The organism is Pectobacterium sp. F1-1, assembly GCF_025643735.1.
Classification (GTDB): Bacteria; Pseudomonadota; Gammaproteobacteria; order Enterobacterales; family Enterobacteriaceae; genus Pectobacterium; species Pectobacterium colocasium.
Window position 1 is genome coordinate 57,672 of the sequence record NZ_CP104733.1, and the last position, 57,671, is coordinate 115,342.

The following is a 57,671-nucleotide window of genomic DNA, read 5'->3' on the forward strand; positions in this document are numbered from 1 at the left end:
CAGATCATGGAAGCCATCAAGGTGCATCAGGGCGGTAACCGCAAAACCCGTCGTCAGCGGGCGATTGACCTGCTGACGCTGGTTGGGATTCCCGATCCGGCTTCGCGTCTCGATGTGTATCCGCACCAGCTTTCCGGCGGGATGAGCCAGCGCGTGATGATTGCGATGGCGATTGCCTGTCGGCCGAAGCTGCTGATTGCCGATGAGCCAACCACGGCGCTGGACGTGACCATTCAGGCACAGATCATTGAACTGCTGCTCGAACTGCAACAGCGCGAGAATATGGCACTGATCCTGATCACGCACGATTTGGCGCTAGTGGCCGAAGCGGCACACCACATCATCGTGATGTATGCCGGTCAGGTGGTGGAATCAGGCAAAGCGGCGGACATTTTCAGTGCGCCCCGCCATCCGTATACCCAGGCATTACTGCGTGCGCTGCCGGAGTTTGCGGCGGACAAATCTCGGCTGGCATCGCTGCCGGGCGTGGTGCCGGGCAAGTACGATCGCCCTAACGGCTGTCTGTTAAACCCACGCTGCCCCTATGCGCAGGACCGTTGCCGTCAGGAAGAACCTGCACTGCGCGATATTCCTTGGTCGTCAGGTGAAATGTCATACACCGCTGGATGATGCGGGGAGACCGACCCTATGAGTGAACTGAACGCCACATCGCAGCCGTATTTACTGCATGCGATTGATTTGAAAAAACACTACCCGGTGAAGAAAGGCTTTTTTGCGCCGGAGCGGATGGTGAAAGCGCTGGACGGCGTTTCCTTTACGCTGGAGCGCGGTAAAACGCTGGCGGTGGTGGGAGAGTCTGGCTGTGGAAAATCCACGCTTGGCCGTCTGCTGACGATGATCGAAACCCCGTCTGACGGCGAGCTGTACTATCAGGGGCAGGATCTACTGAAGCCCGATCCTGAAGCGCAGAAGCTGCGTCGGCAGAAGATCCAGATCGTGTTCCAGAATCCTTATGGATCGCTGAACCCGCGTAAGAAAGTCGGACAGATCCTCGAAGAACCGCTGCTGATCAACACGGAACTGTCAAAAGCCGAACGCCGTGAAAAAGCACTGGCGATGATGGCGAAAGTCGGGCTGAAAACGGAACATTATGACCGCTATCCGCATATGTTCTCCGGCGGCCAGCGTCAGCGTATCGCTATTGCCCGTGGGTTGATGCTGGACCCGGACGTGGTGATTGCCGATGAACCGGTGTCGGCGCTGGACGTGTCGGTGCGTGCACAGGTGCTGAACCTGATGATGGATTTGCAGCAGGACTTGGGGCTGTCTTACGTCTTCATCTCGCACGACCTGTCCGTCGTCGAACATATCGCTGATGAAGTGATGGTGATGTATCTGGGTCGCTGTGTCGAGAAGGGCAGTAAAGATGCCATTTTCAACAACCCGCGTCACCCGTATACACAGGCGTTACTGTCCGCGACGCCGCGCCTGAACCCGGATTTACGCCGCGAACGCATCAAGCTGACGGGCGAGCTGCCCAGCCCGCTGAATCCACCGCCGGGCTGTGCGTTCAACGCCCGCTGCCAGCGCTGCTTCAGCACCTGCACGCAGTTCCAGCCGCAGTTGAAAACCTACGGCGAACAGCAGGTTGCCTGCTTCGCTGTTGATCAGGACGAACAGGGTAGCGCCGTCGCCTAGTTTGCCTTCACCTCACCTACGCTGTGCTGGCGTAGGTGAGTGGAAACGTGACTGTCGCGCCGCGAGTTAGCCGCTACTATTGCGACAATCGTGGTGAATTAGGCTTCCTGCATCGCCTTTTCCACTTCTTCCGCCAGAATCGCAATACCCTGTTCGATTTTCTCCGGCTCCGGCACATAGTTCATGCGCATGCACTGGTTGGCGTGCGGCCAGTCCTGATCCAGACCGGGGAAGAAATAGTGGCCCGGCACCACGAGAACACCGCGTTTTTTCAGGCGCTGGTACAGGATTTCCGTCGTGATAGGCAGATCCTTAAACCACAGCCAGAGGAAGATCGCCCCTTCCGGTTTATGAATCAGGCACTGCTCGGGCGACAGGTAGCGGCGAATAATGGCGATAGTTTCTGTTACGCGCTGCTGGTAGAACGGGCGTATGACGTCGTTAGATAAGCGCAGCAGATCGCCACGCTGAATCATCTCGTGCGCCAGTGCCGGCCCGACCGCACCTGGAGACAGGCTAATGATGCCGTTCATGTTGCCGATCGCGGAAATCACCTTTTCATCTGCAATCACGATACCGCAGCGTGAACCGGGCAGGCCCAGCTTGGACAGGCTCATGCACAGGATGATATTCGGGTTCCACAGCGGCGTTGCGTCGCTGAAGATGATGCCGGGGAAAGGCACGCCATAGGCGTTATCAATCAGCAAGGGAACCTTGTGCTGCTGCGCCAGAATATCCAAACGCATCAGCTCGTCGTCGGTCAGCACGTTACCGGTCGGATTGGTCGGGCGAGATACGCAGACCAGCCCGATGTCATCGGTAATCGACAGGTGATCGAAATCGACGTGATATTTAAATTGCCCTTCAGGCAATAGCTCGATCTGTGGGCGTATGGAGACGAACATGTTGTCGTCCAGCCCGGAATCCGAATAGCCGATATATTCTGGCGCCAGTGGGAACAGCACCTTTTTCAGGCTGCCATCGCTGTGGCGACCTGCAAACAGGTTAAATAAGTAGAAAAACGCACTCTGGCTGCCATTTGTCAGCGCAATGTTCTGTGGTCCAATCTGCCAGCCTAATTCATTACTCAGGAGTTCGGCCAGTGCAGTAAGCAGCGTGTCCTTACCTTGCGGGCCATCGTAGTTGCATAGCGCTTCCGTTAATTTCCCTTGTTCCAGCATATCCTGACACAACTGCTGGAAGTAGAGATCCATCTCCGGAATGTGTGCCGGATTGCCGCCCCCCAGCATGATTGCGCCTGGCGTACGTAGCCCTTCGTTCAGGTCGTCCATTAATTGGGTGATGCCAGCGTGGCGCGTGAATTTCTTGCCGAAAAGAGAAAAGTTCATAGTTTATTTATCAGTGATCGTACACAGGTTAGCGGCAACCATAGCGCTTGCGCCAATAGGGTGCAATGTGGTCAAAAAACAATCTGATAATTTTTTATCTCGCAACATACTTGAAATTCAGCATGAATGTCTGAAAGCCATGTTGGCGAGAAAAGGATTTTAGGCGACATGTTTTATGTGGCTGAAACGATGTCAGCTTTTACCGATCAATATCTCAATAATTCTGTAAATATAGATGCCATTCATGGTGAGTTAGTGATGCTAATCGGATAAATAACGCGACAATGCTGAATTTTTCTATCTGGTGATAGCTATCACATTCTGACCATCAGCTGATTTGTAGTCTTTAGCCCGCATTAGCTAAAACAATTCAGCAAAGAGGGATGATCAACATGAAAAAATTACTTGCTATAGGCATTACATTGGCGCTGACATCATGGCAATTATCGGCGCAGACGTTTGTGCTGACAGATGCTGAAGGCAGTGTAGAAAAGGGAAACTGGCAAATTGGCAGTGAGGCCCTGAAGATAAAAAATCAGCATTTCAGCATTGAGCAAAAAGTCCTGCACGGCGGACGTCAGGAAGGCAGTAAAGTGATTACGATTACCAGCCAGGACGGGCTGAAAATTGCTCTCAGCCCGACGCGAGGGATGAATTTACTGCATGTAACGGGCAAAAACATCCGTTTGGGGTGGGATTCGCCGGTTGATGAGGTCGTAAACCCGAACACCATCAATCTGGAAAGCCGTAATGGACTGGGCTGGCTGGAAGGTTTCAATGAGATGATGGTGCGTTGCGGATTTGAATGGACGGGGCACCCGGTCGTTAGCGAGGGCATGATCTATACCCTGCATGGCCGTGCGGGCAACACACCAGCTTCAAAAGTGGTCGTGGAAGTCAGCGATAAAGCCCCGCATACCATTACGGTACGAGGCCTGCTGAAAGAAAACAGCTTTAAGAAGTCGAATCTGGAAACCTGGACCGAGCTGCGTTACGTCCCCGGCAGCGAGTCGTTTACCGTGCACGATGTGCTGACCAACAAAGCGGATTACCCGCGTGACTACCAAATTATCTACCACAGCAATTTTGGCACGCCGATTCTGGAAGAAGGCGCACGTTTCATCGCGCCGGTGAAAGAGATTTCTCCGTTTAATGACCACGCTAAAGCGGGTCTGGCCAGCTGGCAAACCTATAAAGGGCCGACGAAAGACTTTGATGAAATGGTGTTCAACATTACGCCGTACACGGATGCACAGGGCAAAACGCTGGCGGCGCTGGTGAACAAGGCGGGTGATAAGGGCGTGTCGATTGCCTTTGACACCCATCAACTGCCGTTGCTGACGCTGTGGAAAAACACGGACACGGAAAAACAGGGCTACGTCACGGGGATCGAGCCCGGCACTAACTACGCCTACCCGGTGACGATTGAGCGTGAGCAAGGGCGGGTTAAAAAGCTACAACCCGGCCAGAGCACGACGTTTGAGCTGACATACAGCCTGTTGAGTAGCGCAGAGGCGGTACAGAAAACGGAACAGAAAGTGAAAGCCATTCAGGGTGACAACACCACCACGCTGACGGAAAAACCTATCGCCATCGAGTAGCTGCGATCTATGCCGACCACGGGTCAGGTGGTCGGCTATTCCACCCCATTCTTCTGCTTGTCCATGATTCCGCTTAGTCATTGTCACGTAATGTCATAATTATCTTTTCTTATTCGTTTTTTCATTTTACGCGTACCTTGAAGAGGGTATGGGTTACCTATTTGATCAGGGGATGAGGATGCCGTTGAAAGATGCGCTGCTTGCGCTGTGTGTTGTGGTGTTATGGGGTGTGAATTTTGTGGTGATCAAGGTCGGGCTGAACGACATGCCGCCCTTTTTGCTGGCAGGGCTGCGTTTTTCGCTGGTGGCGCTCCCGGCTATTTTCTTTGTGCCTTTTCCGCGTATTCCCCTGAAATGGCTGGTTGCCTACGGCATGACCATCAGCTTCGGTCAGTTTGGTTTTCTGTTTCTTGCTATCAAGCTGGGCATGCCCGCAGGGATTGCCTCGCTGGTGTTACAGGCTCAGGCCTTTTTTACGCTGCTGGTTGGCGCGGTGTTGCTGTCAGAAAAGCTGCGCTGGAATCATGTGGTTGGGATTCTGGTGGCGGCGATGGGGATGGTGGTGCTGGCTGAAGGTCGCACGGCGCTGCAAATGTCTTCCGGTATGACCACCACCACGCTGCTGCTGACGCTGGCGGCGGCGCTGTCATGGGCGGTGGGTAACATCATCAATAAAATTATCATGAGCAAAAACAGCGATGTACGCATCATGTCGCTGGTGGTGTGGGGCGCGCTGGTGCCTGTCGTGCCGTTTTTCATCAGTTCCTGGTTGTTCGAAGGCGGAGACGCGATTGTCCATAGTTTAATGACGATCCAACTGCCGACGATCTTGTCTTTGGCCTATCTGGCGTTTGCGGCAACCATCATCGGTTACGGGATTTGGGGCAGCTTGCTGGCACGCTATGAAACCTGGCGTGTGGCACCTTTGTCGCTGCTGGTTCCCGTCGTTGGGTTGGTGAGCGCCGCCATTTTTCTGGGTGAATCGCTCTCACTATTACAGATTGTGGGCGCGGTGCTGATCATGCTCGGCTTGTTGGTGAATGTGTTTGGTGCACGGCTGCGCTCATGGCGACCCGTGCGACAGCCGTGAGCTGCGTGTCCCGTAATGGGGCGTATTTATCGTGCAGCGTCGCAAAGCTACGCGGCTATTTTCGCAATTTCTCATGCCTTTCCTACGCTTTTTACTGGTGCTGACGGATCCGTTAAGCCGTGGTCATTTTCTGGCGCGGACTTTGCAAGTTGGCTTCGCAAGAGGGTAGAGCTAAAAGCAGTCAGTGAAATCAACGGGATAAAGGGGTCTCCATGAGAATAAGAAACACGACATTGGGAAGGGTGGCATCGGGAAAATGGCTGCTGTCACTGAGTGTGACGGCGCTGCTGGTGAGTGGGGCTGTGCAGGCGGCGTCTGCCCCTGCGGTGGAAGCGAAAAACGGCATGGTGGTCAGCTCGCAGTATCTGGCTTCGCAGATTGGTGTCGATATCATGAAGATGGGCGGCAATGCGATTGATGCCGCCGTGGCCGTGGGCTACGCGCAGGCGGTGGTGAACCCCTGCTGTGGCAATATTGGTGGCGGTGGGTTTATGACGCTGCATCTGGCCGATGGGAAAGACACCTTTATCAACTTCCGTGAAACGGCACCTGCGGCGGCCAGCGCCAACATGTATTTGAACGCGGATGGGAGCGTGAAAAAAGATGCGAGCCTGTACGGCTATCTGGCCGCTGGCGTACCGGGAACGGTGCTGGGGCTGGATACCGCGCTACAAAAATACGGCAAATTGACGCGTGAACAGGTAATGGCCCCGGCGATTAAGCTGGCACGTGAAGGCTTTGAGCTGACGCGGGCAGACACCGATATTCTGGACACTACCGTAAAACGCTTCAAAGCCGATCCTGAAGCGGCGCGCATTTTCCTGCGTCCCGACGGCAGCCCGTTGCAGCCCGGTGATAAGCTGGTACAAACCGATCTGGCGAATACGCTGGCGGCGATTGCCGCGAAAGGGCCGGATGCCTTCTATAAAGGTGAAATTCCGCAGGCGGTGGAGAAAGCGGCAAAGCAGGGCGGCGGCATTCTGACGGCGGCTGATTTTGCCGATTATCGCATTACCGAAACGGCGCCGGTAACCTGTAATTATCGCGGTTATCAATTTGTCTCCTCGCCGCCGCCCAGTTCCGGTGGCGTCACCATGTGTGAAATTCTCAATATTGTCGAAGGTTACGACATTAAATCGGCAGGCTTTAACTCGGCGGCCACCGTTCATGTGCTGACGGAAGCGATGCGTCATGCTTACATGGATCGCAACACCTACCTCGGCGACCCGGCATTTGTTAGTAACCCCGTTGAGCGGTTGTTGAGTAAGGATTATGCCGCTGAAATTCGCAAACAAATCGAACCGGAGAACGCGACGCCGTCCAAAAACGTGCAGCCGGGGATCGGCCCGCACGAGCGACCGGAAACCACGCACTATTCCATCGTGGATAATCAAGGCAATGCGGTGTCCACCACGTATACCGTGAACGGGCGTTTTGGTTCGGTGGTGATTGCGCCGGGAACAGGTTTCTTCCTCAATAACGAAATGGATGACTTCACGGTGAAAGTGGGCGAGAAAAACCTGTACGGGTTGGTGCAAGGGGAGCGTAATTCGATCGCCCCCGGTAAGCGCCCACTTTCGTCCATGAGCCCGTCGCTGGTGACGAAAGACGGCAAGGTCTTCATGGTGCTTGGCTCACCCGGCGGTTCGCGCATTATCACTATCACGCTGCAAACGGCGCTGAATATCATCGATCACGGCATGGCACCGCAGGAAGCGGTAGACGCGCCGCGCATCCATCATCAGTGGCTGCCGGACGAGGTGTATTACGAACAGCGCGGGCTGTCTGCCGATACGCTGAACCTGCTGAAGCAGCGTGGCTACAAGATGGTGGAACAAACGCCTTGGGGCGCAGCAGAGCTGATTTTGGTCGGCTTACCGGGCGCGGCGGGCGTCACGCCAGCGGATTCGGGCAATGACTCGGCGGTATCCGGGAAAGTGCGTGAGGGTTACCTGTACGGCGCAAATGACATCCGCCGCCCAGCCGGGGCAGCGATAGGGTATTGATTTGAATGCACGTAAGGAGAAGCGGTTTACTTCCCCCTACCTATGGATTATTTTTAACTATTAACAACATCCATGAATTAAACTTCATGGATGTTGTCTGAATTACTCTTAATCTCTCATTTTGGACCTTCCCACAAGAGCTTAGACTTCATTTCTTGTGGAACCATCTCAAAAAGAGATGATATAAGTTCTTTTTGACCGCTATAAGCTATTGAAATATCATCACTACAGTTTTCGATATAATACCTTGCCTGATTGTTTAGAAAGTAAATATCGTGATCTTCAAAATCTGGCGTCAAGATCGTGTAAGCCAAGTTATGGACAAGTTCAGCGTCATAGTAGCATGATAAATCAGATGATTTTTTATGTTGTTGCATGTTCCTGATATAAGGAATAGAAAGTAACAACATTTATATATATATTTCGTTCTTTTTTAAATTTTTTTCATTAATAGATGACCTTTCTATTTCCTGGTTTTAAACCAATGTCTTATGTTTAAATATAATGTTTGACATCTATTCTTCGGGAAAAAATAGATGTCAAAAGAACATTCCAGATCTAAATCAGCTAATGCCTTCATTTGCTCTGGCCAAAGAACGGGGCCGCCGTCACCGACCACCATACACAGCTAAGTGTCATTTTAACATCAGGTATATTTTTCAGTTTTTTTAAACCCTCCCGAGAAACATCAAGTTTGGTGATAATCCAATCAACATGATCCCTTAGATCTTTTGAAGAAATAAAGTCTTCGGATGAAAGAAACCATCCCGATATTTTTACTTCACGGGTTCGACCTAGGCTGTGTCCCTTAACCTCCCTACATACCAAAAGTACTGTAAGAACACTTCCCAAAATGTGATTGTTGGTTGAATATTAATCAATCCGGGGGGGGGGGGGTTATTAACTGCACCAATAAAGATGATTTAATAAAATTTTTATTATTTGAATAAACCTGAGCCTGCCGCAGGATCAGGTTTATTACATTTAGATTATTATCATGTTATCTCAACCAAAATGGCAGATCATCAGGCCCCAGAGCATCATACTGTTCGAGGGGACGATTTTTATCTTCGATAAACCAAGGTAAGTCAGAAATAACGGTTTTTACTGCTTCGTATTCATACCCTTGATATGAATTGAAAAGCTGATAATTTATTTCAGCAGATTCCACACACTCTAAGAATGCTTCGAAATAACGCTTGAATATATCTGATAGCATAGCTTGATTCGGATTTATCCAGCTTTTTTCTCGACAGACTATCATTTCATGATCCCAATCAATTGATGTACTTGGGAAAGTAGAAAAAAGGTCTCTTACTCTATTCATTTTTTCCTTAGCGAGTGAGAGTTTCTCAAGACGTAGATACCGCTTGTAGAGTCTATCAACTAAAATATCCCAATTTTCATCTGGGTACTTCCATTTTGTTAAATTGTTAATGCACTGAAAAAATAGTGAAAGATCATTGACTGTGCCTAGCTCAACGACTAAATCTCCGCCACTGAACCCTATCGTTTTCATTCTGTTTTAAACCTGATTGATGAATGACCAAAAATTTATCCCAAAAGGAGTTGTCGTATAATACATCACGATAATTTATAAGGTTGTTAATAATAACACCTGAGCCAATTTTATGAGAGGCTCAGGTTTATTTTTTAAATTTTTATCATGCTATCTCAGCCAAAATGGCAGATCATTAGGCCCCAGCGCATCATACTGTTCGAGGGGACGGTTTTTATCTTCGATAAACCAAGGTAAATCAGAGATAACGGTTTTTACAGGAATGTAAGTGCCAAAGTCATGATAGAAAGATTCTGCCGATTTTATGGCATTATGAAAATTTTTAAAGTGTTCTGAAAAAATGGTTGCTAAGTTATCTTTATCAAGACATAAGGTTGATAATTTAATATCCCCATCAATGTCTTCCCAGTTTATTTCTGTGGGTAAAGTACGACTAAATAGCGCTTCTACCTGAAGTGCTTGCTCAGAGGCAAGGTAGAGATCATTTTTTTCCAAGTAGCGGTGATAAAGTTCATCAGTCAACAGATTGGTGCTTATCGCTGAAGCGAACTGCGCTATGCATTGGAAAAATATATACATATCAAGAGATGTACCGCACTCGTAGACGGTATGCCCACCATGGAATCCTACGTTTTTCATTTCGTCATGAATCCTATATCTGTTGCGCTAAGTATGTTATTTGATTTGGTGACAATTTCTTTGATGATCGCACTTTTTTGGGCATCAGTCACAGTTTGTCCCCTTATATCAATAATAACTTCCTGCCTCATACCCGCAGGTAAATTCGCCTTACGTTCGATCGCTTGTTTTGATACGATATTAACCAGACCATTCTGGTTAGTAGCCAGATTATAATTTTTTACTTCAATACTACAAGTTGTACCTAAACACCAGTCTGGACGTACACTGCCTGCTGTGCCGTGCGGGACTTCTTTACCGCCTTTAAAGCTGATCTGTTCACGCCAACCTTCGCCTAGATTTTTACCTATATCCGTTTCGGATTTTCTCCAGGAAGGGCGCTCTATTAGTGCTATTTCATTTTTAACCGTTTCAAACGCCGCTTCAGCTTCTTTAATTTTCCCTGAGCTAAGATACTTTCTGGCCTGCTTTATTGCTGCGTTGCCCGCTGCTCCGAGACCAGGGACAATCGCTGCTGCGGTTAAAAGATAATCAAGAGCTGTTTGTGCCTCTAACGCACTTTTAATCCCTCCCGCGACAGGTGTAAAGTCCATGATCATCATGGCCGCAGCCATACGAGCGTCAACACGTTCCTGTGCAGCTTTATCCCCTTTCTTAGCGGCCACTATATCGTTGGCATTTTCCTGAAACATGTGGTCAATCTCATGTTCCAGAAAGTTGTACCGGTAAGTAATTTCGGCAGCATTGGCAGCACTATGAACTCCGCCAGGTGAATTGGTAGCAATAGCGCCGGCCAGAGAACCGATAACTCGGGATATTAACGCATTGGTTTCGTCCTTCTGGGTGATTTTTAGAAGCGTAACGACTTGTTTATCAAGCTCGCTTTTGTATTTTGGTTCAAACAAACTACTTCCCATTACTGCGCCAGCCAGCTCTGCCGCTAATGCACCAGCCGCAGCGCCTTTGACGTTACCACCGCTTATTTCAGCTGCTATGCCCGCGACGACGGCATGGCTGAGTGCTTTGCCCGGGACATCAAGAACAGCGCCGTTATCCCCGATAAATTTCGCCCCTTCCGCATTGATCTGGCTGCCGACATTACTGAGGAGCGCCGTGGTGAAATTATCTTTAAAGCTGCCGCCGTTAATCGCAGTACCGATGCTGGAGCTGATTACTGACTGTCCAGCAATGCGCTGTGCGACTCTATACCAATCTCCGTTATTCAATACGGGCAGTTTCTGTGTGCCGCTGACCGCTGTGCCTGTTTTTAAAATCTGATCAAAACCAGCCAGCGCACCACCTATTGCCATTGAAGTAACTAGTGATTTTACAGAAGCACTGTTACCCAGTGTTTGCATGGTTTTGGTAAGGTTACCTTTGTTGTCGACCAGTGCGACTGCTGCCTGTGAGGTCAGAGCCGTCATACCTGAGTAAACTGCTCCGGACATCACAGTGGCTGTCATTCCGGTCGCACCAGCGGCATTGACCGTCGCTGTTGCAGCCATCCCTGCCAGACCTGCACCAGCGGTTACTGCTGCAACGGCAATGGCAATTACGGCACCCACCACTGGATTCAAACTTTGGGTGGTATGGTTCCAATTTGTGTAGGCATCCTGTACTGCGTTCCACTGCACATCTTTACGGGTATTTAACCCTTTCAGCCACATCGCCCCTGGAGTATTGCTGAGAGTCTGTAACGCATTTTGCAGAGATTGGGCATTGCGTGTTTTTACGGCAGCGGAAATTCCAGTTGCGGCATCAACGGTAAACTGACCACCAGCGTGGATAGATGGCAATAGCCAGGTGTCCTTGGTGTATCCCCTATCGGAATTTTTAATGAAGAAGCCTTTCGATGTGGTGATAGTCTGCTCAAACGTGGTGTTTTTTACCGCCTTAAAGATGACTTTACCTTGAGTACTGGTGAGTTTAGCGTTCTTACCTGCCTCTATTTTGCTCGCTTCATAGATGCTGTCATCACGGCTAAGCAGATTGATGTCGCTTCCGGCAGTAAACTCGGTCACCTTATTACTGACATTATGATAGGTCTGTTTACCTTTTTTCCTTTTTTCCCATACCAGGTGCGACTGCTGGATTCTATTTCATAGTGATTGGTTTCTTCCATGGCTTGCGCATACAGAAATCCACCTTTAGCAGCCACGTCCATTGCACCTTTTGCAAGTAAACTAGTGGCCTGAAATAAGATGCTGCTGTTGGATAAAAGCGTCAGCACACCACCGCTGTTTAATACGACATTTTGTTGTGTTGTCGATTCATTGAACTCTTTATCACCTTCTCGCACTGAATGATTCTGTAGTGCATTGAATTCCATTTTACCATTACTGCTTAAGGTCATATCCCCTGTTGATGTTAATGAACTGCCGGATGCAATAAGATCGCCGTTTGTGGCAAGAGTAAGGTTGTTTCTTGCTGTGATTTTGGTTATCGCGTAGCGTTCATCTTTATTTTCTTCATCAGGGTTTTCTATAGATGAATATGGCGTAGACAGTAATGATATGGTATCTCCAGTAATAATGTTAATGTTGTTTGTTGCCGATAAGTTGGCTGATTTTATGTTTGTAATACCACCTGAACTTATTAACAAATTTCCTCTGCTGTTTATCTCGCTTGATAATAAAGGGGTTCTGGTCTGTGGAATGAAATTAGCATAACTAGTGCCTATCTGTTTATTTTCAATGGATATTGATTTATTTGAAATTAGTTCGATGTTTCTACCCGCAGTAAATGAAACCCCATGTAATATAAGTTCCATGCCTGATTTAACAAGGATGCTATCACTAGAAAATATTTTGTTTAAATTGAAAAATGCATCATCAAATCTTTTTTGATTATTAAATGGATTGTCTTCTTTTTTATGAGTAATAGAGTCATTTGGCGTATTGGTAATGTTTATGTTTCCTTTGGAAATAAACGATGTGTTCTTGTTACTATTGAAGTTAACACCAAACAAATTAATATTGTTTCCTGCATTTAAAGATAGTGTTTCTCCTGCAGACAGTGATGCATACAGTCGGTCGCCAACACTGTTAAATATAGGTAATATATCTGTCGTATAGATAATATTACCTTCACGGCTCGTAAGATTTATATTTTTGGCTCTTAATGATGATATTGTTGAGTTTATAGATAAAATTGAATTGATATTGATTTCATCTTTTCTCGAAAGAATATTCGCGTTTTTAAGAATAGTGTTTCCTGAAATTAAATTGGAGCTATTCGATGACTCAATTGCACCGTTGATAGATATTCTGTTCGATTTTAGTAATACATTATCACCTTTAATATTTAGTTCGTCTAACGGTACGGGTACTGAGGCTGTATGAGTGATGGGTTGTTGAGTTTTTTTTATATCAATGGTATTGCCAAAATCTGCAACAATATTCCCAGTTGCCTGTACCTTTGCTGATAACAGTTGTTCACTCTTAAAGGCACTCTCTTTATCTTTGACTTTATAGTAAGCAAGAATTAGTGGCATGCCATCATCAAGGAAGGTTGTACTGGCGGATTGTGACGTATTTGAGCGTCTGACAGCCTGCTCCTGTGCGGTTTCCGAACGAAAATTCGTTGTATGTTCCGTTTGCTTGAATAAGGGGGAAATATTTAAAAATGTTTGCCCAGCAAGAAATATATTACCAAATGATTTCAAACTACTGGCGTTATTTTCTAGTTGAGTTGCATTAATATAGAGGTTTTTTTCACCATGAATTTCAGCTTTGGGCGTTAAGGTGATAAATTCCCCTTCAACCTCTTTTTTAGCAATAGAGGGAATATACGTTTTCGCATCGGAAAGTGCGCGAATCGGTAATTCATTCTCAACATTAAGGTTGGCGTAAGTTAAATCCTTCTTCTCTTTTACAATGATCTGATCTCTGACGTTTTTAAGTGAACCCGTCCGAATCACCAAATCCCCGGTATTGGTCTTAATCGTCCCCGAGCGGTTTTCGACCTTAACGCCTTTATTCCCCGTCGCATCTTTTTGGATCCACAGGTTGTTGTTGGCCTGAATGGTGGCCTGTGTGTTGGTCAGGGTATCGTTGAACAGGCGCATATCTTCGCCCGCGATGATATTCCCTCGGTTATTCAATACGGTACTGGCAAGCGTGATGTCACGGTCGCTTTTCACCGTATTGCCTGCGGCAATATCGACCTGCTGTGCATTCAGATTAATATCGGTTTTCGCGTGAACATTACCGAGCTGGATTCTACCTTTGCTGTCTAGCGTAATGCCTTGCTGAGAGCTGGTCAGGTTAGCGACGTTAGCGCCGACTCCGTCCTCGGTTGCCACGAGCCGGATGCGTTCTGCATACATACCGCCGAGCGCTTTGGTATCCACCGCCAACAGCGGTTTGGTACCTTCTCCGGCGATGGGGGCGATCGTGCCGGTTTTGAAATCGACCCGATTGCTGCCTTGAGTCAGCGTCAGGCTTTTTGCGTTGATTTTGCCGTTCAGTTCAGTTGCCCGGCTGAGGATATCGACATAATCCGTTGCTGAACCGTCCAGGCCTTTTCCACCAATGGTGATGCTGCCTTTTTTCACTTCCAACGCTTCCAGGGCGCCTTGCTGATCCAGCACCGGTTTACCCGTCGTCAGCGTGGCTGAAGGTGTGTTGATGAACCCACATCCATCACAGGTAATGCCATTCGGGTTGGCAATCAATACGTTGGCTTTATTCCCGAAGACTTCTATCTTCCCTTGCAGGTCTGAGCGGGTGGAGCCCGTCACCTCGTTGATAATCAGCTCGGCCGCTTTGCCATTAAGGTTGGCGTTAGCGTTTACCTGTCCGGCCAACTGCGATTGACCTGCGGCAATGCTGTTGTTGAGTACGGCACCAGGCGTCCCGACGCTAAAATCTTTATAGGTATTGTGAGAAACACCCGCTGCGTTTGGTGTCGCGATATTGATGACCGGGACGGCACCCGCGTTGTTGACCTGCGTGCGTGGGCCGTCTGGTGTGAGTGCCGCGAACGCGGGGTGTAACGGCTGAATAGCGGTCAGATAGATCAGCAGATAGCTAAGCCCGCGTGTGGGGCGGTTATTGAATTTTTCCATGTGACTTTCCTTGTTTTCCTTTTGCTGTGAATAAAACGCTTAATCAAAAAGTGCCGTAATGGGGAGGGCGACTTGCCAGTAAACAACGGCGTTATCGGGATGGAGATCGTCCGGGAAATGTAGCGGCACGCCGAGCGACACGGATTGGCTTACCCAACGTGAAGACGCGGACAGGCCGACAGAAGCACCGGTCATATTGCCGCCGTCGACTTTGCCGGTTTTCCCGGCGATCCATCCGCTATCCACTGCCGTTGTGAGCGCGATATCACCCAAGAGCGGCAGCGTGGCGACTTGCCAGTTCACTTCGTTACGCCAGTAGAAACCCCGATTGCCGGTCAGCGTTTGTTCCTTAAAGCCCCGCACGGAATACTCGCCGCCGAGCGAGACACGTTCGCTGGTATACAGGTTGTCCGGCGTGGTTTGGCCGTAAAGGGAAGTCAGGAAGGTCAGCGAAGGTGCAAGCGGATAGAAATAGCTGCTGCTGACGCTAAATTTACGGAACTCGCTGCGCGGCAGGGCACGGTTTTCCTTTGTGTCATCCGTTGCACCCCAGCTCCTCAAGCCGTGGCTTAGCATCGGGTTAAGCGTAAAATATCCACCCGCCAGTGTGGTGCTATAGCTCAGTCCAATACTGGTGCTACTGACCGTCGGGCTGCTGATTCCAAGGCGTTCACCTGCCATGCGGTTCTCGGTGCGTCGGCGAGAGAGCGCGCTATCCAGCGCCAGCTTCTGCTTCCCATCTCGGTAGAGCGTTCTGTTGAGGCTTAGCCGATGGGTGTTGCTTTGGCCTTCATAGCGATATGTGCTACTGCCAATCGGGATTGGCTGGAAAAAGTCGTTCCAGGCGTATTGATAGCCGAGTGTCCAGTAGCCATAAGGCAAGGACATCCCGCCCGATAACGCTTGGCTGCCGTAGCTGTGGCTGAACGCGCTATCACGGCTGGCGGTGAGCCACCAGCGGTCAGCGAGTCGCAGTGGGTTATCGAACGTGAAATGAGTGGAAAGCTGTTCGCGGCCCGTGCTTTTTTGCCCGCTGTTGTCCGTGCTGAGAGACACGGTCACAGGGCGGGATTGCGTGGTACGTTTGAGGTAAACAATCGAACTTCCGGCTTGCTTTCCCGGCTGAATATCAATCGCCACCTGTCGTGAAGGTAGGCGATTAAGCTGTTCCATCCCTTGTTCGATATCGCGCAGATTAAGAATACGTCCTTCCAGCCCGGGGAATGCCATCTTGATTGCAAACGGCGTTTCCCCTTCCATGCGGATGGCTTCTATCTTTCCCTCGCTGACGCTGATGATGAGTGTGCCTCCAGAGAGGTCTTGCTCCTGTAAATAGGCCTGACTGGTGACAAAGCCGTGATTGAGATAGGTGTTGGTCGTTTCCCTCACGGCGTTATGGATGGTGACTAAGTCCAGGCAGCGATTTTGGTAGCGTTGCTGGAGAGCGGTCCGATCTTTCGTCGAGAGAGTGTTTGCATCGTGAAAGACAATGTTTTGGATGGGGAAGCAGACGGCATCTTTTACTGTTGATTCAGTGACCGTGGGTATCGTTAAGGTGGTGCTGTTTTCCAACGATAACCGCTGCTGTTTGGCCTGCTCCAGTAATGCTTTTTGCTGGAGTTCCAGCGCATCTCGATCCGTTGGGCTGATGGCAGTGGCGGCAAAGGTTGAGCTGCTGAGGCTCAAAAGAATAAGGCTTATAAAAGAAAGGGTTTTACACAAAATGAACGCGATCCTTACGTTGATTTACATTTTGCGCTTATATACACAAATGCCTTATTCCGTGACTAGGTAAAATCGATACCCGATAGAAATTCGACAGAATGCGTTGAGAAATTTAATTTATGAGAATAAAAATGAGAGTCATTATCATTTTTATATAAATAGGCAGATAACAATATCGTAAGACATAATAATTTTTATATTTATCATAGGGTTTCCGCTGCTATGGAAACCCTATGAAGGGGAGAACACGAAATCAGACGTGGGTTAGCGCCCCCAGACAATCATCCAGCGCGCCGACCAGCCAGTCAATGTCCTGAGTTTGGAACGCCAATGGTGGACGCAGTTTAAGTACGTTGCCATAAGGGCCAGCGACTGATGTCAGTACACCACGGTCGCGTAGTGCTTCTGTCAGATTCAGCGCCAGCGTTTTATCCGGTGTTTTGTTCTCTCTGTCGCTCACCAGTTCAAACCCGATAAATAACCCCGCGCCGCGCACGTTGCCTACACAAGCGTATTTGTCTTGCAGGGTGGTCAGTTCCGCCAGTAACTGCGCGCCCACGACGCGACTGTGTTCCTGAAGTTGCTCATCGTGAATTACTTTCAGCACCGCCTGTGCCGCGGCCATGGCCACTGGATTTCCGCCGAACGTGTTGAAGTAGGGGATCTGGTCGCTGAAAGCGGCGAGCACGTCGCTTTTTGCCAGCAGCCCGGAAACCGGGATGCCGTTGCCCATCGGTTTTCCGGTGGTGATGATATCCGGCACGACATCATGCCGTGCGAAACCCCAGAAAGCATCGCCAGTGCGCGCGAAGCCGGGCTGAACTTCATCCGCGATGAAAATACCGCCATTACGGTGCACCACATCAACCACAGGACGCAAAAAGCCGCGCGGATTGGGGTGTACGCCATCGGAAGAGAAGATGGAGTCCGCAAGGAACGCGGCAAATTTGATGCCGTGCGCTGCCATATCATCGATCTGTTTCTGGATTTCATTGGCAAACCATACGCCCAGATCGGGCGTATTGACCCGATAGGCATCTGGTGGTGGCACCAGTCGGGTGGTCGCCGCCAGCGGTTGGCCGCTGCCTAATGCGGGTGAGGCACCGGAGGTCAGATCGCTGGTGCCATGGTAGGCCTCACGCGTCACGATAACCCCTGTGCCGCCGCTCCAGGCCCGCGCGACGCGGATCGCCAGATCGTTGGCTTCCGAACCTGTGCACATATACATGGCACGGTTGATGGCCGCGGGTGCGGTGGCGAGGAGCTGCTCTGAATAGTCCAGAATACGTTCATGCAAATAGCGAGTATGGGTGTTCAACTGCGTCATTTGTTGATGAACGGCATCGATGACTGCCGGGTGGCAGTGCCCGATGCTGGCGACGTTGTTATAGACGTCGAGGTATTTCTTGCCGTCGGCATCCCACAGGTATTGCCCTTCGCCACGCACCAGATGAACCGGTTTGCGATAAAACAGACGATAAGACTCGCCTAGTACCCGGCTGCGCTTGTCGGTCAGCGTACGGATATCCGCGCTCAGCGCGTCAGCATGCTCGGCGCGGAAACTGTTGGTATCCATGATGGTTGAACGTGTTGCCATAATCTCTCCCGTTATAAAATGTGCGCCGCAGTGTTAGTTGGCATCGGCGACAAGTGGTTCAAGCAGATGTTCCCGTCGTGCTTTGGTGGTCAGGAAATAGAGGTAACCGAGCAACATAAAGGTACAGAACAGCCCACCGATCACCGGATTGAACCAGAGCATCGCAATCAGGCAGATGATGGCGCAGACGAGTGCGAATGCGGGGACGATGGGGTAACCGGGCGCGCGATAGCTGCGTGCCATATTGGGTGCGCTGCGGCGCAGGCGAAACAGGCTTAGCATGCTCATGATGTACATGACGATGGCACCAAAAACCGCCATGGTAATCATCGCTGCGGTCAGGTTCATGCCCTGGAGATTAATGCCATCGCAAAAGATGGCGGCAATCCCGATCGCGCCGCCAGCCAGAATCGCACGGTGTGGCGTGTGGAAGCGGGACAGTTTGGCAAGTCCCGGCGGAAGATAACCTGCGCGCGCCAGTGCGAAAAACTGACGGGAGTAGCCCAGAATAATGCCGTGGAAGCTGGCGATGAGGCCGAACAGGCCAATCCACACTAGCATGTGCATCCAGTTGGAGTTTTCCCCGACGATGATCTTCATGGCCTGTGGCAAGGGATCGTTGAGGTCGGAGAGCTGGCGCCAGTCACCTACGCCGCCCGCCATCAGCATCACGCCAATGGCTAAAACCACGAGCGTCAGGATGCCGCTGACGTAGGCGCGCGGAATCGTGCGTTTGGGATCTTTCGCTTCTTCGGCAGCCATTGCCGCGCCTTCGATAGCGAGGAAAAACCAGATGGCGAACGGTATCGCCGCAAACATACCGGAAATGGCTGCGGGTGAAAATTCATGTTGTCCCGCCCAACCGTGCGCCACGAAATTACTCAGGCTGAAGCCCGGTGCGACTACGCCCATAAACACCAGCAGTTCCATGACGGCCAGCAGCGTGACCACCAGCTCAAACATCGCCGCCAGCTTCACGCCGAGAATGTTCAGGCTCATGAAGATAAGGTATGCGCCAACGGCCGCAACTTTGGGATTCAGCTCGGGATATTGCACGTTCAGGTAGGCGCCAATCGCCATCGAAATGGCAGGCGGTGCGAAAACAAATTCAATCAGCGTGGCCATACCGGCAATCAGGCCGCCCAGATCGCCGAACGCGAGTCGGCTATAGGCAAAGGGGCCGCCAGCATGGGGGATCGCCGTAGTGAGTTCGGTAAAGCTAAAAATAAAGCAGGTGTACATGGCGGCGATGAACAGCGTTGTGACCAAAAACCCTAACGTGCCCGCGACGCCCCAGCCGTAGCTCCAGCCAAAATATTCACCAGAAATTACCAGTCCTACCGCGATACCCCACAAATGCAGGGTGCCCAGCGTGGGCTTTAATTTGCTCGTCATCACATTATCCCCGTCAGTCTGCTCATGGTTATTCGGGGCCAGTACGGCAACCCCTGTTGGCTTGTGTAGCGATAATGCCCACGCTTGTTGGTAGAAAACTTGACGCTGGCGTATCGAATGCTGCGCGCTGAAGTCAACTTTTACGGTTGGTATCGTCCTTGCGCCTTCTGGAGTCAAACCGGGGTTGTGGGGCGTCAAGTTTCTCTGCACGACACACGCCATGCTGAACGCTCGTTGACTCGCGTCGGAGTGGGAACCATGAGTGCTAAACAATATGACACCTTAAGTAATGCAGAAATTACCGCGCTGGCGCACCGGGCGCTGGCCTGCTATCCGGCGGCGCTGCAAGGGGAACTGCGGCTGCTATGTCGTTCGGAAAATGCGACGTTTCTTGTTTCGTCGGCCGGTAAGCGTTATGCACTGCGGCTACATCGCAGCCATTACCATCAGAAAGCGGAAATTGAAAGCGAGTTACAGTGGCTGGACGCGTTGCGTGATACGGGGATTGTGGTACCGGAAGCCGTGCGTGATGCGGTGGGGGAACGTGTACAGTCGCTGGCTCTCCCTGACGGCTCCTGCCGCTACGCCGTGTTGTTTCACTGGATTGACGGCGATATGCCGACCACCAGCGTCGATCCACGTGCGTTCCGGCAACTGGGCGAAATCACCGGCCGGTTGCACCAGCACAGCCGTCAGTGGCAAAAGCCCGACGGTTTCCGGCGTATTGTCTGGGATCATCACACGATGGTCAGTGCGCAGAGCCACTGGGGGAACTGGCGTGACGCGCCGAATTTGTCGATGGCGGAGCACGGCATTGTGGAAGACGCGATTGAGCGTATGGGGCAGAGATGGCGGCATTTGGTAAAGCGCCGCAGCGCTATGGCCTGATTCACGCCGACCTGCGCCTGACCAATCTACTTTTGCATCGTGGTGAAACGCGCGTGATCGATTTTGATGATTGCGGCATGGGGTGGTATCTGCACGATCTGGCTGCGGCGATTAGCTTTGTGGAGCACCATCCGCGTGCGGCAGAGTGGGTTGAAAACTGGCTGTGTGGCTACGAACGTGTCGCGCACGTCAGTGATGAGGAGCTGGCGCTGCTGCCGACGCTGCTGATACAACGGCGTGTCCAGCTCACCGCATGGGTGGGGTCGCATGCAGAAACGGAGATGGCGCAAAGTCTCGGTGCTGACTGGGCAAAACACAGTGTGCGCCTGTGTCGTCGCTATCTGGAAACCAGCGATCTGCCGATTGGCGTGGCCTGAATGCACCACGGGCGGGCAGCCTGCGCTATGGTAATGCCCGCTCATTGAATGCACGGTTTATAACCCATTGATTTCATGTGAGTGAGGACTGGTACGAAACTTGCTGATCGTTTCATGACCCGTTGGCGGGCAGAGTGATACGGCGAGGTGAAAGAAAATGGAAAATGTGACGTACTCTTCGGCACTGAACGCGGCATTCTGCTGCCACCGAGGTGTTTTGGCGGCGGCCGCGACCGGGCTTGGCGACTTTATTCATGATAACGGCGGCGATGCCGATCGTATCTTTGGCATTAGCGGCGTCGATCCAGAACAACTTGCCAGCCCGACACTCAGTCTGGGACTGGTGAACTATTGCCGGGTGATGGAGGAAGCGGCGCGTAATTCGGGTGTTGATAATTTCGGTTTACACTACGGCAAGCAGTTTAAACCGCAGTCATTAGGCCTGATCGGCTATATCGGCTTATGTTCCGACACATTGGAGCAGGCGTTGCACAACGTGGTGAAGGCATTTCCCTGCCATCAACACGATACGTTGACGCGCATGGTGGATAAAGGAGACTGCTGGCGGCTGGATTATCAGGTGCGGCACGGCGCCATTTTACACCGCCGTCAGGATGCTGAACTGACGCTCGGCATGTTTCTCAACCTGATCCGCCATGTTCTGGGTCGGCATTGGGCGCCACGCGAGGTGCATTTTGAGCATCCTCGTCCTGAAATGTGGCATGAGCACTGCAAGGTGTTCGATGCGCCGGTTTACTTCGATCAACCCTACAATTCCCTGCTGATCCCCAAACATCAGCTGATTCGTACCATGCCGGATCGCGATATGACGTTGCTGCTGGTGATGCAGGATGCCATTCGCCGCCTGAATGAAGCGTCACCACAGCAAAGCATTGTCGATCAGGTGCGCACGCAGGTGCATCTGTTATTGATGCAGAAAGAGCCGACGCTGGAAGACGTGGCGGAAAAGGTCGGGTTATCCAGTTGGTCCCTTCAGCGTCGTTTACGTGAAGAAGGGCTCAGTTTCTCATTGCTGGTTGATAAGCTGCGCTGTGAAATGGCGACGCACTATCTTCAACAGAAGCAACTGCCGATTTCGGAAATGGCGCTGTTGCTTGGTTATTCCGAGGTGAGCGCCTTTTCCCGGGCATTCCGTCGCTGGTTTGGCATCAGCCCTCGTCAGTGGCGCAAAGGCGAGGCTCTCAACCTCGCCTGATGCGGATTACTTAAAGTCCGCGTACGGCGTGAGCGGCGGTGGCGGGCTGTCGAGATCGCCTTGCCAGCCGGAAGCGGAGTAGCGCAGGTAGAGGAGGCCGTGGCTTGGGGTGTAGTCCTTCGCCTGTTGAATGTCGATACCGACACCCAGCGTCCAGTGTGAGCTGAGGCGGCGTTCGACGACGGCACGTGCCGTATAGCCGAAGCCGGAACTGCTGCTGCCTTGTGCAATGTTGTCTCTGTCGGTGAGCGCGGCGTTACCCAGCAGGCCAACCAGTGGGTAGCGACGCTGGTTTTTCGTTGACGAATGGGACCACGACAGCGATCCACCGAGCTCCCACGACCAGTTTTCCGTCCGCTGCCGATAGTTCACCGGCACACCCAGCGAGAAATATTGCTGCGGGCTGTAGTAACCGCCCTGACCGAGCGAGTAACCGCTGAGATCTTTCTGGTAGCGCCACCACATGCTGTTCAGGCCGACCGTGACGCGGCGGTTATCCTCGTTAATCAGCTTGTAGTAATACCCTGCCATAGCGCGGGCGCGGTCATTATCGGCCACGTTTTTACCGGTGATTTGGTGGACGCTGAAATCACTCCAGACACCGTGCGCTTCGCCCCTGTCGTAGCTCAACCCAAGGCTGACGCCTGTGGCGCGCACGCCACCCCAGGTAATGCCGGTGCCAGGGTCTTTAGTGCCGCCGAATGCCAGCAACGAGCTTGAGATGGGACGGCGCGAGGCCGTCGCAGTCCAGCCGATTTGCCGCCAGTCACCGCTGTAGCTTGCGCCCCCGACAATATCGACCACGTCGAAGCCGAGCGGCGTGGTGCCGATATCTGCCGACCAGCGATCATTCTTCCAGCCTGCGGCAACGCTGGTGCCGGTGGCTTTCTGTGATTTACCGTCGAAACAGTCCTGCGTGGCACAGGTGCCGAAAGTTTCCCGATAGGCACCGTTGCTGTCCGTAGAGAAGGAGCCAGCGTACATCTGTACGGTATCGGTGCGGAAGAAGGCGCGACCGTCGTACAGCGGCATGTCTATCTGCAACATGGTGTCGTGGGCGCTCAGATCGGAAATCCCGCCGGTGCCGCTCGAACGCCAGTAATCGTGGTCAAGGGTGACGGTAATATCCTGCTGACGATACAGGTCTGCCGCATCGGCGCGGATGCCACGTTGCAGCCAGTCGTCTCCTGCATGATTGCGCGTCAGCCGGGTATAGTCATCGTCGGTTTGCGGCAGCGTCGGTGTGATGCCGCTGGCGACCATCGCCTGCTTATAGTCCTGCTGTGCCTGTTCAGGCTGAGACTGTTGCTGCTCAACGCGTGCCGCATCGCGATAGACTAGAGCCTTGGTCTGACCGACGGGCTCTTTCTGCGCATCGATTTTTAGCTGGCGGAAAAGCGCCGTCGATTTTTGCGGATTGCCTACCGCTTGCCAGGCGTTGGCGACGCGCCGCTGTGCATTGAGAGTGTCCGCGGCCTGCGTGGGGAGCTGGTTCAGATGCTGGCGCGCCTCATCTTGCCGACCCTGCGCGATAAACGCATCGATCTCACCCAGCTGTGCATCGGGGTTCTGTGGTTCTCGTGTGCGGATGCGTTGATAATCCGCCAGCGCCGTCGCATATTCACCCCGTGCCAGCGCCCAGTCTGCCAGCAATAGATCGATACGGGTGTCAGATGGTTGCTGGCGCAGGAAAGCAATGGCGGCGGGTTCGTTACCTGCATCGCGCATCGCTTCCGCTTTTGCCAACGTGGTCTGCATTGCCAGGCGCCGGGATAAATCACGCATGTCGTCGCTCCACTGTGCGGCGGGCAGCGTGTTCAGGTGAGCGAGCGCTTGCTCGTCGCGATTGGTGGATGACAGGTAAAGCGAGTAAACGTAGTTCTTCTCCGCGCTGGCCGGTGGCACGGCCGTCGCGCGCTGCACCACGCTGTCCGCTTGCTGCATTTTCCCCAACTGGCGTAGCGTCTGGGCATAGTGATAGGCCAGCCACACATCGTTTGGATCCTGCTGGTTCGCCTGACGATACTTCTCCTCAGCCTGCGCCCACTGCTGCTGCTCTGCCAGTCGGTCTGCCTGCTGTTTCAGGATCTCGAGTTGTAGTGCGGCAAGCGTTTCCCGCATTGCATTCTGCTGGCTGCGCGGCAGGCTGTTGAGGTAAGTGAGCGCTTTCTCCGGTGACTGGCGTTGATAAATACCAACCAGACCGCGTAAGGCGCTGTCGTTGCCGGGTTCAAGGCGTAACGCCTGCTGATAGAGCGGTAGGGCGACGGCATCGTTTTGGCTGGCAACGGCGACATCGCCCAGACCAATCAGCGCATAGGGATTGGTGTTATCCATCTGGCGTGCCTGCTGATATTTTTGCCGTGCCAGCGGTAAATTATTGGCTTTTAGCGCGTTATCGCCTTCCGCAATGGTGGTCCAATATTGCGTGCTTTGAATCAGCCCTTCCCATTTGCCGCTGTTCAGGTGATTAACATCCGCCTGCAATGCCTTCTGGAACTGTGCCAGCGCTTTTGCCCGATCGCCCGCGCGCAGGTAAACCAGACCCACCGCGCCGATCAGCTCAGGGTCGTTGGGTGTGGCGGCCAACGCTTGATTGAGTTCACCGAGCGTGGCGCGGTTGCCCCCGCCGCTTTCCACCACCGCCAGACTGCGGAGACGGGCCTGATACGTAGGGTCGGCCAACATTCCCTGCTGGCGGTTGAGCTCTTTGCGCGCGGTTTCCGCCTGTTCACCGTCATTAAATACTGTCAGGAAGCGGTTGAGCTCCGCCACGCTCTGCGGTGTGACCGGCATCCGGCCAATAATTTCCAGCCATAGCGACGCCGCCTGGCTGCGTCCGACGGGGTCGGTAGATAGCTGTTTTAGCAACGGATAGGCCTGTTCGTTGCGATCCTGGCTGAAGAGCAGGCGTGATAACACCATACGCAGCGGAACGTTGTCAGGGTAAACCTGATCCAGCGCTTCCAACTGTTTGATCGCGAACGGTTCCTGATTCGGTAAACGAGAAACCAGCCGCCAATACTCCACAGCGAGATCGAGTGTGGGTGGCTCGCCGTGAAAGAGCGCGTCGTACTGCGCTTTGGCTTCCGTATAGCGCCCGGCGGTAGACAGCAACCGCGCCTGCTGTAACTGTTGACGTGCGGTTTCCTGTGTCAGTGCCAGCGTCATCTCTGCCTGTCGATAAACGGCAGAATCGGGAGCCACGGCCTTCAGCTTGTCCAACTGCTGGCGTGCCTGTGTCTGATCGCCTTGACGCAGCGCCAGCCGCAGTTTGGCGGCGATAACGTCGGGACTATCCGGGTCGATCAGCTCCAGCCGATAAAGTGACTGGCGCACGAGATCGTCTTTGTTGCTGGCTTCCCCCAGACGCACCTGTTCCATCAGAAATTGCTCTGGCGACGCGGTTTCCGCGCTGTATGCCTGCGGCGCAGCAACCAGCAATAACGGGAAGATGCGCAGCCAGTTTACGGTGTTGTTGTGCATTGGCTGCCCCGAGACGGTAAAAGTTGGCCTTGTGAAGTGAAACGATAGCGCTTCTGATCCCATCCCTGACCAAAGAGCGTCAGAGAGGCGGAGAAATACGCATCGTCCCCCGGTGGATTGTCGGCGAGCCGCTGTCGCTGGGCAGCTAGCGCGTCTGGTTGACGAGAGAGCATCGGCAGCAGCGAGGCGGAAAAGCCTACCGATCCCTGTCCGGTAACGGCACCTGTCGCGGTATCCGTTTTTTCGGGCGGCAGACCTTGCTGGATAGTCTGCTGAATCATCGGCTGGAACTGTTTGACCAGTTCGGTTTTCCCTCTACTGCTGTCGGCCATCATCCCTGCCCACAGATAAACGCGGATGGCGTCGTAGCTGCCGACGTTGGGTTTAGTGGTATCGGGCTGCCACCCCTTATCTTTTTGCCAGATGACCCAATCCGGCGAGAATCCTTTCGGCGCGGTTTCCAGCAGCAGGCGTTGCGTGGTGCGCTGCATCGCTTTCCACGTCTCACCCAACTGAGCAAATCGAGCCAGCAGCTGTGGCGGAAGGTAGCTGGGGTTTAAGCGCCAGTGCTCTTTCTCTGCGAAACCCACTTTGCCAGGCAGCAACATCACGCCCAGTCCCGGAATATGCACGACTTCTTCCTTGGCGATACGGGCGAGCAGCGCAGTACCTACGGTCTGATAGCGTGCTTCTTTCCACAGTCGGCCGGCTTCAAGCAGGCTATAGGCAATCCACAGGTCGGCATCGGAAGCCGAGTTTGGATCCAGCACTGTCCACTGTTTATCCTTGCTCTCTCCCCACAGCCAGGCGGGCAGATGTGCGCTCAAATCACCTGCGGACAGGTTGTTTTCCGTCCATTGCAACAGCCGATCAAACATCATGCGATCGTTGGCGACCAGCGCAAAGAACATGGCGTAGCTTTGCCCTTCGGACGTGGTGATTTTGTTGGGTGTGGAGGTATCAATCACCCGTCCTTCCGCGCTGATGTAATTCTGCTTGTACTGCTCCCAGGCTGGCCAGTCGCAGACAGCGGCGGTGGCCAGGGAAGTCCATAGCCACAGCAGCGTGGGGATCAGGTAGCGCAGCACGCGTGGCATGGTGCGTTAATCCCTTTCATCCGGCGACAGGCGACGGCGACTGAAGAATTTCAGGCCACGCCACAGCAGCCAGGCAACAATAATGACAGTAAGGGTCGATATGATGGCCAGCCAGACGGGATGTTGCGCCAGGGCGTGCCAGATACGTTCCCACCACGGCAGGTGACCGACGTAATAAATGTCCCCGACGCGGAGATTATTGATGCCCGATTCGCGGATGACGGAAACAGAGCCGAACAGCGAGGCTCTTTTTTCGCTGTCGATCAGCGCGTTATTGAGTAGCGTATAGCCCTGTGGGCTATCGGCCAGCAGCGCGACAACGCTACGCTGGTCGTGATACGGAGACTGGAAGCCGATAATCGCCGACATCGGCCCGTCACCGCTGACGGTGGTTTTGCTGTCTGGCTTCGCGTCAGAGGCTGGCGACCCCGTATCCAGGACTGCGGTCTGACGCGTTGGCTGCTTAATCCAGCTTTGCGTTTGCTCGACCAGCAGGTTGATTTTGCTGTCATCATGCAGCGCTGGCGGGATAGCGCCGATCATCAGAATATCGCTGTCCTGCTTGTCGATTTGCGTCCAGTCATCGCTGAGCTGTACCGCTAACGCCGGGTAGCCGGTTTGCGCCCCAATATTACCGATGGCATTCAGCATCGCGCTGACCTGAGCCGGCTGTGGCTGCTTGTTCACCAGTACCAGCGTTTGTGACAGGTCAGCCAATCGGCTGAACGGGTAGCCGGCATTGGCAAAGGCACGCAGATCCGGCATCGCCATAAAGTGGCGGTAGCCAGAGAAGTTAATCGTCGAGTTGCTGTCGATAACGGCGTGATTCACGACCGGCGTATAGGTTTCACAGCGGTCAGCGGTGCCGCTGGAGAGCAGCGTGGTGTAGTTGAAATCAAAGCGTAACTGGTTGGTTGTGCCCAGTTTCAATGCCGGAATGGACAGGCTCTTGTCGGAATCCCATAGCCCCTGCGTTAGCGGCAAGCGCATTAATAAAGAGTTCTGATTGTGCTCCGGCGCCAGCGAGAAGGCTTGTACAAACTGGTTGTTCAGGTTGATGCTCAGACGTGAACCATCCTGAACTTGCGGGGCAGTGTAGCGGTATTTCAGGCGCATATCGATGCCCTGACTGTGGATCAGGAACAGATCGGGCGGCAGGTTCATGGTCAGCGAAATCGGCCGGGGCACGATACCGTCGGTTTGCAGTTGTTCGTTATATTGCTGAAGCTCGGCGAAGGTCATCGGACGGTCGGTGCGAACCCAGTTGGGCGCATCATGCGGCTGGCGTGGGGCAAGCTGTTCGACCTTATTGATGGTGACGCTTTGCCCACGGAACAGTGTGTTCCCCTGAGCGATGCCCTGCACGGCGGTGAGCAGTTCATTGTCATCACGCCCCTGAACCAATAGCAGCTTGATGTGCGGATCGTTGGGATGGCTGATGATAGACACCGTTGGCCCCTTCACGGCAGGCGTATCGCGCAGGAAATCCGGCCGCTTCTCGTTGGTAGCGAACACAATACCGTGACTATTCGGCAGTTGGTTGAAGAGGGCAGGGAAAGACTGACCGCGCCATTGTGCTTTGCTGCCAAACCACGAGGCGAGTACCGCGGCGGCACGCTGTTGCACCAGATCCGGCTGGCCAGCAAAGACGATAGGCAGCGTGAGCGGGCGGGTATCGCGGCTGTCAAAGAATGGCGCAGGGAACGGCGACAGATCGTCTTTCAACGTCAGCTTCTGGAATTGCAGGTTGAGCGTGCTGGCTTTACTGACATCCAGCCACAGGCTGGTACTGGCCGGGTTTTCACAAATGTTCTGATAATGGCCGACGAACACCAGCTGTAGGCGGTTAAAGTCCGTGATATAGCGCGGATCGATAGGAATACGGACGCGGTTGGATTTCCCCATCTGCTCTTTACCAAGTGGCGTAACGCCCATTAGCTCATTGTTCAGATAAACCTTGATATGTGACTCGGTGGGGATCAGCGCCGGTGACGAAGTAAATTCAAGATCGAGAGAAGCCTGTGTGACCACCTCGTCGCTACGAACGCCGAACTCAATCTGCCCGTTGGGATCGATACCGCGCAGCGCAAAGGTGCCTGGCGCTGGTGCGATTTGCGCAAAAGGCAGCATCACGTTGCGCACGTCGGTATGGGTCGACGGCTGCGCCAGAGGAACCGCAGGCATGGCCGTCGCTGGCGTTGTGGTGGTAGGCGACTGGGTGGAGTCCCCTGTTGCCGGAGTCGATTCGTGTGGCGCGGTGACAGCCTGAGATAATGAGCTGACGCCTAAAGCCAATGCGGTGAACCAGATTATTTTTTTCGTCATCGTGTCATCATCAATGTTAAGGGTCTTTCTCGTTGTCGGAAGAAAGACCGTTGATCACGGCCTGTGAATGGCAATCAAGCCACTGTCTTTTCTGTAAACAGGTTCTCTTGTGCAAATCGCGTTTCATGGGCAAATGGCGTCTTGCCCTGATGGACGGTTTTTTCTGGCAGTGCCGCGCCCGGCTGATCTGTGACGGTGCGTTTTCCTACATAGCGCGGGATGAATGACACAACCCAGACCACAATGTTGAGGAAGGCCAGAATAATGTTGCGTATGACGGGCGGCGCGTAATCGGCCAGACGCAGGTAGCCGCGAAAGCCGAGAGCCAGCACATCAACCAGACTTTCGACCGGTTTATCCTGCGGGAAGCTGTCTTGCCAGAGCGCCCAGGTGTCGGCGCGGGCAAACGTACATTGAATGAAATCAATATGCTGGCGAATGGTTGGGTTGACCATGCGCAGGCCAATCTTGTTATCGAACGCGCGGGTGACGCTGAAAGGGAAGGCGTATTCCTGCTGGCCGCGTTTTAGCAACAGCGAGACGTTATCCCCGACCTGAAGAATGCCTGATTCACGGGCTTCAACGCCGACGCCGCCATCGGAATAGTCGCGCAGGACGCAGGGGAAAAGATGGCCATCAGCACGAAGGAGCGCGGCGGACATCGACATCTCCACTCGGTGTGCCTGACGAACCTGTTTGGCTTCTACCGCAACCGCGACGGCTCCCCCTAAAATGGTCATGTTGTAGGCGACCCAGATCAGACTGATGAGCACTGTCATGATCTCTTCCGGCGGCCCGTAAATCAGACGCCAGATGCCGTACACCACGCCGGCGATATTTAGCAGCACCAGCACCAGATAAGGCCGCGTGATCACCCAATCGACATGCTGTTCTTCAACCAGCCCACCTTTGGCCGTCACGTTGAATTTCCCTTTGTGTGGGTTAAACAGCGCCACGGTAGTCGGGCGGGCGATGTACCACGCCAGCACGGTTTCATAGATCTCACTCCAGAACGAGTGGCGGTAGCGCCCCTGAACGCGTGAGTTGGTCAGGCTGGCATGCACCATATGCGGCAGCACATAGAGCGCGATCGCTAGCGCCGGGGCGAAAATGATATAGGCGTGCAGCAACAGAAACGCCAGCGGCGCAGTCAGAAAGATTAGCCGGGGAATACCGGACAGAAAGTGCATCATGGCGTTGGCATAACATAGCCGTTGCCCCAGCTTCAGCCCTTTGCCAAGCAGGGGATTGTCCAACCGGAAGATTTGTACCATGCCGCGCGCCCAGCGAATGCGTTGGCCGATGTGAGCGGAGAGGCTCTCGGTCGCCAGCCCGGCGGCCTGTGGAATTCGAATATAGGCCGAGCTGTATCCACGACGATGCAGGCGCAGCGAGGTGTGCGCATCCTCCGTGACCGTTTCGACCGCGATACCGCCAATCTCGTCCAGCGGTTTACGCCGCAGGATGGCGCAGGAGCCGCAGAAGAACGTGGCATCCCACATGTCGTTACCGTCCTGCACCAGACCGTAGAACAGCGTGCCTTCATTGGGGGTACGGCGGAAGCGGCCCAAATTGCGTTCGAACGGGTCGGGTGAGAAGAAATGGTGCGGCGTTTGCAGCATCGCCAGCTTTTTGTCTTTGAAAAACCAGCCCATGGTTAATTGCAGGAAGGAGCGGGTTGGGACGTGGTCGCAGTCGAAAATGGCGACGAATTCGCCTGTTGCCTGCTTCAGCGCGTTGTTGATATTCCCGGCTTTGGCATGTTCGTGCGTGACGCGGGCGATGTAATGGACGCCGACTTCTCTGGCGAAGGCTCTAAATTCATCTCGGCCGCCGTCATCCAGAATATAGATATTGAGCTTATCCTTCGGCCAGTCGATACCCAGCGCGGCATACACCGTCGGTTTCACAACGCTCAGCGGCTCATTATAGGTCGGGATCATCAGATCGACGGTCGGCCACGTTTTGCTGTCTTCCGGCAGTGAAATCGGGTGGCGGTTCAGCGGCCAGATCGTCTGGAAATAGCCCAGAACCAACACAACCCAGGCATAGGTTTCTGCCGCCAGCAGTAGCATGCCGCAGATCAGGCTCAGCGGATCGTCCCAGTTCAGCGTTTCGGTGTAGCGCCACCACAGGTAACGGCAGGAGACGGTGAAAGAAAGGGCGATCATCATGAGCGTTGGCATATGTCCCGGCATGTTACGCACGAGCATGGCGATGCCCCACAGCAGCGTCATGAAGATAAACTGTGACAGCAAATCAAACGGCTGCGTGATGCACAGTAGTGCCAACGCCGCGCACAGCAGGCTCAGTATCACCGTCACCAGCGTTTGTATGCTGTTCGTTTTGGCGGAAGCTGAATCACTGTCTTCGCGATCGTCCGTATTCGCGTGGCTAAAGCGGTCGAACAGCGCTTGTTGCGCGTTCATGTAGCGTTGCCGCCAGCGCGGTAGCGCGGAGAAGACATTGCGGCGTGATGTCGGCAACTGGCCGTTTTTGATGATCAACAGCCACAGACCCTGCGTCAGGTAGCGAAGCATATCGGCCGGACGTGGGCGTTGAGGCGAAATGTGGGGGAACCAGTAGGTTTGCTGCGCGCGAATCTGTTGCCACCCCTCAGACTCCAACCGCAGAAAAATCCAGCCGAGTATCGCAAACAGCGTGGCGAAAAAGGCGGCAAAGGCGGAAGCGCCCTGCTGACGATAGCCGCGGTAGCGCTGCTGTATCGCCTGTCTGGCGGGGGGGACGAGAAAGAGGCGCAGGATCCCGCTCATACGCCACTTTCCTTAACGTGAATCAGGCACCAGTTTGCCAGCGTCATGATCTCTTCCGCAGCAACGCTGTCCGGGCGGCATTCACCCAGCGGCTGTTTCAGCATCAGCGATTCTGCCAACGCTTCGTCGCGGTGTACCAGCAGCGGCAACAGGTGTGAAAGCGTGTGCAGCCAGAGCTGGTGTAAATCCTGCTGGAGCGTGCTGAGGGGGGAAAATTGATTCACCAGAAAATGACACTGACGCGGCAATACCTGCTGATGTAAGCGTGAGTGGCAGTTGGCATCCGCCACCACCACCTGAAAAACGGTGTTCGCGGTGGCTAACGCCTGCCGTGTGAGCGGGCTATTGTCCGCCGGGACATCGATCAGTACCCAACGATGGCGACCCGCCGCGCTGAGCTGCGCCAAATTCTTTTGCCAGGTAGCAGGGTGCTGGTGGTAATGCTGTTGGAGCGTGGCGATTTCCTGCGTGTTCAGGCGACCAAACGGCAGAAAATCCAGTCTGGGCAGATATTGCATCGCGCCGGTTTGCCACGGTGCGCCGTCGGTTTCAGCCCGCGCCCAGCCACGGCGCTGCTCAAACGGCATATTAAAATTAATGCGCAGCAAGTTGTCCGGCGAAAAATCAATCACCAGCGCGGATTCACCCAGCCGCTGGAAGGCCCACCCCAGTGCAGCGGCTATCGAGGTGGTGCCCACGCCGCCGCGGATTCCCTGCAATGCAATCACGGGCATCGTCAGTCGCTCCCGGCCGGTTCTTTTAATTCATCCAGCAGCGGCCAGCGAGCCATCATTTGGCTCAGACGCACCTGACGGGCGATATCGATATAGTTTATTTCAGGTAAAGAAAAGGCCTGACTGAGAACCCGCAGATCGTCATCGGCTCTTGCATTTTCGGTTAAATCGGCGTGTGCGCTGGTATTTATACGAGTCGGTTCGTTATTCATTCCATGCCTCTGAAATAGGCTATCCATTATCATTGAGATTGATAAAGGGAAACATCTGCATGGCAGATGTGGTGCTTCTTTTGCATCCATAACAGACAGTCTGGTAGATGAAGGTTTACGCCTCTGCTGTCTTTAATAAGGAGTCAGGTGTGCCAATTAACTATAGCAATGAATTCATGATTGCAATGTGAATAGGGAAAAATAGTAACGGGTGATTTATCAACGGATAGGAATAATTCATAACGTACAGTTGTGATCCCACAAGGGGCTGCTAGAGTTTATTTTGGCTGCATATTTAAGGTGGAATTTCGCCATTAACGGAAAAGAAATCAGTCTATGAAGCAGAACTTTTCATTAGGTATCCGTGACCTTTGGGATGAACTGGCTACGCTCCAACTGGCTGGCTTTTATTGGGTAAATATCGATCGACAGGTTGATGCCGCATTATTTTGTCAGCAAATCATACATGGCCAGAATAACGACGCGAGAGTGACGTTAATAGGCTGTGGAGAGCGATCTGATGCGTTGTTTACTGATGAAATAAATATTACCGAAACAAAACAACTATCTTGCTACATATTACCGGAAAATAAAGCCGCGTTGCTGAATTTAACCGATGATTTAATGCGCGCATTACGCCCCAAAAATCGCCTTCTGGTGCTTTATGCACCCGCTAGCCTGTGGCGGGATATTTCGCCGGACAGGCTGCAACGTTGGATAGATGACACGGCGGCATGGCTACATCAGCGCCAGTGCACGCTGGTGGTGATCGGCCACAGCAGCGGCGTAACCCGCCTGAGGAATATGCTGATTTCCCAACATCGTGGGCTCTATGGTTTAGCCAGCCTGCAATGGCAACAGGATCGCGCCCAGTATCTGGTGTCATGGTGGGCAACGGAAAGAGGCGTACGGGCGAATAAGGTACAGATGCTGCAATCCGGTAATGACGGATGGCACATGCTGAAGGAAGAGGAACCGGTACTCACGCCGTCTCTGGATGACGATGGGCTATTCCTGATGGAAAAGAGCGTAATGGAAGGGGCGCCTGCGCTGTCAGAAAACTGGCAACTGCTGGACGACAACGCCATTTTGGTACAAACCGGCATGTTGACGAATTCGGCCACCCTCGTTTTTGCGCTCAGCCAAACCAGCCAGGTGGATACGCTCGTCAAACAGGTTCATAGCCTGCGGCGGCAGCGTGGCGAATTGCTGAAGATTGTGGTGCGCGAAATAAAGCCTTGCCTGCGTGCCAGTGACGAGCGCCTGCTGTTGGCATGTGGCGCCAATATTATTGTCTCCCATTCCGAGCCGCTATCCCGTTTTCTGGCGCGGATCGAAAGCGTGCAAGGGCAGCGCTTTACCAAGCATGTTCCTGTCGATGTCGAGGTCTTGCTGACCACCATGCGGCCGCTACAGATTAAGGGCTATCAGCCTCCCGAGACCTTTCGACAATCTGTGCAGATGTTGATTGATAGCACGCTCATGCCAGAAGGCAGCAAAGGCGTGCTGGTCGCATTGCGTCCCGTGCCGGGCGTACGGGCGGCGCAAGCGTTGACGCTGTGCACGCTACGGCGCTTTGGTGATGTCGTCACGATCGCGCAGGGGCGGCTGTTTTTGTTCCTGTCCAATTGCCGTTTGAATGAGCTGGATATTGCGCTGAAATCCATTTTCCGCCTGCCGGTAGATGAAGCGTTCAGCAATCGGATTGTCTGGTCACAAGACCTGCATATTCTGGCAGAAGTTAAATCGCTGGTGCAGGAGGATACGCTGGGTCAGGAACAGCAGATTAACGATTATGTTCAATTACAGCAGGCTGAATCTACACCGCACAGCCAGACGCCGCGACGTGAACCCATTGCGATTGATTTACTGAAACCTGACTTACTGGCCCGCGTACCGGGAGAACTGTCATGAACCTGATGGATATCATTCAACTGGTGTTATTGAGCGCGGTCGTCTTCTTTACGCTTGGCTATCTGGCGCACCGTGTGATTCCCCACTGGTTTCAGTACTGGAAAAACAGGCTGCTGTCGCCGCGTTACCTGAAGCCTGCGAGCATCTGGATGCGCAGTTCTTCTTCAACAAAGACGGTCTCAACCAAGCCGACTTCAGCAGAGACTAAAAAATAAAATGGACGAAAAAACACGTACTCAGCAAAATCATACGCAAAAACAGCAGAACCTATGGCGCTACTGGCGTGGGCTCGGTGCCTGGAATTTGTATTTTTTGCTGAAATTTGCCCTGCTATGGTTTGGCTACCTGAATTTTCATCCGCTGCTTAATCTGGTCTTTCTGGCGTTTCTGCTGTTCCCTATCCCCAACGTCACGCTGCACCGCTGGCGGCATATTATTGCTATTCCGCTCGGCATCGGACTGTTTTACCACGATACCTGGTTGCCGGGCATCAGTAGCATTCTCAGCCCGGGAACGGAGGTTGCTGGCTTTAGCGCGGCCTATTTGCTGGAGCTGTTAAATCGCTTCATTAACTGGCAAATGGTTGGCGCGGCGGTGGTCATTAGCGTGGCTTACTTGTTCTTCGCCCAGTGGATTCGTATTACGGTGTTTACTGTGGTGGCGCTGGCGTGGTTAAACATCGTCAATCTGGCGGGGCCTGCTGTGTCGCTGATGCCCGCGGTATCGACGACATCCGCCCCCTCGGCAGCCGCTTCTCCAACGGGGGGAAATACTGCGCTGCCCGAAGCGGCATTACCGCCAACGAACTCGAACCTAACGGCTTATCTGAACCAGTTCTATACGCGAGAGAAAGCACGCACCACGACGTTCCCTGCCACGCTGCCGCAGGATGCTCAGCCTTTTGACCTGCTGATTATCAATATCTGTTCGCTGTCGTGGTCGGATCTGGAAGTGTCACAGTTAGAAAACCATCCGCTGTGGAAGAAATTCGACATCCTGTTCCGTCAGTTTAATTCTGCCACGGCTTATAGTGGGCCGGCGTCAATTCGCCTGCTGCGCGCAAGCTGTGGTCAACAGTCCCACACCGATTTGTACCAGCCAGTGGATCAGAAGTGCTACTTGTTCAGCAACTTGGTGAAGCTGGGCTTTGAAGAACAGTTGATGCTTGATCACTCCGGCGTCTTTGGTAATTACCTGAGTGAGGTGCGTGAAGAGGGCGATATTCATATCCCAATGCTGTCGAAGGAGGGGATCAGCCATCAGATTACCTCGTTCGATGGTGGGCCGATTTATAACGATCTGGAGCTGTTAAATCGCTGGTTGAGTGAGCGAAATAAAGCGACGACGACGCGTAACGCAACTTTTTTTAACCTGATTCCGTTGCATGATGGCAATCGCTTTGTCGGCACCAATCAGTCAGCGGACTATGCGCCACGTGCGAAGATTTTGTTTGACCAGTTGGATGCGTTTTTTGACGAGCTGCAAAAATCCGGTCGCAAGGTGATGGTGATTATGGTGCCGGAACACGGTGCGGCGCTGGCCGGGGATAAGATGCAAATGTCCGGGCTGCGCGATATTCCCAGCCCGCGCATCACGCATATTCCCGTCGGTGTGAAACTGTTTGGTCAACAGGCGCCGCATCAGGGTGACGCGCTGGAGATTACGTCACCGAGCAGCTATCTGGCGATTTCGGAGCTGGTGGCGCGAATGGTGGACGGCAAAGTGTTCACGACCCCTTCCATAGACTGGCAAACGCTGACGAGCGCGCTGCCGCAAACGGAAGCGATTTCGGAAAATGAGAACGCTATCGTGATGCAATATCAGGGAAAACCCTACATTCGTCTGAACGGCGGAGACTGGGTGCCGTACCCGCAATAACCTCATCTTGTGACGCGATCGGGCAGGCGAAAAGCTTGCCCGATTCTTCTCCCGGCGGTGTCCGCCACCTTCTGTCTGTTACCGAATAGCCGCACTGGCTTATGTAGGGGATATACCCTATTCTGAGGCCGCGTTACCGCGGTTGCCGTGGGGAGCTTAGGATTAAGATGAAATCCCCCAAATATCCGCAGAAAACAGCGTTAAGGCGGCGATAAGCTGCCTTATACTATCCAGGTATTCAGGTCTGCATAAAGGTTGACGGAGAAAGCGCTTGCGGCTCAGACGTTCATTAACGATTAAACAGATGACAGCCGTGTCTGCCGTGGCACTGGTGACGATCAGCCTGTTTATCGTCATACAGCTCTTTCACTTCGTTCATCAGCGCCGTGAAGACTATGCCAGACAGCTGGAGAGCATCGCCTATTCCGTGCGTCAACCGTTGACGGATGCGGTGCTGCAAGGGGAAGTACAGCGAGCGGGCAATATTCTGGACAGCTTATTACCGGTTGCCTTTCTGAGCCGGGCAGATGTGCTTCTGCCGGATGACTTCCAGACGCTGCACGCGAATTTCCCGAAAGAACGCCCGGTGCCAGACTGGATCGCGCGGGTCTTCAGGCTGCCGATCCGTATTTCTATTCCGCTCTATTCTCCGCCGCAGACGCAGTATTCTGCCCCGCTGGCGCATCTGGTCTTACAGGCAGATTCCTACCGGATGTATCAGTTTATCGTCAGCACCTTTTCAACCATGCTGGCGACGTATCTGCTGCTAGCGTTGATTATGTCGATCGCCATTACCTGGTGCATTAACCGCCTGCTGATACACCCGCTACGTGGGATTATTGTCGAGTTACAGAATCTCCCGCCGGACGCCATGCTCCACCGTCCGCTTACGTTGCCGGCCTGGCATCAGGATGATGAACTGGGTGCGCTGGTGCGCAGCTACAACCGTAATCAGCAACTGCTGGAGCAGTCTCTCGCTGCCGGAACGGAAGGGGCGGGGTTGCCGGATAAAGCGCATTTCATGCGACGCCTCGAACAGCGTCTTGCTGATGCGACACCGTTCAGCCTGCTGGTTTTCGGGCTTGACGCCTCAGCGGGTAAGCAGGGCGATATGACCACGCTGGCTACGCAGCTTAGTACGGTGATTGAAGAGCAGAACGAGTCAGGAGCCGCCTGTCTGGCGCGTCTTGACTGCGATGAGTTCGCCCTCATTGGGAAAACGCTGGGATCCGCTGGGCAAGCGCAGGATTGGGCACAACGTGTCATGCTGGCGATTAATCTGCCTTTTTTACCCGCAGACTCCCAGCCTGAGCGGGCTGTCAGCGTCGGTATTCTCACTATTACCGATCCTCGACCAGAGGCGGCAGCGCTGCTGTTGTCACAGGCGCGTTTTGCCATGCAACTGGCGCGGCGCGATAAGAAATTCGGCATTCATTGCCTCAGCGCGTCTTCCTGAATATTCACAGGTAACGTAAATGTTACTTTTTGTCGATGGGTTTCCTGAAACGCGCCTTCCCCGTATGGCGGGGGTTTGAGCGGTTTTTAAGAGGATTGCTCTGCTGCAAAAATGTGCATCTGTTACAAGTAAATTGCACTGATGTTTCTTTATAATTCTTGCTGACGTGATTCAGCTCTTGTTTTTAACCTGCCGTTCACAAACTAAACTTATAAAACATTCTCAGCTTGTTATTGCGATGTTACTTTCCGGCGCAATCACAGGCGGCATTTTCGTACCCTATTCCCCTCCTGTGTTTTCCCCACCATAGGACGTATGTATGAAAACATCAATTTTTAAAAGTCTTTATTTTCAAGTTCTTGCCGCCATTACGATAGGGATACTGCTGGGGCATTTCTACCCCCAGCTTGGCGAGCAAATGAAGCCTCTGGGCGATGGGTTTGTTAAATTAATTAAAATGATTATTGCGCCGGTTATCTTCTGTACGGTCGTTACCGGTATCGCAGGAATGGAAAGCATGAAGTCGGTCGGTCGCACTGGTGCGGTCGCCCTGCTGTATTTTGAAATCGTGAGTACGATTGCGCTGATTATCGGTCTGGTCGTGGTCAACATCGTGCAGCCTGGCGCGGGCATGAACATCGATCCAAGTACGCTTGATGCGTCTGCGGTGGCGGTTTATACCCAACAGGCTTCGCAACAGGGTCTGATTCCGTTCCTGATGGACGTGATTCCGGCGAGTGTGGTCGGCGCGTTTGCCAGCGGTAATATCTTGCAGGTTCTGCTGTTTGCGGTGATGTTCGGCTTCGCGCTGCACCGCTTAGGGCCAAAAGGCAAAGTGATTTTTGACGTGATCGACAGCTTCTCCAAGGTCATTTTCGGCGTCATTAACATGATCATGAAACTGGCTCCGCTGGGTGCGTTCGGTGCAATGGCTTTCACCATCGGTAAATATGGTGTCGGTACGCTGGTGCAACTGGGGCAACTGATTGCCTGCTTCTACATCACCTGTGTTCTGTTCATCTTCCTGGTGCTGGGCAGTATTGCCAAAGCGACGGGTTTCAGTATCTTCAAATTTATTCGCTACATCCGTGAGGAACTGCTGATCGTGCTGGGGACGTCCTCTTCTGAATCTGTGCTGCCACGTATGCTGGAGAAGATGGAGAAGGTCGGTTGTAAGAAATCTGTCGTTGGTCTGGTGATCCCTACCGGTTACTCGTTCAACCTTGACGGTACTTCTATCTACCTGACGATGGCGGCGGTATTTATCGCTCAGGCAACCAACAGCCACATGGACATCTGGCATCAGATTACCCTGCTGGTGGTGCTGCTGCTGTCCTCTAAAGGTGCAGCGGGCGTGACGGGAAGTGGATTCATTGTGCTGGCGGCAACGCTGTCTGCTGTGGGCCACCTGCCTGTTGCCGGTCTGGCGCTGATTCTGGGTATCGACCGTTTCATGTCAGAAGCCCGTGCGCTGACCAACCTGATTGGTAACGGCGTTGCGACCATCGTGGTAGCGAAATACTGCCGCGAGCTGGATGAGAAGAAACTGGATGCTGAGCTGTCCGGTACCAATAAAAGTGATAACGCGGCTACGCCGACGGCGCAGTCGTAATTCCAGCATACCGTTATCATTCCGGCTGAGTTTTATCATTCCGGTATAGTTTGCTCAATCAGTTCCCTGCGGTGTTAACGCACCGTGGGGAATTTTTTTATCTGTAAACCAACCCAGGCCACGCGTATCTCCCGCTTTTCTTACCCGTCATGAAACGTAAAAATATTGTTACATATGACTATTTTTGCCTTTTTTGCAGATTATTTCACCTCCTGGAGTGACATAGACAAAAGCGCGCGGTCTAAGGGAATGGTACACTTCGCGTCTTCAATTTTTTCCGTGATATATCCACGAGAGTGTGCGGTGGCAGACGCAAGGCCACCATAATGATCAACAATAACCACATTTATTATGTTGGATAGCTATAAGTAGGGGTTCACATGCAGGGCACCAAAAAGGCGCTTTTCGTTGGTGGTTTGTTGCTGGCCGTGGTCAGCAGCAGCGTGCAGGCTGAAGCACTACAGCCCGATCCTGCCTGGCAGCAGGGTAAGCTTGATAATGGTTTTACCTGGCAGTTGTTAACCACGCCACAGCGCCCCGGCGATCGGGTTGAGCTGCGTTTGGTGGTGAATGCCGGGTCGCTGCTGGAAAACGCCCAGCAGGTAGGTTTTGCTCACTTTCTTCCTCGTCTGGCCTTAGCGCCCGGCGATAAATTGTCCGCAGCCCAGCGACCTTCCATGTGGATGCGCGATGCTAACGGTTCCCGTGTCCTGCCTCCGGCAATTATCTCGTACGATTTCACGTCGTATAATCTGAGTTTGCCGAACAACCGTCCCGAGCTGCTGAAAGAAGCGCTGACGTGGCTGGCGGAAAGCGCAGGGCAGATGACGTTTGACGAAAAAAGCCTACAGGCCGCGCTGAAGGTGCCCGATCAGGTGGCAACCTTTCCGATTAACCCACAGGATCCGAGCTGGCGCTATCGCCTGAAAGGCTCGCCCCTGCTGGCACACGATCCTGCTCAGGACGTCAAACCGCCGTTAAATGGCGAACAGCTCCAACAATTTTATAAAACCTGGTATACGCCAGATGCAATGACGCTCTACATCGTCGGTCATGTGGATAACCGCAGCGTGATCGAGCAGATCGGGAAAGTCTTCTCTCCGCTGGAAGGGAAACGTGAAGCCCCTGCGCCGTTACCGACGTTAAGCCCGCTGCCGACGCAGCCGATCAGCCTGATGAATAACAACGTCCAGCAGGATACGGTGTCGATAATGTGGGATGCCCCGTGGCACCCGATTCGTGAATCACAGGCACTGGTGCGCTACTGGCTGGGTGATATGACGCGGGAAGCAATGTTCTGGCACTTGCAGCAAGCACTGGAGAAGAGCCCGCTGAAGGGCAACAACCTCCGCTTCGACTGCAATGTGTTTTATACCCGTTCTCAGTGCGCGATTAATATGGATGTGCCGAACAGCGAGAGCGTTGAACCGGGCGTGACGTTTATCGCTCGTGAGCTGGCGACGCTGCGTGAAAAAGGGCTGACACAGCAAGAGTTTGATGCGCTAATCGCGCGCAAGACGGACGAGTTGAATAAGCTGTTTGCCACTTATGCGCGTACCAGCACGGACATCCTGATGGATCAACGCCTGCGCTCCCAGCAAAACGGTGTTGTAGATATTGCTCCCGAACAGTATCAGAAACTGCGCCAGACCTATCTGTCCTCACTGACGCTCGATATGCTGAATCAGGAACTTCACCAGCAACTGGTGCAGGATACGACATTGATGCTGATCCAACAGCCCGGTGAACCGGAAGCAAATATGAAGGCGTTGCAGGACGTCTATGACCAGATTATGACGCCAGCCACTGAACCTGCTGCCAGCACCGCAGCAGCAGGGTCTCAAACTGAGAAACCGCCTGCCGCGCAGTAGGGCAGTCGCCTTTGGGTATCAGGATGCAGGGTAGCGGTTTGTGGTTGCCGGGCGGAGTAAAAGGCCACGTATAGTAAAGTACAGGATATCGTTAGCAGAACGTTAGGTAATGTAACTCTTTATTTATACGTAGGTTTTAAGGATAAATCTCGTTGTTGCTAGCTTTCTCCACCCCTATTATCCCTCGTGTTTCATAAAATGTACCGAGGGATAAAATATGAGTCGTATTCTGAAAGCTGCGGGGGTGTTCGTGCTGATCACCATGTTGAGCGGTTGTCTGTTCCCACCTCCGGGTGGTGGAGGCGGCGGCGGTGGTCGGGGAGGTGGTCCATTCGGGGGCTTTGAGGAACAGCCGATGAACCAGCCAGGAGCACGTTAAACCGCAAAGCCATCGGTGAGGCAGAGTGCTACCACTGTTATGCGTTATACCTTAAGGCCGCTATTGCGGCCTTAAGATTGATGTGATGCACGGTGTTTACGCAGGCATTGCCTCAAGCGGGATAATCGCCCCACGGTATTGAATGACCGTGCTGGCTGTCAGGTGGCCGCGCTGCGCCGCTTCCTGCGTGCTGCCGCCATTCAGGCGCACTGACAGGTAACCTGCACTGAAAGAGTCGCCCGCTGCGGTGGTATCGACCACTTTCTCTTTGGGCAATTTGATCGCCGGGACATCAACCAGCGCTTGTCCACGTTCTGACACGATGCAGGAATCGGCACCGCGTTTGATTACCACTTCGCTAACGCCCAGATTGTGCGTCCGTTCCAATACTGCTTCCAGTGGCTTCGCGCCCCACAGCATGTCTTCGTCATCCAGCGTCAGGAAGGCAATATCTGTGCAAGACAGGATGTCGGTGTAGGCCTGTTGCGTCTCTTCCTTGCTCTGCCACAGACGTGGACGGTAGTTGTTATCAAAAATCACTTTACCGCCGTTGGCGCGGCAGGCGCGCAGCAGGGCGAGGAGACGCTGACGGCTGTCGGCGTTCAGAATCGCCAGACTGATGCCGCTCAGGTAGAGATAGTCAAAGTGTGCCAGCGACTGACCGATTTTTTCTGCTTCCGGGCTGTCCAGCCAGTAGCGGGCAGCGGCGTCATTACGCCAATAGTAGAATGTACGCTCGCCGCTCGCGTCGGTTTCAATGAAATATAAACCGGGCAGCTTGTTGTCCAGTCGCTGAATCAGGTCGGTTTTCACCCCTTCTTTTTGCCAGGCGGCAACCATCTCGGTACTGAAGCTATCGGTGCCGAGTGCGGTCACGTAATGCACGCCCAGTTTATCGGCGTTTACCTGACGGGCAATGTAAACGGCAGTGTTCAGCGTATCGCCGCCAAATCCACGGTTAAGATCCGTGCCCTTCTGCGACAGTTCGATCATGCATTCGCCGATTACGGCAATGTTAGTAGTTGTCATCACTTTTGGCCTTTGAAAAGGTACCCTGCACCTGATGTTTATTGGGTATAAAAAACGCGGAAATTAACGTCAGTCTCAACATTACGTGAGACTGAGTCAATAGTCTTGAAACGATGTTTTATTTTTTCATGATGCAGATCGGAAAACCAGTGCTTTCCCGCTGATTTTAGCGAGGTGAGGGCGGTTCTTTTTCCTGCTCATTCTTGTCTGTCGAGGTGTCACCTTTATAGTTCGCTGTGGCGATCCAGGCGGCGCAAAAGAGCGTCAGACGCGCGAAGAAATAGAAGAATGCCATCAGACCAATGACCGAGCCGAATGCGGCACCGGAAGGCGAGCTGGCCAGCTTAGGTAATGCCACGGTCATCGCGAATTTGATGACTTCAAAGCCTACGGCGGCGATCAGCGTGCCGCGGAAGAGCGCTTTGCGTTTAGGCTTATGGCGCGGCAAAACGAAGAATATCCAGAGGAACAACAGATAGTTAGCGAAAATGGAGATGGATAGGGCAATCAGCGTCATCGCCGGGCGTAACCACTCGATGCCATCCAGCCCCAGCGCGGTTACAATCATGTTTTGCGCGGTGCCAGCAACGGAAGTCAGGAAAAGCGTAATGATAAGCGCAATGACCAGGCCAGTTAGCGACAGGAAATCCCGCGTGTATTGAAAGTAAATCTTCTCTTCGTCTTTCGGGTTCCGTTCCCACACATCGCGCGACTGGGCGCGAATCGCTTCACGCAGGTTTCCCATCCAGCTAATGCCGGAATAGAGCGCGATCAGCAAACCGGTAATCCCGACGGTGGTACGCTGCTGCACGGCCGTGTTGACGGTATTTTTCAGCGTAGTAGCCAGATTAGGATCGCTGATACTGTTGACGATGCGGTTAATTAGTCCTGTCAGCAGATCGGGGTTGGAGGCCAGCACAAAACCGACGGCGGCAAAAGACACCATGAGAATCGGGATCAGCGACAGAAAGGAAAAATAGGTAATTGCCGCACCAAACTGGTTGCCCATGCGATCGTTGAAACGTTCGCCCGCGCGGATCAGGTGTGCCACACTGGGAATTGCCTGAATACGAGCGGCCAGACGTTTGCTCTTGCCCAAAAACGAGAGAGGTTGCTGTGGCGATGTGTCCCTTTCAGGGGTTGACGATGTTGACTGGCGGTCCGAGTCTGCCGGTACAGGCATTACGTTTCTCCTGGGTTCGGGATTAGTTTATTAGCATAAGCTTGATTATAACCAACAATATAAGAATGTGACTTTTCGATATTTTTCTGAACGTACGTCATACACGGACGTTAAGCGAGTGAATTTTCCATGCCAACACCTTCACCATCCGAACCGTCGCTGAGCGGTCTGCGCCTTAATCTGCGCATCGTTTCTATTGTGGCGTTCAACTTCGCCAGCTATTTGAATATTGGTCTGCCGTTGGCGGTGCTGCCGGGATACGTGCACGATCACCTTGGCTATAGCGCGTTCTGGGCCGGGCTGGTGATCAGCCTGCAATATTTTTCCACGCTGTTGAGCCGCCCGCACGCGGGGCGTAGCGCCGATGAAAAAGGGCCGAAGAAAATCGTTGTCTGGGGGCTGGCTGGCGTCATGCTGAGCGGGGTGTTTTACCTGCTGGCTGCCTTTAGCGACGCCTCGCCGGTGATTACGCTGCTGTTATTGTGTCTCGGGCGTATTGTTTTGGGGGCCGGACAGAGTTTTGCCGGTACCGGTGCAACGCTCTGGGGCGTCGGCGTGGTGGGTTCTCGACACATCGGACGCGTGATTTCATGGAATGGCATTGCCACCTACGGCGCGATGGCGATTGGCGCACCGCTCGGCGTCTGGCTTAACCATATCGGTGGGCTAAAACTGCTCTCCGTGTGCATTATCCTGATCGCAGCGGTGGCGATTGTGCTTGCGCTGCCGCGCCCGGCGGTGCAGGTGGCGCCGGGGAAAAAGATTCCTTTTCGCGAAGTGCTGGGGAAAGTCTGGGTTTACGGCATTATTCTGGCGATCGCCTCTGCGGGTTTTGGCGTGATCGCCACCTTTATCACGCTGTTTTATGCCGATCGGAACTGGGAAGGTGCCGCGCTGACGCTGACGATTTTCAGCTGCGCTTTTGTCGGTGCGCGGCTGGTGTTTCCTAACAGTATTCAGCGATTTGGTGGGTTACGCGTGGCGATGGCGTGCTTTGTGGTTGAGATCGTGGGGTTGCTGCTGGTCTGGGGCGCGACGCAACCGCTGATGGCAGAAATCGGCGCATTCCTCGCGGGGGCGGGTTTCTCTTTGGTGTTCCCGGCATTAGGCGTTGTCGCCGTTCAGGCTGTCTCGCCGCAGAATCAAGGTAGTGCGCTGGCAACCTATACCATATTTCTCGATTTGTCGCTGGGTGTCGTCGGGCCGGTGGCGGGGGGACTGATGGCCTATACCGGTATCGCCTCTATTTATCTGGCGGCGGCGCTGCTGGGACTATGCGGTCTGGCGCTGACGTGGCGGCTGGCTCAGCGGATCGCGAGCGTATAGAGAACAACAGTAGCCACCTCGGTGGCTACTGTCCGACGATAACACCGATTATTTCAGCTTCAGCGTGTGGATGATGCCTTCCGCTTCGGTTTGCGCCTGCTGCTGATTGCTGGCTGGCAGCGTGATCTGCAAGGTCAGCAGTTGGTTTTCCACTTTGCCCAGTACGACAGAGGAATAAGCCTGCTGCCCGCTGCTGGTAATAATGCTGTCGAGCTGTTGCAGCTTCTTGCCGTCAACGTCGATGGTTTTGTTGGTCACGACCTGGAGGTTCGCGTCACGCGTGCGCTGCTGATCTTCCAGACGCTGCGCCAGCACGGTCAGCTCTTCCGTGGTGTTGTCGCCCAGAATCACGATGACCGCTTTCTGCCCATTGTCATTGGCGTAAACGTGCATGTTGTTCGCCTGCGTTCCCACTTTACCGCTCTGGTCGCGCATATCGGCGGGCAGGGTAAACGCAATTTTGCCTTCCATTAATTCAATATTCTGACCCGCGCTGGCTTCTGCGGCAGGTTTATCTTGCGCGCCCGCTTTCGCGGCGTCATCCGTTTTGCCATCACAGGCAGCAAGCAGGCCGACAAGCAAGCCGACACCGAGGTATTTGATTACATTCGACATGGGATCCCTTTCTCTCGTTTTTGAACAGGTCATAACAGTATGGCACCCTATTCAGATAGCAAAAACAAGCATTTTGTTGTTGCAAACCGTTGTTGTTGCCTGCGTTATTTTTACAAAACGATGAGTGACTTAATGAGAAAAGGCGGCGCAAATGGCCGCCCGATAGGCATTAATGGTGGCTGCTGACGGAGCGGTAGTCGGTCGAGCCTTTCTGCTCGCTCAGACGTTTGAGCACCATGTTTAGCATCACGCCGTACATCGGCAGGAAGAACGCCAGGCTGATCAAAAGTTTAAAGGCATAATCCACCATCGCAATTTCAACCCAGTTTGCGGCCATAAAGGCATCGGTGCTGCGATAAAACGCGATGAAGAAAAAGGCCAGCGTATCGCTGAAATTACCAAATGCGATCGAAACGGCTGGAGCGATCCACCACGCACGTTTCTGGCGCAGCCGATTGAAGACGTGAACATCCAGAATCTGGCCGAGAACATAGGCCATGAAGCTGGCGCAGGCAATACGCGCTACGACAATATTCACCTGACTTAACGCTTCGAACGACTGCCACGATCCCTGATAAAACAGGGATGAAACCAGATAGGAAATCACCAGTGCAGGTACCATTACGGTCAAAATAATACGACGCGCCAGCGGTGCACCGAAAATCCGTACCGTCAGGTCAGTTGCCAGAAAAATAAACGGGAAGGTAAACGCGCCCCAGGTGGTATGAAAACCGAAAATCAATACCGGGAGCTGCACCAGATAATTACTCGACGTAATGATCAGGACATGAAACAACGATAGCCAGATCAGCGCCGTAAGCCGCTGCTGGGGAGTAAAACGATACATAATGTGACCTTTTTGGTTATTGGGGTTAGGGAACCCAAGAAATAACGTGCAGATTTATGCTGCAACGCGGCGGCATAATACGCAATTGCATCGCTAATGCAATGTGTTTTACCGGGAAAGGATGGTTGTTTTATGCGCAAACGTTGTCGTCGCTTGCGTCGGGAAATCCTCAGCGTAAACTAAGGCGGTTTTTTGATTCCTGTACTGAGAACGTTGATGACCGATCCCTTTACCAACCCGGATAAAACCCTTGATGCGCAGGGGCTGCGCTGCCCTGAGCCTGTGATGATGGTGCGTAAGACGGTACGCCAGATGGAAACCGGGCAAACGCTGCTGATTATCGCCGACGATCCGGCCACCACCCGCGATATTCCCGGTTTTTGCGTCTATATGGAGCATGAGCTTCTGGCGCAGGAAACCGAACAGCTTCCCTATCGGTATCTGCTGCGCAAAGGTTAATAATACTCAGTGCGTTATATCGTTCGTTGACGTGTGTGATTAGGAGAAACACGGGGATGAGGTTCCCGTAGGGAGGCCTCGCCCCGTGGTCGCTCCGTGTATCTCGATCCTTCAATTCACAGCCAGCAACGGTAATATCAGTCCTGTTTTCTCAATAGCCGCAGGGCGTTAGCGGTCACCAGCGCCGTTGCGCCGGAATCGGCCAGTACCGCCAGCCACAGTCCGGTAATACCCAGAATGCTGGTGACCAGAAAGACGGCTTTCAGCCCCAGCGCGATGGCAATGTTCTGACGAATATTACGCTGCGTCGCCCGCGACAGGCTAATCATGGCAGCCAGCCCGGTCAGGCGGCTGTGCGTTAAGGCCGCATCGGCTGTTTCCAGCGCCACATCCGTCCCGCTTCCCATCGCAATCCCGATCGTTGCGGCTTTCATCGCCGGCGCGTCGTTGATACCGTCGCCCACCATCGCGACAGCGTGCTGTTTGCTCAACTCGCTGACGGCCGTGACCTTATCGGCAGGGAGCAGACTGGCGCGGTAATCGATCCCTAATGTCGCCGCGATGGCCGCTGCCGCGCGGGGATTATCGCCCGTGAGCATCACGCCTCTGATCCCCAACTGCTGCAAGGCATCCAGCGCTTCACGCGCATCGTGGCGTAGGGTATCGCTCAGCGCCAGTAAACCAAGCAGCTTGCCGTCTTCTTGTACGACTACGACGGTTTTCCCTTCGTTTTCCAGCGCGTCAATCTGTTGCAGCCAATCGGCGTCGAGCAGATCGGGGGCAACGCGAGTTGGCGCACTGACCTGAATCCGTTTGCCGCTTATCGTGCCTTCAACCCCGACGCCCGCCAGTGCTTTACGATTTTCCGCCAGCGGCAGGAATGTATTGCTGGATAACGCATGCTGGACGATGGCTTTGGCAAGTGGATGGTGTGAACCGGATTCCACTGCGGCGGTGCGGGTTAACAGCGCCGTTGCGCTAACGCCCGCTGCGGGCAATACGTCCGTCACCTGCGGTTTGCCTTCCGTCAACGTACCCGTTTTGTCAAACGCGATAGTCTTGATACTGCCCAGCGATTCCAGCACCGCGCCGCCTTTAATCAGTGCCCCACGGCGCGTCGCCGCAGCGAGCCCGGACGTAATTGCCGCAGGTGTAGAGATCACCAGCGCGCACGGACAGCCGATTAACAGCAGCGTCAGGCCGCGATAAATCCACTCTTGCCACGGCTGCGCCAGCAGTAGCGGCGGCACCAGAATTACCAGCAGCGACAGCAGCATGATGGCTGGCGTGTAGTAACGGCTGAACTTATCGAGGAAGCGCTCTATCGGTGCACGGCGTTCTTCCGCTTCTTCTATCAGTTGCAGAATGCGGTCGATCGCGCTGTTGCCCGGCTGTGAGACCACGCGCAATTGCACGACCCGATCGACACACAGGCTGCCTGCGGCAATTTTCTCACCCGGCGTACGCTCAATAGGGACCGACTCGCCGGTCAGGGCGCTTTCATCAAAGCTGGCGTCGCTGTTTAAGAGCTCCGCATCAGCGGGAAGGCGCCCACCGGGTGCGACTTCAATCACATCGCCGGGAACCAGACTGGCGACAGGCACAAGACGCCGTTGCCCGTTGACGATTGCCGTGGCGTCTTCGGGAAGCAGTGCCATCAGTGCCGTTACGCCCCGTCGTGCGCGGTTTGCCGCGTAAGACTCCAGGTATTCGCCCAGCATAAACAGCAGCAAAATGACCGTGGCTTCGGTGGTTGCGCCAATCAAGAGCGCCCCGATGGAAGCCACGCTCATCAGCGTTTCAATCGCGAAGGGAGTACCGGAGCGAATGAGCTGCACCGCTTTTTTCAGGATCGGAGCCAGCCCGACAATCGTGGTCGCGATAAACGCGATCTGCCCGCCGCGCTCGCTTAACAGGGAAAGTCCCCAGCTTGCAGCAGCCAGCAAAGTGAAAAGTATTAAGAAACCATATTCATGTACGAAACGGCGTACGGTAGAGGGTTCGGGTGGTGCGAGAGGGAGTGCGGTGTCCTGCAAGGTGAAGCCAGCTTGCTGAACGGCATGTTGAACCTGAGGACGAATATCGGTGTAGGCATCAACAACCAGTTTTTCGGTGGCGAACAGCACTTTGGCTTGTTCAATTCCGGTGAGATTTTTTACTGCATTTTCGATTTTACGTGCGCAGCTGGGACAATCCATCCCGCTGATTTTCCAGCTAAAGCGCTGGTTTGATCGGGGCCTGTCGCTGTCTCCGCCGTCGGGGTCGTCTGAATCTGCGCTACCGCCGCCGTCTGACGAATGCTGCTCTGTGCCACCTGCGGTCTGTCCCACGGCGTCAGATGCGTGTTTGGTTGAACAGCAACTGTGCTCGGCATGGTTCGAATGCTGCGCGTGTTCATTGCAGCAGCTTTTGGTATGTTGCGCGGTTTTGCGCGGCGCGTGATGAACGCCGTTATTGCAGCAGGCTGACTTTTCAGCGCTGTGGTTATGCTGATGAGAGTGCATCTTTTCCTCCTGTGTTGAACCTATCCCATTAGGGCTATTTCATTTGCCATTTTGAACCTGGGCAGTGCTCGCACAAACGCGATAGCGTTTGAACACACTTCAGGGTGGCCCGTAGGGTGAGCGAAGCGAATAAATCCTCACGTACTACGTGTACGCTCCGGTTTTTCCGCGCTGTCCGTGTCCAAACTTGCTGCACCAATAACGCCTACTGGAATAGGTTATTAGTGATAGCGATTCTCATCAGGAACTTTACACCGCTGTTCAACGCTTAGCCAGATTTTCGTGAGCGCCGAAAACGTCAGAAATAAAGGGAGCGGACAATCAGGAAGTGGCCGCCAAAATAGCCCGCCGCCACTATCGCCTGATGGGCGCGGAACGGAAAACGGTAATGGTGAATCAGCCAGGCTGCATGGGCGATAAACAGCAGTACGGTGCCCGTCAGCAGGGAGAAATTCGCATTCGTCCCCAGTGCAAAATAGCGCTCGCCAGCAACCCAGACCATCAGCGTGGTCATGATGATAAAGGCGCAGGCGGGCCAGCGTTGTGCTTCCAATCGCCCCCAGATAATCGCAATCAGGATCGCGGCCAGAATGACGAGCGTTACTGCCAGCGGCCAGAAGAATGTGAGCGCGATTTGTCCGGTAAAAAAGCTAATGGTGTAGAGAAGATGGGAGAGGAAATAAGCGCCAAACGCGTAAAGCAGGCGCTGAGTCGGCAGCAATAGCAAGGTGTCTGCAACCAACGTTGCCAGCAATCCCAGCACAATCAGATAGCCTGGCACGCCAAGCAGCGGCGTCTGCCAGGCCAGCGCCAGCAGCAGTAGCATCGTGACCGGTTTGAATAACCAACGTTGCCACGTTGGACCACGGTAGCTGGCGTCCACATACAACCAACCAGAAAAAAGCACAGCAATAAATGACCAAAGCATAGCGTGTCCTTTTTGTGTTTTTGTTTGTGTCAGGATAAAGATAAGCCGTTCTTTATTCAGTGTAGGGGATTGTGAGGAAGTTAAACAACACGTCGTGAGATGGATGCGACTTCTGTGAGCTTCATGGTATGTTATCGCCTGTTTTTATTGTAGATGGGCGCCGTGAAGTCTCTGAAGGGAGCATTGTGTTGAATGAGTAATGAGTCCGCGCTTTATCGTATTCAATTTATAAATAACGGTAAAAATTACCAGCTTTACGTGCGTGAGTTGGTTCAGAGTAGCCTGTTCGGCTTTATTGAAATCGCCGACTTCGTGTTTGATAGCCAGTCTGCGGTGTTGGTTGACCCGTCAACCGAGAAACTGAAAACGGAATTTTCCGGCGTTAGCCGCAGTTTCATCCCTTTACAGGCGATCATTCGCATTGATGCCGTGACGGAAAAAGGCAGCGCCCGCATCTCTGATTTAGGCGATAACGTGACCGCGTTTCCTTATCTTCCCGGCAAGAAACCCTGATGAATGACTTCCCCTGGCTGTTGGCGTTGGCCGTTGGCGCGATTCTGGTGCTGGCGGCGCGGCAGTATCGACGTCAACGTGAGCGGGAAGCGCAGAACGATGCCGCTCCGCTACGCACTGTGGCCGCAGAGGTGAAGCACAAACGCGAATTTCCCCGTAGCCGTCGGCGCGCGCGTGAGCATCAGAGTATGGTTGTAGAGGACATGCTTTATGAGGTCACGTTCAGGCCGATTGCCGGCGGTGCGACGATCACGCTGCGCCTTGAGAACGCGGATTATCACCAGCTTGATACCGGTATGCAGGGATCGTTGCAGCTAAAGGGCACGCGCTTTATTCGCTTTGTGCCCCTGCAAAGGTCGTGATTACGGTTTTGGTGGCTTAGGCTGTTTTTTCTGCCACGCCAGCAGTTCAAATACGCCAAACAGGAAAATGCGAGCCTGAAGCGCGCGGTTTAGCGCGGGGCTGTCTTTCGGCTGGCTGGATTTTAACAGCAGCAGTTGGAAACCATGCATCAGGATCATAAACACCATCGCCACGGTCATGAAGATATTCAATGGCTTGGGAAACGGCTGAATCAGGTTAAGCAACAAAAATCCCCACACGCCCAGCATCAATAATCTGCCAAGGTTAATCAAAATCATCTCTTACCCTTACGTTGCTGCGAAGCTCATTGACGGATGTACAAACGGTAGGCGACCTGACCCGCAATTTTTTCACGGTGCAGTTGCCAATTCTCCGGGATGGTCAGTTGCGCATTTTCCGCTTCAGTTTCCACGTAAATCCACGCCTCTGGTGCCAGCCAGCCCTGTTGTTCCAGCAGGGCAAGCGTGTTGTTCAGCAGCTCTTTACGAAACGGTGGATCGAGAAACACGACGTCAAACGGTGTACCCGGCTTCGCCAGCCAGCTCAGGGCATCAGTATTGACCACCTCGGCGTTTTCCGCCCGAAGCAGCGCCAGATTTTGCGTTAATTGCTGGGCGACTGCACGTTCCATCTCCAATAATGTGGCGTGGGCAGCATAACGGGATAACGCTTCCAGCCCCAGTGCGCCGCTGCCAGCAAAGCAGTCCAGACAGCGTGCCTGTTGGATGACGGGAGCCAGCCAGTTAAACAGCGTTTCCCGCACGCGATCGGTGGTGGGGCGTAAACCGGGGCTATCGGGAACCGGAAGTTTTCTGCCGCGCCATTGACCACCGATGATTCGGATTTGTCCGGCGGCTGACGATGCATTTTTTTTAGCCATAGCTCACAGGGTTATTGTTGTGCCGCATCATCATGGTGTGGATACGGGCAGGAAATTTCTGGCGCTATTCTAGCGGCGGTTACGTGTAGAGGGAATGTTAAGATAGACGTTAAAGCGCTTAAGCCAAAATTTTGTGCTGTCTGCGGCTTTTCGATAGTGTGCCGTGTTTGACACACTTCGTTACGGACATTGCCTTTCGTTACGAAGATTGCGGGTAGCGAGTCGCATTGTCTGCCATTGCCTCCGTGTTGCTGTCGGCAGGAAAGTGTTAAACTTATTGTTTAAATATGATTTTCATTGATTGATTCGCTGCGGTGAGCAGCGTGGAGCGCGATCGCACATGTCAAAAGAAAAGAAGCGCGGTTTTTTTTCCTGGCTGGGATTAGGGAAACAGGAAGAAAAACAACAAGAGCAGCCGCAAGAGAAGCCGATTGCTCAAGAGAAGGCTGTTGTTGAAGAACAGCCGTCGGCGGCGGAACCGGATACCGCAGCATTGGTTCAGCAGACCGTTGAACACGCGCCAGAACTTGTAGAGCAACCACAGCCAGAAGAGCTTGTCATTGAAGATCAACTCCTTGAAGAGCAAGTCCTTGAAGAACAAGTCGCTGAAGAAAAAACAGACGTTGAAGCGGAAGAACTGACCCCATCGGTCGCCGAGCGTGAACCGGCCGATCATGATGATCTCGATCGGGATATTACCGATCCGATCGTGCAGGCTGAGATCGCAGAAAGCACGACGGTAGCCGAGGCAGAGCCTGACGTCGCGGCGCAAGAAGAACAGGAAAATGAGCAGCCGGATGAAATTCCAGTCGCTGCGCAAGAGCAAGAACGTCCGACGAAAGAAGGTTTCTTCGCGCGCCTGAAACGCAGTCTGGTAAAAACGCGCCAGAACCTCGGTTCAGGATTTATCGGATTGTTTCGTGGTAAGAAAATCGACGACGATCTGTTTGATGAACTGGAAGAACAATTGCTGGTTGCGGATGTTGGGGTAGAAACGACCCGTAAAATTATCACCAGCCTGACAGAGCACGCCAGTCGCCGCCAGTTGAAAGATGCTGATACGCTTTTTGTGAAGCTGAAAGACGAAATGGCGGAGATTCTTGCTAAGGTGGACGCCCCGCTGAATATCGAAGGCAAAACGCCTTATGTCATTCTGATGGTTGGCGTTAACGGCGTGGGCAAAACCACCACCATCGGGAAGCTGGCGCGCCAGTTCCAGGCGCAGGGCAAATCCGTGATGCTGGCGGCGGGTGATACCTTCCGTGCGGCGGCGGTTGAGCAACTTCAGGTCTGGGGACAGCGTAATAACGTGGCGGTGGTCGCACAGCATACCGGTGCGGATTCGGCATCGGTGATTTTCGATGCAATTCAGGCGGCGAAAGCGCGCGGTGTTGATGTGCTGATTGCGGATACCGCCGGTCGCTTGCAGAACAAAGCGCACCTGATGGAAGAACTGAAAAAGATTGTGCGTGTGATGAAGAAGCTGGACGAAGACGCGCCGCATGAAGTGATGCTGACGTTGGATGCGAGCACCGGTCAGAACGCGGTGAGTCAGGCTAAATTGTTTAATGAAGCCGTTGGGCTGACGGGGATTACCCTGACGAAGCTGGACGGTACCGCGAAAGGCGGGGTGATTTTCGCCATTGCCGACCAGTTTGCGATTCCTATCCGCTATATTGGGGTTGGGGAAGGCATTGATGATTTACGGCCCTTCAAGGCCGATGATTTTATTGAGGCACTTTTTGCCCGAGAGGATTAAAACGGATGATTCGTTTTGAACAGGTCAGTAAAGCTTACCTCGGTGGGCGTCAGGCATTGCAAGGGGTGGATTTCCATCTGCGCCCTGCGGAAATGGCGTTCCTGACCGGCCATTCCGGCGCAGGGAAAAGTACCCTGCTGAAACTGATTTGTGGCATTGAACGTCCCAGCGCGGGTCAGATTTTGTTTGGCGGTCATAACATTAGCCGCCTGAAAAAACGTGAAGTCCCGTTCTTGCGGCGTCAGATCGGCATGATCTTTCAGGATCACCATCTGCTGATGGAACGTACGGTTTATGACAACGTCGCGATGCCGCTTATCATCGCGGGCGCCAGCAGTGAGGATATCCGTCGTCGGGTCTCCGCCGCACTGGACAAGGTGGGTCTGTTGGATAAAGCGAAAAACTATCCTATCCAGCTGTCGGGCGGTGAGCAGCAGCGCGTGGGTATAGCGCGCGCGGTGGTGAACAAACCCGCCGTGTTACTGGCGGATGAACCGACCGGCAACCTGGACGATGCGCTGTCAGAAGGCATTTTGCGTCTGTTTGAAGAGTTCAATCGCGTTGGCGTCACCGTCCTGATGGCGACGCATGATACCGGGCTGATCGCCCGCCGCAATTACCGTGTGCTGACGCTGTCGGATGGCCGCATGGTGGGGGGAAACCACGATGGCGAATAACGTCCGTAATGCGAAAAAGCCTGTCGCAAAAGCCAAAGCGCTGCGTGGCGGCTGGCAGGAACAGTGGCGCTATGCCTGGACGAATACGCTGGCTGATATGCTGCGCCAGCCGCTGGCGACGTTCCTGACCGTCATGGTCATCGCTATTTCGCTGGCATTGCCCAGCATCTGTTATCTGGTGTGGAAAAACGTCAGCCAGGCTGCCTCGCAGTGGTATCCCTCACCGCAGTTGACGGTGTATCTGGATAAATCGCTGGATGACAACGCGGCGCAGGCTGTTATCACGCAGCTTCAATCGGAAGAGGGCGTTGATAAAGTGAATTACCTGTCGCGCAATGAAGCGATGGGCGAGTTCCGCAACTGGTCTGGTTTTGGCGGTGCGCTGGATATGCTGGAAGAGAATCCGCTGCCGGCAGTGGCGATTATCACGCCGAAATTGAGCTTTCAGGATTCCACCACGCTGACAACGCTGCGCGATCGCGTGGCGGCGACGCAGGGGGTGGATGAAGTTCGGATGGACGACAGCTGGTTTGCCCGGCTGGTGGCGCTGACCAATCTGGTCGGGCAGATTTCCGCGACGATTGGTATTTTGATGGTCGTGGCCGTCTTTTTGGTGATCGGCAATAGCGTGCGTCTGAGTATTTTCAGCCGTCGGGAAACCATCAACGTGATGAAGCTGATTGGCGCGACGGACGGCTTTATTCTGCGTCCGTTCCTGAATGGCGGCGCGGCAATGGGCGTGGGTGGCGCGGTGCTATCGCTGATTCTATCGCAGGCGCTGGTCTGGAAACTGGATGTGGTAGTCGCACAGGTCGCTTCCGTCTTTGGTACGACGTTTGCTGTCAAAGGGCTGAGCTGGGATGAATCCCTGTTGCTGCTGCTCATTGCCGGCATGATTGGCTGGTTGGCCGCCTGGCTGGCCACCGTACAACATTTACGCCGTTTTACACCACAGTAAGCGTTTTCTGGTATAATCATCCCCTGTAATTCAGACCGTATTGCAGGGGAAATCTCCTCAGCGACATCTCTTCTTTGCGCTTCCCGCTGTGTTTTCCCCTTGGTTTTTGGTGCGTTATCGGCTCGTTTTTCCCCTGCTTGATCTCTGGCATGGGGTGAATAAAATGATAGGAACTTGCGAGCGAAATCACAGTCTGAATAGACAGTGTTTAGGATTTGAGTAACCCGTTTTCGGGGTTTTTAATAAAATTCATCTTTAAGGTGCCGTGTTTTGCCATTTTCGCGCAAAACGATGCGGCGAAGCAGTGCTAAGATAGTCGACTGCAATATGACGAGTAGAGCAACTGAGAGGGTTGAATGACCAAAGATATGCAAACTTTCACCTTAGTTCCCCAGGGCAGTCTGGAAGGGTATATTCGTGCCGCCAATGCCTATCCGATGCTGACGGCGGAGGAAGAGCGGGCGCTGGCTGAACGGCTGCATTATCAGGGCGATCTGGATGCGGCTAAGCACCTGATTCTGTCACACCTGCGTTTTGTTATTCACGTTGCCCGTAACTATTCCGGCTACGGCCTGCCGCAGGCGGATCTGATTCAGGAAGGGAACATCGGCCTGATGAAGGCGGTACGTCGCTTTAACCCTGAAGTGGGTGTGCGTCTGGTCTCTTTCGCCGTGCACTGGATCAAAGCAGAAATTCACGAATACGTGCTGCGTAACTGGCGTATCGTGAAAGTCGCAACCACCAAAGCGCAGCGTAAGCTGTTCTTTAACCTGCGCAAGACGAAAACGCGCCTCGGTTGGTTTAATCAGGATGAAGTCGAACTGGTGGCACGTGAACTTGGCGTGACCAGCAAAGACGTGCGTGAGATGGAATCCCGCATGGCGGCGCAGGATATGACATTCGATCCCACGCCGGAAGAGGATTCGCACGACGGCAAGGCGATGTCGCCGATGCTTTACCTACAGGATAAATCGTCTGATTTTGCCGATGGCATTGAAGAAGATAACTGGGAAACGCATGCGGCGGATAAGCTCACCTACGCGTTGGAAGGGCTGGATGAGCGCAGTCAGCATATTATCCGTGCTCGCTGGTTGGACGATGACAACAAATCCACTTTGCAGGACTTGGCCGATCAATACGGCGTTTCCGCAGAGCGCGTGCGTCAGTTAGAAAAGAATGCAATGAAGAAACTGCGAGCGGCGATAGAAGCCTAATTGCTTTCATCATTGTTTCTTTCTGTAGCGACCGGGTAATGCCCGGTCGTTTTGTTTTTGTCTGATGCCAGGCTGTCGGGTTTGGGTTATGGCTTCTCTGAGTTGATTTCATCAAGAATCAGCGGCGTTTCTTTTCGGCGAATATAGCGCCAGCCGCCGGATACCGGTGAGAAGCCGCAGGACACCATAAACCGCGCCAGCACTTCCTCTTTGATCGCGGCATGATTTGCCGTGGCCAGCCACCATTCGTTCACTTCAGGCAATTGACGGCGTGCTTCATCAATCAGAAGTTGTCCTACGCCCCGCCGCCTTGTGACTTCACGCACCATCAGATCGCTCAGTTCCGCGTAGTCCCCTGCAATTTCGACCAGCATACCTCCAAGTAACCGATCGTTAAAACGGGCGGCAAAGAGTCGTCGAGTCGGTTTTAGCCCTGCTTCTAATAAATCAATATTTTGATGCGGCCAGATTTTTGCCAGATCAATTTTGTCCTGGGGGCTGAATTGGGTAAGGCATTCAACGGTGAGTTTCATTTTTATCGGCACTCCA

44 protein-coding genes and 3 pseudogenes (1 of these 47 only partly in view) are annotated in these 57,671 nt (G+C 53.4%); 23 read left to right on the plus strand and 24 right to left on the minus strand.

What is annotated here, in order from left to right; translation table 11 throughout:
* Nucleotides 1-652: pseudogene (gene dppD, locus NAL19_RS00255) on the plus strand (dipeptide ABC transporter ATP-binding protein); it begins 330 nt to the left of the window's first position.
* Nucleotides 649-1,659 (plus strand): dipeptide ABC transporter ATP-binding subunit DppF, encoded by a 1,011-nt coding sequence (gene dppF / locus NAL19_RS00260; protein WP_263058440.1) that lies wholly within the window; start codon nucleotides 649-651, stop codon nucleotides 1,657-1,659. Before dppD ends, dppF begins: the two are co-directional and overlap by 4 nt.
* 98 nt (nucleotides 1,660-1,757) lie before the next feature.
* On the opposite strand, the gene NAL19_RS00265 is transcribed toward dppF, so the two are convergent.
* Nucleotides 1,758-3,008, minus strand: a complete 1,251-nt coding sequence (locus NAL19_RS00265) for a valine--pyruvate transaminase (RefSeq protein WP_263058441.1) — start codon at nucleotides 3,006-3,008, stop codon at nucleotides 1,758-1,760.
* 126 nt (nucleotides 3,009-3,134) lie between these two features.
* Here NAL19_RS00265 and NAL19_RS00270 point away from each other — a divergent pair, with 126 nt between their 5' ends.
* From NAL19_RS00270 to ggt, 4 genes are all read left to right on the plus strand, one after another.
* A complete protein-coding gene (locus NAL19_RS00270) occupies nucleotides 3,135-3,281 on the plus strand; it encodes a hypothetical protein (protein ID WP_263058442.1) in 147 nt (48 codons plus the stop codon).
* Nucleotides 3,282-3,400: 119 nt separating this feature from the next.
* Entirely contained in the window at nucleotides 3,401-4,609 is a 1,209-nt protein-coding gene (locus tag NAL19_RS00275; RefSeq protein WP_263058443.1) for an aldose 1-epimerase family protein, read from the plus strand.
* Between the two features lie 178 nt (nucleotides 4,610-4,787).
* Nucleotides 4,788-5,699 carry an EamA family transporter gene (locus NAL19_RS00280; RefSeq protein ID WP_263058444.1) on the plus strand — a complete coding sequence of 304 codons (912 nt, stop codon included), beginning with the start codon at nucleotides 4,788-4,790 and terminating at the stop codon, nucleotides 5,697-5,699.
* A gap of 212 nt (nucleotides 5,700-5,911) precedes the next feature.
* On the plus strand, nucleotides 5,912-7,705 hold the full coding sequence (gene ggt / locus NAL19_RS00285) for a gamma-glutamyltransferase (RefSeq protein WP_263058445.1): 1,794 nt from the start codon (nucleotides 5,912-5,914) through the stop codon (nucleotides 7,703-7,705).
* A 116-nt stretch (nucleotides 7,706-7,821) separates the two neighbouring features.
* Here ggt and NAL19_RS00290 read toward each other — a convergent pair whose 3' ends face one another.
* The 8 genes and pseudogenes from NAL19_RS00290 to eat form a co-directional block, all read right to left on the minus strand.
* The gene (locus tag NAL19_RS00290) at nucleotides 7,822-8,115 is read right to left on the minus strand and encodes a zinc ABC transporter substrate-binding protein (protein WP_263058446.1); all 294 of its coding nucleotides are present in this window, start codon (nucleotides 8,113-8,115) and stop codon (nucleotides 7,822-7,824) included.
* A 166-nt stretch (nucleotides 8,116-8,281) separates the two neighbouring features.
* Nucleotides 8,282-8,557 (minus strand): DUF4279 domain-containing protein, encoded by a 276-nt coding sequence (locus tag NAL19_RS00295; protein ID WP_317630300.1) that lies wholly within the window; start codon nucleotides 8,555-8,557, stop codon nucleotides 8,282-8,284.
* 148 nt (nucleotides 8,558-8,705) lie between these two features.
* Nucleotides 8,706-9,224: a hypothetical protein gene (locus NAL19_RS00300; RefSeq protein WP_263058447.1), complete on the minus strand. Its 519-nt coding sequence runs from the start codon at nucleotides 9,222-9,224 to the stop codon at nucleotides 8,706-8,708.
* 150 nt (nucleotides 9,225-9,374) lie between these two features.
* The gene (locus NAL19_RS00305; RefSeq protein WP_263058448.1) at nucleotides 9,375-9,863 is read right to left on the minus strand and encodes a hypothetical protein; all 489 of its coding nucleotides are present in this window, start codon (nucleotides 9,861-9,863) and stop codon (nucleotides 9,375-9,377) included.
* Nucleotides 9,860-14,931: pseudogene (locus tag NAL19_RS21745) on the minus strand (DUF637 domain-containing protein). Before NAL19_RS21745 ends, NAL19_RS00305 begins: the two are co-directional and overlap by 4 nt.
* Nucleotides 14,932-14,970: 39 nt before the next feature.
* Nucleotides 14,971-16,653 carry a ShlB/FhaC/HecB family hemolysin secretion/activation protein gene (locus NAL19_RS00320; protein ID WP_263058451.1) on the minus strand — a complete coding sequence of 561 codons (1,683 nt, stop codon included), beginning with the start codon at nucleotides 16,651-16,653 and terminating at the stop codon, nucleotides 14,971-14,973.
* 256 nt (nucleotides 16,654-16,909) lie between these two features.
* Nucleotides 16,910-18,253, minus strand: coding sequence for an aspartate aminotransferase family protein (locus tag NAL19_RS00325; RefSeq protein WP_263058452.1), 1,344 nt, complete (start codon nucleotides 18,251-18,253; stop codon nucleotides 16,910-16,912).
* Nucleotides 18,254-18,286: 33 nt separating this feature from the next.
* On the minus strand, nucleotides 18,287-19,648 hold the full coding sequence (eat, locus tag NAL19_RS00330) for an ethanolamine permease (protein WP_263058453.1): 1,362 nt from the start codon (nucleotides 19,646-19,648) through the stop codon (nucleotides 18,287-18,289).
* Nucleotides 19,649-19,906: 258 nt separating this feature from the next.
* On the opposite strand from eat, the pseudogene NAL19_RS00335 reads away from it, so the two are divergent.
* Both NAL19_RS00335 and NAL19_RS00340 read left to right on the plus strand, forming a co-directional pair.
* Nucleotides 19,907-20,913: pseudogene (locus NAL19_RS00335) on the plus strand (phosphotransferase enzyme family protein).
* A gap of 157 nt (nucleotides 20,914-21,070) precedes the next feature.
* The gene (locus NAL19_RS00340; RefSeq protein ID WP_225086420.1) at nucleotides 21,071-22,129 is read left to right on the plus strand and encodes an AraC family transcriptional regulator; all 1,059 of its coding nucleotides are present in this window, start codon (nucleotides 21,071-21,073) and stop codon (nucleotides 22,127-22,129) included.
* 6 nt (nucleotides 22,130-22,135) lie between these two features.
* On the opposite strand, the gene bcsC is transcribed toward NAL19_RS00340, so the two are convergent.
* The 6 genes from bcsC to bcsR all read right to left on the minus strand — a co-directional run bounded on the left by bcsC (nucleotide 22,136) and on the right by bcsR (nucleotide 32,757).
* Nucleotides 22,136-25,615 carry a cellulose synthase complex outer membrane protein BcsC gene (gene bcsC / locus NAL19_RS00345; RefSeq protein WP_263058454.1) on the minus strand — a complete coding sequence of 1,160 codons (3,480 nt, stop codon included), beginning with the start codon at nucleotides 25,613-25,615 and terminating at the stop codon, nucleotides 22,136-22,138.
* The gene (gene bcsZ, locus NAL19_RS00350; RefSeq protein WP_263058455.1) at nucleotides 25,597-26,712 is read right to left on the minus strand and encodes a cellulose synthase complex periplasmic endoglucanase BcsZ; all 1,116 of its coding nucleotides are present in this window, start codon (nucleotides 26,710-26,712) and stop codon (nucleotides 25,597-25,599) included. Before bcsZ ends, bcsC begins: the two co-directional genes overlap by 19 nt.
* Nucleotides 26,713-26,718: 6 nt before the next feature.
* Nucleotides 26,719-29,037 carry a cellulose biosynthesis cyclic di-GMP-binding regulatory protein BcsB gene (gene bcsB, locus NAL19_RS00355; RefSeq protein ID WP_263058456.1) on the minus strand — a complete coding sequence of 773 codons (2,319 nt, stop codon included), beginning with the start codon at nucleotides 29,035-29,037 and terminating at the stop codon, nucleotides 26,719-26,721.
* Nucleotides 29,038-29,111: 74 nt separating this feature from the next.
* On the minus strand, nucleotides 29,112-31,811 hold the full coding sequence (gene bcsA, locus NAL19_RS00360) for a UDP-forming cellulose synthase catalytic subunit (RefSeq protein ID WP_263058457.1): 2,700 nt from the start codon (nucleotides 31,809-31,811) through the stop codon (nucleotides 29,112-29,114).
* The gene (bcsQ, locus tag NAL19_RS00365; RefSeq protein ID WP_263058458.1) at nucleotides 31,808-32,545 is read right to left on the minus strand and encodes a cellulose biosynthesis protein BcsQ; all 738 of its coding nucleotides are present in this window, start codon (nucleotides 32,543-32,545) and stop codon (nucleotides 31,808-31,810) included. The genes bcsA and bcsQ overlap by 4 nt, the downstream gene beginning before the upstream one ends.
* Nucleotides 32,546-32,547: 2 nt before the next feature.
* Entirely contained in the window at nucleotides 32,548-32,757 is a 210-nt protein-coding gene (gene bcsR / locus NAL19_RS00370; RefSeq protein ID WP_225086426.1) for a cellulose biosynthesis protein BcsR, read from the minus strand.
* Nucleotides 32,758-33,093: 336 nt separating this feature from the next.
* Here bcsR and bcsE point away from each other — a divergent pair, with 336 nt between their 5' ends.
* The 7 genes from bcsE (at nucleotide 33,094) to NAL19_RS00405 (ending at nucleotide 41,867) form a co-directional block, all read left to right on the plus strand.
* Nucleotides 33,094-34,671, plus strand: a complete 1,578-nt coding sequence (gene bcsE / locus NAL19_RS00375; protein ID WP_263058459.1) for a cellulose biosynthesis protein BcsE — start codon at nucleotides 33,094-33,096, stop codon at nucleotides 34,669-34,671.
* Nucleotides 34,668-34,886 carry a cellulose biosynthesis protein BcsF gene (gene bcsF, locus NAL19_RS00380; RefSeq protein ID WP_263058460.1) on the plus strand — a complete coding sequence of 73 codons (219 nt, stop codon included), beginning with the start codon at nucleotides 34,668-34,670 and terminating at the stop codon, nucleotides 34,884-34,886. The genes bcsE and bcsF overlap by 4 nt, the downstream gene beginning before the upstream one ends.
* A 1-nt stretch (nucleotide 34,887) precedes the next feature.
* A complete protein-coding gene (gene bcsG / locus NAL19_RS00385) occupies nucleotides 34,888-36,549 on the plus strand; it encodes a cellulose biosynthesis protein BcsG (protein WP_263058461.1) in 1,662 nt (553 codons plus the stop codon).
* Between the two features lie 271 nt (nucleotides 36,550-36,820).
* Nucleotides 36,821-38,005 (plus strand): diguanylate cyclase domain-containing protein, encoded by a 1,185-nt coding sequence (locus NAL19_RS00390; protein ID WP_263058462.1) that lies wholly within the window; start codon nucleotides 36,821-36,823, stop codon nucleotides 38,003-38,005.
* 319 nt (nucleotides 38,006-38,324) lie between these two features.
* A complete protein-coding gene (locus NAL19_RS00395) occupies nucleotides 38,325-39,617 on the plus strand; it encodes a dicarboxylate/amino acid:cation symporter (protein WP_225086431.1) in 1,293 nt (430 codons plus the stop codon).
* Between the two features lie 380 nt (nucleotides 39,618-39,997).
* Nucleotides 39,998-41,488 (plus strand): M16 family metallopeptidase, encoded by a 1,491-nt coding sequence (locus NAL19_RS00400; protein ID WP_263058463.1) that lies wholly within the window; start codon nucleotides 39,998-40,000, stop codon nucleotides 41,486-41,488.
* 217 nt (nucleotides 41,489-41,705) lie between these two features.
* Nucleotides 41,706-41,867 carry a hypothetical protein gene (locus NAL19_RS00405; protein ID WP_225086433.1) on the plus strand — a complete coding sequence of 54 codons (162 nt, stop codon included), beginning with the start codon at nucleotides 41,706-41,708 and terminating at the stop codon, nucleotides 41,865-41,867.
* Nucleotides 41,868-41,963: 96 nt separating this feature from the next.
* On the opposite strand, the gene NAL19_RS00410 is transcribed toward NAL19_RS00405, so the two are convergent.
* Both NAL19_RS00410 and yhjD read right to left on the minus strand, forming a co-directional pair.
* Nucleotides 41,964-42,896: a sugar kinase gene (locus NAL19_RS00410; protein ID WP_225086434.1), complete on the minus strand. Its 933-nt coding sequence runs from the start codon at nucleotides 42,894-42,896 to the stop codon at nucleotides 41,964-41,966.
* 166 nt (nucleotides 42,897-43,062) lie between these two features.
* On the minus strand, nucleotides 43,063-44,079 hold the full coding sequence (gene yhjD / locus NAL19_RS00415) for an inner membrane protein YhjD (RefSeq protein ID WP_225086435.1): 1,017 nt from the start codon (nucleotides 44,077-44,079) through the stop codon (nucleotides 43,063-43,065).
* Nucleotides 44,080-44,208: 129 nt separating this feature from the next.
* Between yhjD and NAL19_RS00420 the strand changes: the two genes are divergently transcribed.
* Nucleotides 44,209-45,405 carry an MFS transporter gene (locus NAL19_RS00420; protein ID WP_263058464.1) on the plus strand — a complete coding sequence of 399 codons (1,197 nt, stop codon included), beginning with the start codon at nucleotides 44,209-44,211 and terminating at the stop codon, nucleotides 45,403-45,405.
* A gap of 48 nt (nucleotides 45,406-45,453) precedes the next feature.
* Here NAL19_RS00420 and NAL19_RS00425 read toward each other — a convergent pair whose 3' ends face one another.
* Nucleotides 45,454-46,020, minus strand: coding sequence for a DcrB family lipoprotein (locus tag NAL19_RS00425; RefSeq protein WP_225086437.1), 567 nt, complete (start codon nucleotides 46,018-46,020; stop codon nucleotides 45,454-45,456).
* A 169-nt stretch (nucleotides 46,021-46,189) separates the two neighbouring features.
* A complete protein-coding gene (locus tag NAL19_RS00430) occupies nucleotides 46,190-46,867 on the minus strand; it encodes a 7-cyano-7-deazaguanine/7-aminomethyl-7-deazaguanine transporter (RefSeq protein ID WP_263058465.1) in 678 nt (225 codons plus the stop codon).
* A 216-nt stretch (nucleotides 46,868-47,083) separates the two neighbouring features.
* Between NAL19_RS00430 and tusA the strand changes: the two genes are divergently transcribed.
* Nucleotides 47,084-47,326, plus strand: a complete 243-nt coding sequence (gene tusA / locus NAL19_RS00435; protein WP_103862344.1) for a sulfurtransferase TusA — start codon at nucleotides 47,084-47,086, stop codon at nucleotides 47,324-47,326.
* Between the two features lie 137 nt (nucleotides 47,327-47,463).
* Here tusA and NAL19_RS00440 read toward each other — a convergent pair whose 3' ends face one another.
* Together NAL19_RS00440 and NAL19_RS00445 are read right to left on the minus strand one after the other, a co-directional pair.
* Entirely contained in the window at nucleotides 47,464-49,830 is a 2,367-nt protein-coding gene (locus NAL19_RS00440; RefSeq protein ID WP_263058466.1) for a zinc/cadmium/mercury/lead-transporting ATPase, read from the minus strand.
* Nucleotides 49,831-50,128: 298 nt separating this feature from the next.
* Nucleotides 50,129-50,758 (minus strand): lysoplasmalogenase, encoded by a 630-nt coding sequence (locus tag NAL19_RS00445; protein ID WP_263058467.1) that lies wholly within the window; start codon nucleotides 50,756-50,758, stop codon nucleotides 50,129-50,131.
* Nucleotides 50,759-50,950: 192 nt separating this feature from the next.
* Here NAL19_RS00445 and NAL19_RS00450 point away from each other — a divergent pair, with 192 nt between their 5' ends.
* A complete protein-coding gene (locus NAL19_RS00450; protein ID WP_225086441.1) occupies nucleotides 50,951-51,271 on the plus strand; it encodes a DUF1820 family protein in 321 nt (106 codons plus the stop codon).
* On the plus strand, nucleotides 51,271-51,633 hold the full coding sequence (locus NAL19_RS00455; RefSeq protein WP_263058468.1) for a DUF2500 domain-containing protein: 363 nt from the start codon (nucleotides 51,271-51,273) through the stop codon (nucleotides 51,631-51,633). Before NAL19_RS00450 ends, NAL19_RS00455 begins: the two co-directional genes overlap by 1 nt.
* Here NAL19_RS00455 and NAL19_RS00460 read toward each other — a convergent pair whose 3' ends face one another.
* On the minus strand, nucleotides 51,634-51,909 hold the full coding sequence (locus NAL19_RS00460) for a DUF1145 family protein (protein WP_161797826.1): 276 nt from the start codon (nucleotides 51,907-51,909) through the stop codon (nucleotides 51,634-51,636). It lies immediately after the preceding gene.
* A gap of 29 nt (nucleotides 51,910-51,938) precedes the next feature.
* Nucleotides 51,939-52,514: a 16S rRNA (guanine(966)-N(2))-methyltransferase gene (rsmD, locus tag NAL19_RS00465; protein ID WP_225086443.1), complete on the minus strand. Its 576-nt coding sequence runs from the start codon at nucleotides 52,512-52,514 to the stop codon at nucleotides 51,939-51,941.
* Nucleotides 52,515-52,854: 340 nt separating this feature from the next.
* Between rsmD and ftsY the strand changes: the two genes are divergently transcribed.
* The 4 genes from ftsY to rpoH all read left to right on the plus strand — a co-directional run bounded on the left by ftsY (nucleotide 52,855) and on the right by rpoH (nucleotide 57,122).
* Nucleotides 52,855-54,273, plus strand: a complete 1,419-nt coding sequence (ftsY, locus tag NAL19_RS00470) for a signal recognition particle-docking protein FtsY (RefSeq protein WP_263058469.1) — start codon at nucleotides 52,855-52,857, stop codon at nucleotides 54,271-54,273.
* A gap of 5 nt (nucleotides 54,274-54,278) precedes the next feature.
* Nucleotides 54,279-54,950: a cell division ATP-binding protein FtsE gene (ftsE, locus tag NAL19_RS00475; protein ID WP_225086445.1), complete on the plus strand. Its 672-nt coding sequence runs from the start codon at nucleotides 54,279-54,281 to the stop codon at nucleotides 54,948-54,950.
* The gene (gene ftsX, locus NAL19_RS00480; protein WP_225086446.1) at nucleotides 54,940-55,908 is read left to right on the plus strand and encodes a permease-like cell division protein FtsX; all 969 of its coding nucleotides are present in this window, start codon (nucleotides 54,940-54,942) and stop codon (nucleotides 55,906-55,908) included. The genes ftsE and ftsX overlap by 11 nt, the downstream gene beginning before the upstream one ends.
* Before the next feature lie 356 nt (nucleotides 55,909-56,264).
* The gene (gene rpoH / locus NAL19_RS00485; RefSeq protein WP_225086447.1) at nucleotides 56,265-57,122 is read left to right on the plus strand and encodes an RNA polymerase sigma factor RpoH; all 858 of its coding nucleotides are present in this window, start codon (nucleotides 56,265-56,267) and stop codon (nucleotides 57,120-57,122) included.
* Between the two features lie 86 nt (nucleotides 57,123-57,208).
* Here the strand turns inward: rpoH and panM are convergent, their stop codons facing one another.
* A complete protein-coding gene (panM, locus tag NAL19_RS00490; RefSeq protein ID WP_225086448.1) occupies nucleotides 57,209-57,655 on the minus strand; it encodes an aspartate 1-decarboxylase autocleavage activator PanM in 447 nt (148 codons plus the stop codon).
* Nucleotides 57,656-57,671 lie beyond the last annotated feature (16 nt).

Bases quoted from the DNA above. Each gene is read 5' to 3' on its own strand.
- NAL19_RS00270 (WP_263058442.1), top strand. From the start codon at position 3,135: ATGTCTGAAAGCCATGTTGGCGAGAAAAGGATTTTAGGCGACATGTTT.
- NAL19_RS00425 (WP_225086437.1), bottom strand. From the start codon at position 46,020: ATGTCGAATGTAATCAAATACCTCGGTGTCGGCTTGCTTGTCGGCCTG.
- ggt (WP_263058445.1), top strand. From the start codon at position 5,912: ATGAGAATAAGAAACACGACATTGGGAAGGGTGGCATCGGGAAAATGG.
- NAL19_RS00410 (WP_225086434.1), bottom strand. From the start codon at position 42,896: ATGACAACTACTAACATTGCCGTAATCGGCGAATGCATGATCGAACTG.
- NAL19_RS00430 (WP_263058465.1), bottom strand. From the start codon at position 46,867: ATGTATCGTTTTACTCCCCAGCAGCGGCTTACGGCGCTGATCTGGCTA.
- NAL19_RS00445 (WP_263058467.1), bottom strand. From the start codon at position 50,758: ATGCTTTGGTCATTTATTGCTGTGCTTTTTTCTGGTTGGTTGTATGTG.
- bcsE (WP_263058459.1), top strand. From the start codon at position 33,094: ATGAAGCAGAACTTTTCATTAGGTATCCGTGACCTTTGGGATGAACTG.
- rpoH (WP_225086447.1), top strand. From the start codon at position 56,265: ATGACCAAAGATATGCAAACTTTCACCTTAGTTCCCCAGGGCAGTCTG.
- tusA (WP_103862344.1), top strand. From the start codon at position 47,084: ATGACCGATCCCTTTACCAACCCGGATAAAACCCTTGATGCGCAGGGG.
- rsmD (WP_225086443.1), bottom strand. From the start codon at position 52,514: ATGGCTAAAAAAAATGCATCGTCAGCCGCCGGACAAATCCGAATCATC.
- NAL19_RS00450 (WP_225086441.1), top strand. From the start codon at position 50,951: ATGAGTAATGAGTCCGCGCTTTATCGTATTCAATTTATAAATAACGGT.
- NAL19_RS00340 (WP_225086420.1), top strand. From the start codon at position 21,071: ATGGAAAATGTGACGTACTCTTCGGCACTGAACGCGGCATTCTGCTGC.
- NAL19_RS00420 (WP_263058464.1), top strand. From the start codon at position 44,209: ATGCCAACACCTTCACCATCCGAACCGTCGCTGAGCGGTCTGCGCCTT.
- ftsE (WP_225086445.1), top strand. From the start codon at position 54,279: ATGATTCGTTTTGAACAGGTCAGTAAAGCTTACCTCGGTGGGCGTCAG.
- NAL19_RS00440 (WP_263058466.1), bottom strand. From the start codon at position 49,830: ATGCACTCTCATCAGCATAACCACAGCGCTGAAAAGTCAGCCTGCTGC.
- bcsA (WP_263058457.1), bottom strand. From the start codon at position 31,811: ATGAGCGGGATCCTGCGCCTCTTTCTCGTCCCCCCCGCCAGACAGGCG.
- NAL19_RS00280 (WP_263058444.1), top strand. From the start codon at position 4,788: ATGCCGTTGAAAGATGCGCTGCTTGCGCTGTGTGTTGTGGTGTTATGG.
- bcsC (WP_263058454.1), bottom strand. From the start codon at position 25,615: ATGCACAACAACACCGTAAACTGGCTGCGCATCTTCCCGTTATTGCTG.
- NAL19_RS00305 (WP_263058448.1), bottom strand. From the start codon at position 9,863: ATGAAAAACGTAGGATTCCATGGTGGGCATACCGTCTACGAGTGCGGT.
- NAL19_RS00300 (WP_263058447.1), bottom strand. From the start codon at position 9,224: ATGAAAACGATAGGGTTCAGTGGCGGAGATTTAGTCGTTGAGCTAGGC.
- eat (WP_263058453.1), bottom strand. From the start codon at position 19,648: ATGACGAGCAAATTAAAGCCCACGCTGGGCACCCTGCATTTGTGGGGT.
- bcsR (WP_225086426.1), bottom strand. From the start codon at position 32,757: ATGAATAACGAACCGACTCGTATAAATACCAGCGCACACGCCGATTTA.
- NAL19_RS00290 (WP_263058446.1), bottom strand. From the start codon at position 8,115: ATGTTGTTACTTTCTATTCCTTATATCAGGAACATGCAACAACATAAA.
- bcsB (WP_263058456.1), bottom strand. From the start codon at position 29,037: ATGACGAAAAAAATAATCTGGTTCACCGCATTGGCTTTAGGCGTCAGC.
- bcsG (WP_263058461.1), top strand. From the start codon at position 34,888: ATGGACGAAAAAACACGTACTCAGCAAAATCATACGCAAAAACAGCAG.
- ftsY (WP_263058469.1), top strand. From the start codon at position 52,855: ATGTCAAAAGAAAAGAAGCGCGGTTTTTTTTCCTGGCTGGGATTAGGG.
- bcsF (WP_263058460.1), top strand. From the start codon at position 34,668: ATGAACCTGATGGATATCATTCAACTGGTGTTATTGAGCGCGGTCGTC.
- NAL19_RS00455 (WP_263058468.1), top strand. From the start codon at position 51,271: ATGAATGACTTCCCCTGGCTGTTGGCGTTGGCCGTTGGCGCGATTCTG.
- NAL19_RS00325 (WP_263058452.1), bottom strand. From the start codon at position 18,253: ATGGCAACACGTTCAACCATCATGGATACCAACAGTTTCCGCGCCGAG.
- panM (WP_225086448.1), bottom strand. From the start codon at position 57,655: ATGAAACTCACCGTTGAATGCCTTACCCAATTCAGCCCCCAGGACAAA.
- NAL19_RS00275 (WP_263058443.1), top strand. From the start codon at position 3,401: ATGAAAAAATTACTTGCTATAGGCATTACATTGGCGCTGACATCATGG.
- NAL19_RS00405 (WP_225086433.1), top strand. From the start codon at position 41,706: ATGAGTCGTATTCTGAAAGCTGCGGGGGTGTTCGTGCTGATCACCATG.
- NAL19_RS00265 (WP_263058441.1), bottom strand. From the start codon at position 3,008: ATGAACTTTTCTCTTTTCGGCAAGAAATTCACGCGCCACGCTGGCATC.
- NAL19_RS00400 (WP_263058463.1), top strand. From the start codon at position 39,998: ATGCAGGGCACCAAAAAGGCGCTTTTCGTTGGTGGTTTGTTGCTGGCC.
- yhjD (WP_225086435.1), bottom strand. From the start codon at position 44,079: ATGCCTGTACCGGCAGACTCGGACCGCCAGTCAACATCGTCAACCCCT.
- dppF (WP_263058440.1), top strand. From the start codon at position 649: ATGAGTGAACTGAACGCCACATCGCAGCCGTATTTACTGCATGCGATT.
- ftsX (WP_225086446.1), top strand. From the start codon at position 54,940: ATGGCGAATAACGTCCGTAATGCGAAAAAGCCTGTCGCAAAAGCCAAA.
- NAL19_RS00395 (WP_225086431.1), top strand. From the start codon at position 38,325: ATGAAAACATCAATTTTTAAAAGTCTTTATTTTCAAGTTCTTGCCGCC.
- bcsQ (WP_263058458.1), bottom strand. From the start codon at position 32,545: ATGCCCGTGATTGCATTGCAGGGAATCCGCGGCGGCGTGGGCACCACC.
- bcsZ (WP_263058455.1), bottom strand. From the start codon at position 26,712: ATGCCACGCGTGCTGCGCTACCTGATCCCCACGCTGCTGTGGCTATGG.